Source organism: Nostoc sp. DedSLP03 (assembly GCF_034530815.1).
GTDB lineage: Bacteria > Cyanobacteriota > Cyanobacteriia > Cyanobacteriales > Nostocaceae > Nostoc.
On the sequence record NZ_JAVRCK010000047.1, the window covers coordinates 1 to 57671 of the forward strand.

The following is a 57671-nucleotide window of genomic DNA, read 5'->3' on the forward strand; positions in this document are numbered from 1 at the left end:
TGTTACTTCAAATCCTTTACCTGTGGTACTTTAACGAGTATTGTCGCCCCCTCAAAAGAAAATCAATAGGGAATTAAATCCTACAGACTTAGAAAAAGCTTTGAAAGCAGGTGTACAATCCGCCGAAGAGTGGGATTCTAATCAAGTTTCTGATAAGCATTTATTTTTTCATTGTACGCCAAAGGATGTGAGAGAACTTTTAGAGAGTTTTTTCAAAGATACAGGAGTTCAAGAAGAATTACAGAAGCCTTTTACAGAGAAAACAACCCCAAATCTAGAAGTTTTAATTCAAATATTCCACAAAATCAAATTAGATAAACCAAACTTAAAGTTTCCCAAAGAGAGTATTGAACATTGGCTGAAAAACTTTGTAGATGCTTATTTTGAACACACCAATACATATTTAAAGTTTCAAATTGCTAAATCAGATTATCTCAAACAACTATTAGGCTATTTTGATGGAGTTGAATTTGTCGGGATAAAGGTAAAAACAAAAGAAGAAGAAAAATTTGCTAAACTACCACAAATTTTTGTGATGCCTAATGTAGTTGAGCAGGTGGAAGCTAGAGCAAGCACAGGTTTAAAATTAAATTTAGATTTAGCTTTAGAAGAGACAGCCAACCTCCAACGTCAGCAAAATTTACCTTGGGAACAACAAAGTAGTGGCAAGAAATTCTCAGCCCAAGAACTGCTAAAAGAAAGTACACGCAATAAATGTGTTGTGTTGGGAGAACCAGGAATTGGTAAAACAACTTTGATGAGTTACTTTGCTGTGATGCTGGCTGAACAGCAAACTGAGAAACTCGGTTTATCAGCAGACTTAGAGTTACTGCCAATTTTGATTAGAATTAGAGACTTAGGCAAAGCTTCAACAAAGAATCTTTTAGAATATGTACGCAATTTTGCCAATAGTATTCATGTTAAAGAATTGCCCAAAGGTTTCTTTGAACATTGGTTAGAAGATGGGAGAGCGTTAATTTTACTTGATGGCTTAGATGAAATCGCTAAACCAAGCGATCGCCATGAATTTGTAAAGATAATTCACAGCTTTCTCGGACAATATTCTCAAAATCGGGCAATTATAACTTCGCGTCCAGCAGGTTATAGTCGAGAGTTTTTTGGTACAGATGAATTCCCTCATTATCAGCTAGAAAAATTTGATGATAGTCAAATTGATTTATTTATTCAGCAGTGGTATAACAGCAGACTGCCAAACAACCCAGAAGAAGCACAACAGCGTCAAGAAAGCTTAAAAAAAGCATTAACAGCACAAGAACGCATCAAATTATTAGCACGCAATCCTTTACTACTGACAATTATTGCCTTGATTCATCGCTATGACGCACATTTGCCTAGACAGCGATATAAACTCTATGAACAGGCAGTTGATACGCTATTGATTAACTGGGATGTCAACAAGGGCATTGAGTCTTGGAAGCTGAATTATATTAAATTGGACGATATCAAAATATTGATGCAACGCCTAGCTTATTGGATTCATTCTCAAGGGGAAACTGGCGATAAAGAAGGTGGGACGCTGATTGATAGAGATGAGTTGATTACGCAATTAAGCGAATATATTCGTGAATTTAATTATCAAGTTAAGAGTCATCAAGCTAAAGCTGAATCAGAACGCTTAGTTAACCATATTACAGAACGCTGTGGTTTATTAAACGAACAAGGTCAAGATAGATATGCCTTTGTGCATAAAACATTTCAGGAATATTTGGCAGGTGAAGAAATACGCGATCGCCAATCAGGAGACTTTAACGAAGTACTAAATCACATTCGAGATTATCTACACAATTCCCACTGGCGAGAGGTGTTGTTGCTGTTAATAGCTCAACAAAATCAAAGTAACTCAAAAAAAATTATTGAAGCAATTCTGCAACAAGAGACTTCTTATGAAGAATGGCTGCACCGCAATCTTTTATTTGCAGGGACTTGTTTCGCTGAAGATGTAGGCAGTGGAATTGATGCGCTGTGGAATTTGGTAGTAACAGAAGAATAATTTTTGTTTTTTCACTGGAAGTCCCTAAAAAGTGCTGAATACTCAGCACTCTGTCGAGCAAGCAAACCATTGACATTCAGTTAAAAATCGAAGGTTGTGCGAAGCACACCCACATACTGCGTATCATTCCTGCTGTCGTTTTCCGGGTTGAGAATCACCCAAAAACCAGGAGTGACTGAGATGTTGTCATTTAGTCGATAACGATAAAATGCTTCGATATGGTAAGCGTTGTCTCGGTCTTGACGAACATCACTGTTAGAGATGTGCGGTGGTATACCAAAGAGAATTCCTGGCAGATTGCCTCTACCACCGACATCAGGAAACGACAGACCAATCGCCCCAAACCAGGCATTGGCATTGTCACCATTGTTCACAAATAGAGAATCTGTTCCACCCCTACCATTGGAAATATCACTCAAACCAGAACTCTCGGCATTTGCCCAAATATATCCACCCCAAGCGTGGACTTGGAAATTCGGGGAGAAGCGATAGTATCCCTGTGTGCCGACAATATCGTTAGAAGTAGCAATGTTGTTGCCAAAGGGAGCGTTTGACAAGACGCTACCCGTCCCAGCTGAGAGTTCGATTACTCCAGCAGGGCTATAGCCATGAGAGTAAGCTACACCGATCGCTCCTTGCTTACCATAATAGGCTAAGTGTGCTAAGGCATTGTAGCTGCCATCAAACAAGCCGTTGCTAGGCGATGGCACATTAGAACTGCCTGCTAAATAGCCCAAGGTGAGAACCAAGTCTTTGGTAATATTCCAGTTAGCGGCTGCACCGCCGCCACCTCGCCGGAATAAGGGACTGTACGATCCAAAAAGTGAGGGAACTCCATTGCCGTCGTCAGCAATTGTAGGGGGAGTGACGGTGGTTGTAATGTCGGTGTAACCAATGCCTACAGGCCCAACAACGAAGTTAAGGGAATCACTGACTGGGAAGTAATAACGGATGTGGGGGACAAAAAGTGTCTCGTTGCTGTCATAATCGAAGTTTAGGCGTGTCATCCCTGTACCTGTGGCTGCGGCAATTTGGCTGCCAACATTGGATGCAAAGTTACCAAATTCTAGCCGGACTCGCAATAAATCTTTGCCAGTGAAACTGCTTTCAAAGTTGAGACGACCCCGATTTGCAAAGTAGAGATTGGATTCATCATCTTCGCCACCGACTCGATCTCCAAAGGTATCACTAATGGCGGTAATAATTTGAGCATTCAACCTAGTAGTAGTAGAAAACTGCTGTGCCTCCAATGTTGCTGTATGTGCCTCTACAGTATCTACTCGTCCGCGCAGAGTTGTCAGTTCTGCGGCAAAGTCTTGCTGCAACTTTTGCATTACTGCCAAATCTTGCTTATTAACTAAATCGCTAGTAGCTGTAGAAATTAACTCATTAATCCGATCCAAACAAGCATTTAAACCTGCGGCAAACTCATAACGGGTTAAGGCACGGTTGCCGCGATAAGTAGAATTGGGATAACCTGCAATACAACCGTAGCGTTCCACTAACGATTGCAATGCACCAAACGCCCAATCAGTTGGTTGTACATCAGAAAACTGAGAAACAGAAGTCACTTGTCCCTGCAAAGTCCTATTAGCATCTGCTGCATTCGGATCGTCTTCTGGAGGTGCTGCCCAAACTGCTGGAATTGCCAAAAATAAAATAAAAAAGCTAGGAAAAATAGTTTTTAGCATTGATTTATTAATTGAAAATGGTTGAATTATGATCTGGTAACGAAACAAATTATCCTCGAACAAAAGTATGAGCCAATCAACATTAAAGTTAGATATTTTAAGTTGGAGTTTTAGCTCACTTCAAGCAACGTTATGACTTTTTGCTCATTGCTGCTTTTAATAGCTGCTTCTATAATTCTCATTACATTAATTCAGTCTTCGCCAGTAACAGCAATTGGCTGCTTATCGACGATAGATTTATATACCGCATCGTAATCACCTAAATAGCTTTCCTGCGAACTTTTGACTTTTTCTCGAATTACTTTTGTGTCTTTTTCTGTATGCAGCAAGCCATATTTACTTTCCGGTTTTGTATACCAATCAAGTGTGGTGGGCTTCATACCCGCCACTAAATACTCTTCTTGCTTATTTTTTAGTGATTGACTGAAGCGAGAGTTTGTATCTAGTTCACCAAATTAATTTTGATAAGTTCGTAGTCAGTGGCTCTAACTCTCATCTAAGCACTTTAGTGCTTACTACAAACGTAAGAATTCAGCATTCAGAACTCAAAAGTCGTAATTTAACGTGAGTTTGACGAGTGCTATATTGACCTCTCCCTCAGCCCCTCTCCTAGTAGGAGCTACGGTGTATACACAAGTCTGAAATAGCTGAGAAATCACGGTTTTACCCCACCCTAACCCTCCCCTTGCAAAGGGGAGGGAACCAGATTTTTCTTGTTTCCCCCCTTTATAAGGGGGGATTAAGGGGGGTAATTTGACTTGTGTATACACGGTAGCCTACCAGGAGAGGAGAGCAAAAACTTTTCTTTTCTCGTTACTCCTCCCTCTCCTTACGGAGACGCTTCGCGAACGCCTTTTAGGAGAGAGAGGTCTGTCGATCTCACGTTAATTTAAAAGAAATGCAACATGATTAGTACATTTATGTATCTAATTTTCTCCTAATTCTTTAACTATTCTGAATTCTGACTTCTGAATTCTTACCTGAATACTTGTAGCAAAATCAGACTTGATGAGACTACAAATTACATATCCTCTAACTCAATTCCTTTGGTTTCTTTAATAAAAAAGAGAATGAAAAAGAATGAGGTAGCTGCTGCAACTGTATAGAGTCCATAGGCAGAACCTAGACCAAAATATTGCAGTATAGGAGGAAATGTTGTGGAAATGACGAAATTAGCAACCCATTGCATAGCAGCAGCAATCGAAAGTGCGGCGGCTCGAATTTTGTTATTAAACATTTCTCCCAACAGCACCCAAACCACTGGCCCCCAGGAGAAACCGAAGCAAAATACATAGAGGTTGGCTGCGATGAGAGCCATACTCCCGGCGCTTCCGGTAAGATTGGGGTTCCCAGCAGCATCGAGGGGAGCATTACCAAAGAGATAAGCCATCGTCCCCAAAGTAAAGGTCATGCCAATCGACCCTAGTATAAGTAAAGGCTTGCGACCAAATTTATCTACGAAGGCGATCGCAATCAGTGTTGTAATAATGTTGACGGCTCCTGTAATTACCGTGATTGTTAGGGAATCTTTTTCGGAAAACCCAACGGCCCGCCACAAAACGCTACTGTAGTAAAAGATTACATTAATCCCAACAAATTGCTGTAATACAGATAAGCCTATTCCTATCCAAACAATTGGCAAGAGTCCGCCACTTCTGCTTAAGAGGTCAGAAAAGCTGGGTTCCCGTTCGCGAAGTACTGTCTGCCGAATTTCTTCAATTTTTGACAGCACATCACCTCCCAAAATCTTGGTGAGAACGTTAGCAGCTTCTGGTTCTCGTCCTTGAGCAACCAAGTATCGGGGAGATTCGGGAATCATTAAAGCGGACATTCCGTAAAGTACGGCTGGAGGAATTTCTGTCCAAAACATCCAGCGCCAAGCCGCGATACCAAACAAAAATGGCGATTCGGCTGAACCTGCTGACACAGCAATAAAGTAGTCGCATATCAGTGCAATGAAAATTCCAACTACGATCGCTAATTGTTGCAGAGATCCTAGCCTGCCGCGCAAATGAGTGGGAGAACATTCTGCGATGTAAGCTGGGGCAATAACGCTAGCGGCACCAACTGCAATCCCACCGACTAACCGCCAAAAGGTAAAATCCCAAATTCCAAAGGGCAGTCCGGAACCAACGGCACTGATGGTAAACAACACCGAAGATGCAACCATTGCCTTGACTCGACCATAACGGTCTGCAATCTTGCCTGCATAAAAGGCTCCTACCGCAGAACCCAACAATGCCAAGGATACGGCAAGACCAATCTCAACGCTATTGGCGTTAAAGTCTTTGGTAATGGCTCCAACTGCACCATTAATTACAGCAGTATCAAAACCGAACAGAAAACCGCCGAGGGCAGCAGCACCAGCAATCAAAATTACATAAAATGTGTTGGATTTACGACGAACAGTAGTGGTAGACATAAGTTTATATATTGGGAATTGGGTACAGGAGGCAGAGGGGTGAAGGGGCGGAGGGGAAAGACTTACTGCAACTGCTCCCCTGCTCCTCTGCTCCCCTGCCTTTTTTTTACCGTCTAGAACGTCTGCGTAACCGATCGATAGTTACTGCCAAAATAATTACTAGTCCTTTGACGACTAGTTGCCAGAAATAAGAGAGGTTCAACAGAGTTAAACCGTTGTTGAGAATCGCAATAATCAATGCACCGAGAAGAGTGCCGCCAATGGTGCCAATACCGCCTGTAAAGCTGGTTCCACCTAGAATAACAGCTGCGATCGCATCTAATTCATAACCTTGACCTAATACGCCACTGGCACTATAAAGACGGCTGGCGCTCATGATTCCTGCTAAACCTGACAGTAATCCGCTAATACCATAGACGAATAGCAACACGCGATTAACTTTAATCCCTGTTAATCTGGCTGCCCGTTCGTTACCGCCAACAGCATATATCTGCACTCCCAAAACAGTTTGTCGCAGCACAAACCAGCTAGCGATTACGGTCAGTAACGCAATGATTACTAGCCACGGCATGGGACCGACATAATTATTACCCACCCAAGCAAAATTTATGTCTGGGTTAATCAGCGTTGCTCCCTTGGCAACTAAAAAGGCAACACCCCGCAAGGCTGTAAGCGAACCTAATGTGACAATAAAAGGTGGCACATCCAAAAAGGTGATGAGAGCGCCATTGATTAAGCCTAAAAGTAATCCTGCCAGCAACGCAGCAGGCACGGCCGCCCAACTTAAAGCCGGCAGCAGCGATACCAGTAAAGCAACTACGGCAGAAACAGCCAATATTGACCCAACTGAAAGGTCAATTCCTCCGGTGAGAATCACAAAGGTCATTCCTGTGGCCAGCACAATATTGATTGATGACTGACGCAAGATATTAACGATGTTACTGCCTGTGAGGAAGTTGGGAGAAAGAAATGCAAATAAGATGCAGATAATTACTAGAATTGGCAAAATACCCGCAACTTCCAACAGAGTGCTGATTGATTTCCGGTTGCGAGCTGCGGGATTGTTGGCTGATTTATTGATAGGCGGTCTGACTGTCTGACTCATAATGCTGATACCTCCGATGCTCCAGTTGCGTAGTGCATAATCTTTTCTTGGGTGATTTCTTTGCCAAGACTGCCGTCCAGTTCGCCGACTAGTTGTCCTTCTCGCATCACTAAGACGCGATCGCTCATACCGACAATCTCCGATAGTTCGCTGGAAACCATTAAAATAGCAACACCTTGCGCTGCTAATTCGCTCATAATTCGGTAAATTTCACTTTTAGCACCGATATCTACGCCGCGTGTCGGCTCATCTAACATCAAGACTTTCGGTTTAATGGCTAACCAGCGCGCTAGCATTAGCTTCTGTTGATTACCACCAGAAAGATCCAATGCTCTGATTTCCAAATTGGCTAGGCGGATATTAAAGTTTTCTACTGCCTCTGTTGACAGCCGATTAACTGAACTCCAGTCAACAACTCCAGCCTTTGCATCCTCTTTGAGTGTGTTGATGGCAATATTCTTGCGGGCGCTCATCTCCAGAAACAAACCTTGGTCTTTGCGGTCTTCTGGAACGTAGCCAATTCCGGCAGCAATGGCATCACTGGGCGTATTAATTTCCAGTTTTTTGCCATTCAAGAATACTTCACCACTAGCCTTACGGTCTGCACCAAAAATCAGCCGGGATAGTTCTGTGCGTCCGGCACCAACCAACCCAGCTAAACCGAGAATTTCTCCAGCATGAAGTTCAAAACTAGCTGGCTCAATCTTCTTGCGGGCGTCGCTCATATTTCTGACTGACAGCACGACGGGGCCGGGATTCATTTGCCGTTGATGTTCGTAAAAGTCTTGCATGGAGCGACCGACCATCATCTGCACCAATCGCTGGGGAGAAATTTCACTGCGTGTGAGACTGCCAATATATTGACCATCGCGCAACACGCTAATTCGGTCAGCTAAGGCATAGATTTCTTCCATGCGATGGCTGATGTAAATAATCGCAATACCATCACGCCGCAGTTTGCGAATTACCTCAAATAAATGGTCGCTCTCGCGGTCAGACAATGCTGCTGTTGGTTCATCCATTACCAAAACGCGGCTTTTATCCTTCAGCGCCCTGGCAATTTCCACTTGCTGCTGTTCGGCGATGGATAAAGTACCAACTATAGTTTGGGCGGTAAAATTGGCTCCCAGGCTTTCTAGCACTTCTTCTGCTTCCAGTTGCATAGCTTTGCGGTCTAAAAGCTGACCTCGCCGCAACTCGCTACCCATAAACATATTTTCGGTAACGGTTAAATTAGGTGCAACATTCAGTTCTTGATAAATAAGATTAATACCCGCCTTACGTGCTGTCGCCGGATCGGTAATTTTCAGGGGTTGACCATTGATGCGAATTTCTCCTTCATCGGCAATGTAAGCCCCAGCCAGAATTTTCATCAATGTGCTTTTGCCTGCTCCGTTTTCACCCATGAGGGCGTGAACTTCTCCCGGATAAATCGTCAGATTGACATTTTGGAGCGCAGATACACCATGAAATCGTTTCGTAATCCCTTGCATTTCTAAAACAGGGGTCGTAGTTGGTGTATTAGGAAATGAGGTTTCAATATTTGTTGTCATGAGCAGAACCTCGAAAAACAATTTAAAAATTGCATCGTGAGTTAGAAATCAATCAACTCACACTTGATGTGAAATTAAAATCACCCCAAAATTATGTTTTAAAAAGCGATCGCTATTTTGGAAACTTCTCAACGTCGTCTTCCAAAATTTAGAACTTTTCGCAAATGCATATATATAATATATATACATCATGGGTATGTACAAAAGTCTGTCAATGCACCAAAAGAATCAACTCAGATTAGAAATAATTTGCATTGTAAATTTACAATTTTTATTATTTACCAGCCTTTTTCTGTGCTGACATTATCTTTTGTAATCAACTTAACTGGAATCAAAATTGTAGGTGACTTAGGTTTGTTCCCATTTAAGATGTCGTTGCCAACTTGAACTGCTTTTTGGGCCATTCCGCGCGGATTTTGAGTAGCAGTTGCAGCATATAAACTGTTTTTAGAAGCGATCGCAGTGATTGCTTCTGGCGCACCATCAACCCCAACAATAAAGAATTCTTTACGTTGTGCTTGGTTAGCTGCTAGTTCTGCGCCAACTCCACTCGGATCGTTGATGGCAAAAACAGCATCAATCTTCGGAAAGGTTGTCAGCAAATCAGTCATCACTCTGAGTCCTCCATCCCGACTACCGCCTGCATTCTGGTTTTTAGAGAGAATTTTGATATTGGGATATTTAGACAATACATTCTCGCAGCCACTAACTCGCTGAATTACCGAATCCACTGGCGGCCCGTTAACTATTACTACATTGCCTTTACCTTTGAGGCGGTCAGCAATATATTTGCAACTAACTTCTCCAGCTTGGGTATTATTAGTAGTGATGGTGGCATCCACACCTCCCTCAGCACCTGTGTCTACGGCAATGACAATTCTACCTGCTTGTTTTGCTTTTTCAACTATTGGCTTAATGCCACTTTTATCAGCAGCGTTCAAAACAATGATGTCAGTATTTGCAGCCGTAAAATTTTCAATTTGATTGGCTTGTTGGTTAAGGTCATAAGCACTGGAAGCGATAATAACGTTGACATCTTTTCCGCCAATTCTCTTCGCTTCTGCCTCAACTGCTTCTCCCATAACAACGAAGAAAGGGTTACTTAGATCGCCAACGGTAAAAGCAACCGATCGCAACTTTCTATTTTCAGTGGCGGTTTTAATTTCTGCACTAGTATTGATAGCAGTTGTAGTATCACTGTTAGTAGCAGTGTTGCGATCGGAGGAACCATTTGTACAGCCGACAAAGCTACCAGTAATGATACCTAGTATGCTAGCTGCGATTAAGCGAAGCGCAACACCAGAAGTAAGCGGAATCTTTTTCACATTCATAAATATCTCCTAAAAATCATTCTTACTTACACCGTATTGTTCAAAAAATAAAGTAAAGTATTGTCAGCTAATGCGCCATCTTGCAAAACTCCCTATAAACCGTCATTAGTCATTTGTGTTTCTAATGACAAAGGACAAATGACAAAGGACAATTACAAATTACCAGCCTTTGTAGCTGCTAAGGTTCTCTCTAGTCACCAACTTGACTGGAATCAGAATCTCAGATGACTCAGGTTTTTTACCTTGGATGATATCATTGCCAATCTGAACTGCTTTTTGAGCCATCCCTGCGGGATTTTGAGCAGCAGTTGCAGCAAATACACCATTTTTGTCTTCCATTGCTTTGGTTGCATCAGGCGATCCGTCAACCCCAACAATAAAAAACTCATTGCGTCTTGCTTGTCTAGCAGCTAAATCTGCGCCGACACCGCTTTGATCGTTAGTAGCAAAAACGGCATCAATTTTCGGAAAGGTTGTCAGCAAATCGCTCATGACTCTCAGTCCTCCATCCCTTGTCCCTTCGGCGTTTTGCTCTTTAGAGATCAGTTTAATATTCGGATATTTAGACAATGACTTTTCACAGCCACTCACTCGCTGATTGATTGAGTCCATCGGCGTACCGTTGAGGATGACTACACTACCTTGACCTTTGAGGCGATCGGCAATATATTGGCAAGCAACTTCACCAGCTTGGGTGTTGTTAGAACTAATCATCGCATCCACATCTGCATCAACGGCTGAATCTAATGCAATAACAACCCTACCTGCAAGCCTTGCTTGGTCAATAACTGGTTTAACTCCTTTTTTATCAACAGCGCTGAGGATAATTAGATCAGTATTTGCAGCTGTAAAATTTTCGATTTGGTTGGTTTGTTGGTTCAGATCGAAGGCACTGGAAACCGCATTAACTTTGATATTACCGCCGATTTTTTGAGCTTCTGTTTCGGCCCCCTTCTGCACAGCATTATAGAAAGGATTGCCTAAGTCACCCAAAGCGACGCCGATTGTTTGCAATTTTCTATTTGAAGTACTAAGACTCTCTGCACTTATATTAGTAGCCTTGTTAGTAGTATTAGTAGCAATATTGTCATTATGAGCGCCATTTGTGCAACCAAGAACCGCAAAACCTAATATACCAGCTATGAGCGAAATTTTCTTCATATTAATCTGTATTCTAACAACTGATTTAAATTGGATAAAGGTCATTACCAAATAAACTAGGTCTGAAAAACTTAGACCTAACCTAGCGTTACTACTAACTTTTGGAATTGAAACTCAAAAAATCTTGTTATTTGACTTAATGGGAGTTATTGCTATTAGTTTCACGAACTAAAATGTTTTATTTTTAAAGCAAAATTACGAATATTACACTACTTCAAATAATTACATTATTTTTGAGTAAAATTACTTCGTAGTGCATAGCCTGAAAATAGCTTCTAAGTAAAACTTCCAAAAATTAGTTTTATTAAACTTATAAATCTTTATTTGTTTTGAATTTATTTCATTTTATCCCGACCTAGTAAAAAATTTAATTTCTTTATCGAACTTTACATTTGTAAAGTGTTTAAATCTATCGAGAGAACTCAAAGTCTTTATCCCAAAGCATTTGGATAAATTTCGCTATTCAATATTATGGTTGATGTGAAAAACGTTAACATTTCTCAATCAATCTCCTTCAGAAAAGATACTATTAGAGTAGAGAGCTTTTTGATTATTAATACGAGATTTTGGAAGATGTAAACATCCTTTGGTTAGATTTTTCAAATCAACTTTCATCAGCTTGGCAAGTCTATTTCTTTGGTATTCCTCCTTGATTACATGACAGGTAATAAAACAGTAAACAAGATGATATTTGCAAGCTTGATTAAAGATAAAAAAAGTTTGCATATCAATTCTTGTTCTAGCTTTATCCCCTCAAAAATCAAAAATTGCAAATTCTTCTAGCAGTTTAAAACTTTAATGTTGTGGGTAAATATTTAGCCACCAAATCTTCATAGTATGGTTTTAATTTCTGCCAATCAGGAGGAATAGGGTTTTTAGAATACAAATCGTAGGGATTGAATAAACGTACCCATTTAAACATTTCTCGGTCGTGTTGATCCATCAAATGCTCATAGGCATTTTCACGATGTTGAGGATAAAATGAGTGATAACGAAGCATATACAATGCAGGTTCAGGCAAATAGTTTTTCATCATTTGATAAAAATACTCATCATGCCCCCATGACATATGTACATTATTTAATCCACAGTTAGGCTCGTAAATGCCATATTTAGTGTTGTAATCGGGGTTATTATAATCAGGATTTTCTTTAAAGAATTCTGAGAAAACAATTTTATCAGAAAATGCACAACCTACAGGATAAGTATCGCCTACAGTAGCCCATTGAGGTTCACCAAACAGACAAAGCACTTTCCCCATATCGTGAAAGAAGCCAGTAAGTACCATCCAGTCAGGATGACCATCAGCGCGAATCGCTTCTGATGTTTGCAATAGATGCTGTAACTGATCCATGTCTGTATCAGGATCGGAATCATCAACCAACTGATTTAAAAATTCGACCGCATCCCAAACAGACATTTCTTTTTTATCAAACTTCAAAAATTCTTTTTCTTTTTGAAGTACAAAATTATATGTTTGATTAATATGATTTAACCGATAAAACTCTTTTACCGTATATCTAATAGTAGTTTCATAATTCCTGTATTCTTCGGTGGTTTTACCTTCTTTAACGATGTTATCTGGATCGGGATAGCGATTAAGTAAGTCTTTTTCCCATTCTTCTAGCGAACGTAAGGGATTGTTTTGAAGTTGAGCAATGGCATTATTTAGAGTTTGAGACATATCTTCCTAGTTGTCGATATTGTATTTGTTAAATCGTACTTTCGGACTCTATTATGCACAGGTGTGCAAAACCTGTATTAGACTTATTTATCAATTTTTGCACACGTGTGCAAAAATAGGTGTTAAGTTTCATTTCGTCTTTGCATACCTGTGCATAATTTATTTCAGTGTTTTGTCCAATCTGCTTGGACTGGAGTTAAGACAAAGCACTGATGCGATCGCTAATTAATTCTCAGAGACTTTGATACCTTTTGGGTAGCGACAACCTTGTACCACAGCACCCGATCGCTACGCCTTAAAGACGTACAGTTGTACGCCTCTATAGCTGATTTTTGTGCTGGATAGATTTTTGAAAAGGCTTGTGTACGTGTTGTACACAAGCCTTTGATTATATATAAGTTTCTCTTTTGTTTTACACACGTGTGCAAAACCTCTGTTAATTTTTTTGTAGAACTCAGCCAAAAGAGTAGTTAACTATTTTATTAATTGTATGGCAGTGGAATCCTTGACAATATTAGCCAACTCTTGTAACTGGTTTATCGCTTCTGCACCCTCCAACTTCATTAATTCGCGATCTTCCCACAATTCCATCCAAGTAATTCCGTAATCAGATACTAAAAACCGAATCAGGTGCTTTTCTTTTAGGCTAACCATAAATGAAGCACTGTTCATTTGCTCGCCGCATGTATAACAAGACGCAGTATAGCCATGCCGCTCAAGTATAATTGTCAAGGCTTGCAGGTTCATTACCAAGTCTTGGACGAATTCCTGATGCTGTTGCGCTAATCTTATAAACACTACTTTTCTCCTACCATTACAGTTATTTGCTTGCTTTGATATTTTTTTAGACTTACATCTGATGTGATTTAGTTGCCAAAAATTCGTGTTTTCCTAGATACGTGATTAATCTTAATATTACGGTTGTCACCACTGAGCTAGATTTCTAAAGCAGTTCTAATGTTTTGGACAATTATCTGGGGTGGCTGTGCAACATCCATAGATAGAGTATCTACTGGTTCTTCAAGTGTATAAAACTGACTATCGAGTAGTTTGTCACTCATGTAATGATTGCTACGCTTTTTTAACCGCATTTGAATCAACTCGTAAGACCCTTTGAGGTAAACTAGCTTGATGCGTTCGCCCTTGGCGTTGGCGGAGCTATCGCTATCCACTACCAAAAATTGCCGATAGCTATTTTTTAAAGCCGAACACGCCAGCACTACATTTTTATTTTCTTGCAACCAATGCTTGATGGCTGTTTGCAAATCTTGTAACCAAGGTATTCTGTCCTCTTCACTCAGAGGGATACCGCGCCGCATTTTCTCAACATTTTCTGGCGAGTGGAAAGTATCAGCGTCGCTAAATTCCCATTCTAAGGAGTTTGCTAGTAGTTTTCCGATGGTGGTTTTTCCCGAACCAGATACACCCATGACGATAATAATCATTTTTTTCTGAATAAAAGTTCAACTAATTCGGAATTTGTAATTTGTAACTTGTAGTTGTAATCATTGACGGAGCTGAGAGTGAGGATTTTTAACTCCTTGCCATGCGAAATGTGAGTTGTATTCAAATCTCTTGACAAATCACGATTATTTTCTATAATACATACAAATGCACACGTGTGCAAGCTTAAAAGCTAAAATAATGAATAAACGAAGAATTTCAATTGAAGATATTGCCCGCAGAGCAGGGGTTTCTCATTCTACAGTTTCACGCGCTTTGCGAGATAATGCTCTCATTAGCCCGAAAGTGCGAGAAGAAATTAAGCGACTGGCAGAGGAAATGAGTTATGTGCCGAATGCTATTGCTCAAAGTTTGCAAAATAAACGTACTAATACTATTGGTGTAGTAGTAACTTCAATTTCAGATCCCTTTTACGCTGAGGTGGTAGAGGGAATCGAGAAGATAGCCAAACCAGCGGGTTTGAGTGTTTTATTGAGTGCTTCACACCGAGATTTTGAGCAGGAAATGGCAGCTATTGATACTTTTCATCGCCGCAGGGTAGATGGGATTTTAATAGCTGACTCGCGAATTAGTAAACAGCATACTAAACAACTTACACAAATTGCTGTACCAACAGTTCTAATCAATAGTCAGACTGAAGACCAATCAGAAATATTTCATTCAGTTGCAATAGACGATCGCTTAGGTGCTAAATTAGCGACAGAGCATTTAATTAGTTTAGGACACACCGCTATTGGTTATTTGGGTGTAGGCGATCGCAGCAGATCGAACCAGCAGCGCCTAGCAGGATATCAAATGGCCCTTGCAGAAGCTGGTATCCCACAAAATAATGATTGGGTTTCAATTAGTGATGAATATAATACCAGAACCAGCGACGTGAACACCGGACAAAATATGCTATCTAAACTATTGGCTGCGGAAGTTACAGGCATATTTTGTTACAACGATATGGTGGCGGTTGGCGCTCTGTTAGCTTGCCAAGAATTAGGTATTTTAGTACCGCGAAATTTAAGCCTCGTCGGATTTGATGGTATTGCTTTGGGCGGTTACGTTACGCCGGCGCTGACTACAATCAGCCAGCCAATGTTAGAAATTGGTGGCATAGCCATGCAAATGTTACTCGATTTAATAGAAGAAAAAACTGTGGAAAACCGCGTTTTATCTCCTTTTTTATTAAAGCGTGGTAGCAGTGCAGCATTATTAACAATTTAAAATTCAAAACAATTTATACAAAAATTATGTTAGCTAAAAAACCGGGTTTATCTCCCGATCGCTGCTTTTCTCCAGAACCAGCTCAAAGACGATTAGCCCATCAATTTTTTGATAGCATATCTGCGTTACCTTTAGTTTGCCCACACGGACACGTAGATCCAGCTTTGTTAGCTAATCCCGCAGCCCGTTTTGGTTCGCCCACAGAATTACTGATTATCCCTGACCACTACCTTTTGCGGATGCTCTATAGTCGGGGCGTATCTCTGCAAGCTTTGGGCATACCAACCAATGATGGTTCGCCAGTAGAAACCGACCACCGTAAAATCTGGCAATTGTTCGCCGACCATTTTTATCTATTCCAAGGTACTCCGTCAGGGTTGTGGCTGAAAGAGGAACTAACTAACGTCTTTGGGGTAGATGAACCTTTAAATTCTCACAATGCCGGACGTATCTATGATTATCTAGAAGGTTTGTTAGCTTCACCAGAGTTTTCCCCGCGTGCTTTATTCAAACGCTTTAACATCGAAGTACTTTGTACTACCGATGCCGCCAGCGATAATCTAGAGAATCAGCGATCGCTCCACAAAGAAGGTTTTACTCAAATTAGACCAACTTTTCGCCCCGATGCAGTAGTTAACCTGGATGCTCCTGGTTGGCGCGAAAATCTTACCAAATTGGAACGCACTATCGGTAGAGAAATTAACACTTACGCCAATTTTGTGCAAGCTCTCGAAGAACGTCGAGCTTTCTTTAAAAAAATGGGCGCGACAGCTACCGATCAAGGTGCAGCTACACCTTATACCACACGCCTTTCTGACCAAGAAGCCGAAGCTATCTTTGCCAGAGCATTAACCGGCAAGCTGAATTCAGGTGATGTCGAAAATTTTACCGGTCATATCTTCATGGAAATGGCGCGGATGAGTGTGGAAGATGGGTTAGTGATGCAAATGCATTGTGGTGTAATGCGTAATCATAACCCAGCTTTATTTGAGAAATTTGGCGCTGATAAAGGTGCTGATATTCCCGTAAAAATCGAATGGACTCACAATCTACGCCCGTTGTTATCAGCTTACGGTAGCGATCACCGTTTCCATTTAATCATTTTTGGTATGGATGAAAGCACTTATAGCCGCGAAATGGCTCCGTTAGCTGGTCATTATCCCAGTGTATTGCTCGGCCCGCCTTGGTGGTTTCACGACAGCGTAAATGGTATGGAGCGTTATTTCAATCAGGTTATGGAAACTGCGGGAATTTATAATACTGCTGGATTTAATGATGATACGCGGGCTTTTGTTTCGATTCCGGCTCGTCATCATGTCTGGCGACGGGTAGCTTGCAATTGGTTGGCTGGATTGGTCGCACGAGGATTGGTTGAGGAGGAGGAAGGGTATGGTATGGCTCGTGCTTTAGCTTATGACCTTGCTAAGGTTGCTTATAAGTTTGAAGGGAATTGAAACGCATAGGCGCTTCTCTACGAGACGCTACGCGAACGCCTTCCCGTAGGGTAGGGGCGCGAAGGGAAGCGCAGAGGTAGGTACGCAGAGAGGGGGAATGGGTGATGGCTGAGTTGATTTTAAGTAAACTGTTTAGTTTGAAGGAGCGGGTTGCGGTAGTTACTGGTGGTTCTGGTGTGCTTGGTGGGGCTATGGCAAAGGGTTTGGCTCTGGCTGGAGCGCGAGTGGTGGTTTTGGGTCGCAATGAAGTCAGGGCGGGGGCGGTGGTGGCTGAGATTACTGCTAACGGTGGAGAAAGTATGGCTGTGGTGGCAGATGTTAGCGATCGCTCCCAATTAGAAATCGCTAGGGATGTTATTATACAGCGTTGGGATGAAATAGATATTTTGGTAAATATGGCTGGCGGTAATATTCCGGCTGCCACAATTACTGCTGATGGGAATATTTTTGAGATGCCACATACAGCTTTTGAGGAAGTAGTTAGCCTCAATTTAGTTGGGACTCTCCTACCTTGTCAGGTTTTTGGTCAAGCAATGGTGGAAAGAAGTCAACCCCACGGTTGCATTGTGAATATTTCTTCTATGTCTGCCATCCGAGCGATTAGCCGCGTGGTTGGCTACTCGGCTGCGAAAGCGGGGATAGATAACTTTACTCGCTGGCTAGCTGTAGAACTCGCCCAAAAGTATGGTGATGGAATGCGAGTAAATGCGATCGCACCAGGGTTTTTTATTGGGGAACAAAATCGAGATTTACTTCTAAATGCAGATGGGAGTTTGACCGAACGCGGACAAAAAATTATTGACCATACCCCCGCCGGACGTTTCGGAAAACCAGATGAATTACTCAGCACCTTAATCTGGTTATGTAGTTCTGGTTCTAGTTTTGTTAACGGGGTAGTTGTGCCGGTAGATGGTGGATTTAGTATCTACAGTGGAGTTTAACAATGTCATGTATTCACTGGCTGTAAATAACGGGACACTTTCAGATGAGCAAGTTTCGGCGCTAGTTCATCAAGCTTTAGCAGACCCTAAGTTGGATGGACAGCGCATCTTGGTGTTAATTCCAGATAGTACCCGCACTGCTCCTATCCCGCAAATGTTTCGATTGCTCGATCGGGAGTTGAGTCAAAGAGTAGCGGCTCTGGATTTTTTAATTGCTCTGGGTACACATAATCCGATGAGTGAAGAACAAATCAATCACTTGGTAGGAGTGACACCAGAGGAACGAGAGACAACTTTTAAAAAAATTCGCATCTTTAACCACCTTTGGAATGAACCAGATACCTTTATTTCTTGTGGAGTAATTTCGGCAGACGAGATAGCAGAAATTAGCAGTGGAATGCTGCATCAGTCAGTTAATGTGCGGATTAATAAGCTGGTAACAGAATACGATTTGCTCATGATTTGCGGCCCAGTTTTTCCTCACGAAGTTGTCGGCTTTTCTGGTGGAAATAAATATTTTTTTCCTGGTATTGGTGGTCAAGAAGTAATTAATCTCTCACACTGGTTAGGTGCTTTAATTACTTGTTACGAAATTATTGGTACGCTGGGAATAACACCAGTCCGGCGTTTGATTGACCGAGCAGCTAGCCTGATTTCTACCCCAAAGCTTTGTTTGGCGATGGTAGTTGCACCGAAAACAAATCAGCTAGCTGGACTTTATATAGATCGACCAGAGTCAGCCTGGGAAGCTGCTGCAAAATTATCAGCTAAACTGCATATCAAATATGTAGACCGGCCTTTTAAACAAGTGCTTTCAGTCATGCCCCAAATGTATGATGACATTTGGACAGGAGCAAAAGGAATGTACAAGCTAGAACCAGTAGTTGCTGACGGAGGCGAAGTAATTATATATGCGCCTCATATTACCGAGTTTAGCTATACACACGGCGAAATTTTATCCCAAATTGGCTATCATGTGCGGGATTACTTTCTCAAACAGTGGCATAAATTCCAAGAATATCCTGCTGGAGTGCTGGCCCATAGTACTCACTTAAAAGGGATGGGTACTTTTGATCCGATAAAAGGAGAACAAGCGCGGATTCGCGTTACTTTAGCTACTGGCATTTCTGCTGAACGCTGTGCTGCTCATAACTTAAACTATCGCGATCCGGCGACCATTCAACCCACTCAATGGGCTAACCGAGAGGATGAAGGCATATTGCTTGTGCCGAAAGCTGGCGAGATACTGTACCGTTTAAGTGACAGTAATTTTCAGGAAACTAAATCGTAGTTTTTGAGACGCGATAAATCGCCGTCTTTACAACTGCGATCGCAGGTTAATTTTACACTTCGCGCTATTCTTGATCTGATGAAACGTCAGCGAATCAGTTTATAGCAGCGAACAAAAAAAGCATGGGTGGGAAATTAATTGTATTTGAAGGGGTGGAAGGCTGTGGCAAAACCAGCCAAATGCAGCTTTGTTCTGAGTGGTTGGAAAGTCTCGGTGTTTCTGTGGTGGTAACTCGCGAACCGGGGGGAACAGAGTTAGGTGTACATATTCGTCGCTTGCTACTAGAAAAGTCAGAAGATAAACCAGTTGCAGAGGTGACAGAACTCTTGTTGTATGCTGCTGACCGATCGCAACACGTTGAACAAGAACTTAAACCGCAACTGCAAGCTGGGAAATATATTTTATGCGATCGCTACACTGACTCTACCATTGCCTACCAAGGATATGGTCGCGGTCTGAATATGAGTTTAATCAATCAGCTTAATAATATTGCCACTCGTGGTTTAGAAAGCGATCTAACTATTTGGCTAGATGTCGATGTCGAAGTCGGACTGTCCCGCAAACGGGGAGATGGAGTCGGACTAGACCGCATTGAACAAGAGACAATCGCTTTTCATCGGCGCGTTCAGCAAGGATACGCGCATTTAGCAGCGTCTCATCCCTCACGAATTGTTCGGGTAGATGGCAGCTTGAGTAAGGAAGCTGTACAACAGGTAATTCAAGGAATTTTACGCGTACATCTGCACTTGGCGAGGTAGAGCAAAATAAACTTTAGAAAAGTTGTTGCACTAAACTCCAACAACTTTTACTACTTCCCTTTTTTCTCATCCAGTGCTTTCTGAATCGCTTCTCTGCAAAACTCAGGAGGATCGTCTTGTGCTTTTACCTCTTCCTTCATTTTTTCGGTGACACGAAAATTAAGATTTTGTGTTAGCGGTTCTTCTCTATCAGACTTAAGTGGTTTTAAATTTTCTGGATTACCTTTAGGATTAGGCATTGTTGAGAGATGTAAATATAGCTTGAACGATACGTGAACATATAGATAGAGTTTTATATCGGTGGTGTTCGCGTCTGTCAAAACAGTTCACCACCGATACCACTTTTACAAATGGGTAATTCTATTTTATGTTCACAAGGTCAGAACTCGAAATCAAAACCACTGCTGAGTTGAGAGACTTATGTAGGCGTTACGGATTAAAGCCTACCGGGAATGGAGGGTACAAAACTAGTTGGATTGTTACCTTGATGGCATTCCCACAGATAGCACTCGCTCAATTAAGGCAAGGAAAAGGTTTAAAATCACCAGGCTTTAGTGTTATTCAATTCCTCGAAGGAGTCGTAGATGAGATGAACTCCCCCACTGATGAACAAGCGGCGCTAATTCGGATAACTTTAGAGCGCAAGGCTATGAGTTACCCTGACCGATACGACCAAGAGAGTTTACTAAACTTGCACAAAGCGAAAATGCACCTTGAGATGGCGATCGGACTGCTAAATCAGTAAATCAGTTTACAAGCCGAAAGTAGTTAGTCCCTAGCAACCTAAAGCTGGGGACTTTTCTATATCCTATATACCCAAAGGATTTGCTGTCTCTATTAACCTTTATGCGTACATTTATTTATCAAATTTTTTCCTGATTCTTCAGCTATTTTAGCTCCTGAATTCAGAAGGACTGAATTCTTACGACAAGGGATGCAGAGATTTTTCAGATAATATCAGCATTTATCTGAGATTTTGACGATTTTAGAAAGCTTTTTGTTATCAGTAAAATATATATTTAAGATTGCCAAAAATCATCAAAACTTCATCATTCAGAGTGTATTTACCTCTTGAGGAGTGTGTAATTTCCGTACTAGGATAGATGAAAAATATAGAAGTAAAAGCTTAGGATTTAAAGGTAATTGTTAATAAATTTAGTATCTGAAGTTAATTTCTGATGCAAAGTGAATTAATAAAAAGCACTACAACAACAGAAAGAAAAAACTTCTAATTCAAGTTTTATTTGTTAGGAGGTTTATGATGCGAATTGCTCAAGTAGCTCCACTGTGGGAAAGAGTTCCACCTCCAGCTTATGGTGGCATAGAGTTAGTAGTAGGGTTACTGACTGATGAATTAGTCCGGCGCGGACACGAAGTAACTTTATTTGCATCGGGAGATTCGATTAGTCTGGCAAAACTAATTTCAGTTCATCCCCGCGCTCTCAGACTCGATCGCACAATCAAAGATTACAGCACTTATGAGATGCTGAATCTAGCTTCGGTGTATGAACGTGCAGAAGAGTTTGATATTATTCACTCCCATATTGGTCATGGGGCACTGCCTTATGCAAATCTAGTAAAAACTCCTACAGTTCACACGTTGCACGGTACTTTTACCCCTGACAACGAAAAGATGTATAGTTTTGCGAAAAAACAACCCTACGTCAGTATTTCCAATTCACAACGAGAACCAAGATTAGGGTTGAACTGTATATCAACGGTTTACAACGGGATTGATGTTAGTAGTTATGAGTTTCACTCCCAACCAGAAGATCCTCCTTACCTAGCATTTTTAGGTAGGATGTCTCCAGAAAAGGGAGTACATTTAGCCATAGAAATTGCAAAACTTGCTGGTTGGCATTTAAAAATGGCGGGTAAGGTGGATGTCGTTGATATGGAATACTTTGAGAAGGAAATTAAACCACATATTGACGGCGAGCAAATCGAGTATTTAGGTGAAGCCAATCATGCTCAAAAAAATGCCCTGATGGGAGGTGCAGTAGCAACTCTGTTCCCCATCACTTGGCGGGAACCCTTTGGATTGGTGATGGTAGAGTCAATGGCTTCCGGTACGCCAGTGATTGCGATGAAATTGGGTTCTACTGAAGAGGTAATTTCCCACGGTAAGACGGGTTTCCTCTGCAATAATATTCAAGAGTGCATCAGTGCGATCGATCGGGTAACAGAGTTAGACCGCTATGCCTGTCGCCAGTATGTCGAAAATCTTTTTAGCGTTGAGCATATGACTGATGGCTATGAGGCGGTTTATCAACAGATAGTAGCAGAACGATTTTCTCAGAATGGGCGTTTCCGTAGTTTGCTTAGTTTAGGTAGCAGCCAAATTTAAATATGGTATTTGTGTAATCTTAGATGTTTTTAACTAGGTAGAATACTCGTTGTAGGGATGTACAGCTAGCTGTACGCCTTACAAAGTCATGCAATGTCTACGACAGGCTATCGCCTACGCTCCATTTTTCTAAAGTTCTAGCACTCACTCCTGGAACTTTTCTTAAGTCTGGTCAAGATATAAATTGTTTTTTTTGCTCTCTGCCTTCTGCCTTTTTCAATTGAGGACATCGTGTTTGTTCTAATTTAATTTTTTGTTGAATTGCTGGTGGTAAGCCTGGTTTTACTTTGGCATAAAGACGAGCAAATTCTCGCACATAATGGGCAGCAACTACCGGATTTTCGATCGTTACAAGCGTCTCATCGTTACCATTATTGGCCGCATCTGACCAATTATGAGAACCTGTAATTACTGTTTGACTATCAATAACAGCAAATTTGTGATGCAATAAATCCCCTTTGGGTAATACAGGTACACCTACGGTAGTAATTGGATTTGACCAAGGATGATTGTCAACTTCATATTTACATTTGTTACTCAGAGCAACCCCCATCATATCTAAAGCTTCGCTGTAAGGACGGTAGGCAAATTGTGGTTCAATTAAAGCGCGAATTTGCACATTTTCTTGATGGCGTTTTTCTAAAATATTGGCAAGAGGCTGTTCGGAAAAGACAAATAACGCCATGTCAATAGATTTGGTTGCTGAATCTAAAGTTTTACCAATTAAACCATTACTACTGTTACTCCAAAGTTGAGTTGGAGAAGTCGGCGAAAATTGCACAGTAATTTTGGTATTATCTAAAGTTATTTGTTTAGGTAAACGCATCGGTTTTTTCAAACCAAATCGACTATCTGGTTGACCACCTGGGCCATCACCCCACATAATATTAAACTCTTCTGTAAATAAAGATGCTAATTCTGGGCTGTCAATCTGCAATAAATTATTGGCATTGCCTAAACTGCTAAGATTTGTAAAATCACCAGAAGTATCACTTAATGTAAAGTTGGCGGAAGTGATAATTACAAGGCGATTGTCTACAATCACAAATTTATGATGCATCAAGCTGCTACCTGCTGAACCATCCGCTCGATCGTCTATCCAGGGAATTTGGGCATTCTGCAAAATAATCAAAGCATCTCTTTGATTGATTTCGGCTGGACTGAGTTGATTATCTTGGTTAAGATCGATAAATTTGCGAAATTCGTTGTAACGTTCCTGTTCTCTTTTATCTAACTTACCTATTTCAGCAGATGTTAAGCTACTCCAAGGTCGGCTATAGGTATTTTCTAAAATGATTCTGACTTTTACCCCAGCTTTTTGTCTATCAACCAATGCTTGGGCAACTTTGGGTAAACGTAATTCTTGCACCGCTACATCTACTGTAGATTTAGCTTGCACAATAGCATCGACAATCTGTTTTTCTAAATCATCCCCCAGACGAGTTTGCTGACGGTAAGCTTCTTGGTATTCTGAAGACTCAGAATGATTAAAGTAAGCTTGAATTAACGGGTCTTGTGGTAAGGGTGCTGGACGCTGATTATAAGACTGGACTCGTTGACAACCCGCCAGAGAGAATATCAGTAAAAAGATATATAAAAAATATCTTTGTCTAGAGATAAGTTGCACTGTAATCTGTTAAAAGTTGATTGAAAGTGGATATATTTATCATTCCCAAAATTTTGTGTTCTGAATTAAGTAGATAAATAAGTTTCCAAGTAAAGGTAAAAATCCACTATTAGATGTAAAATTACAAATATTTTTTTCAGGATTTGTCCACTAAAACTGTATATACTGACAAATCCGTAGTCTATCACTAACCTGTATTCTCACTATTATCGGTTTTATGCAAATTTATCTAGATTACAGCGCCACTACTCCGACTCGAAAAGAAGCGATCGCAGTTATGCAAACAATCCTCACTCAACAGTGGGGCAATCCCTCCAGTTTACATGAGTGGGGACAACGGGCGGCAACGGTTATAGAACAAGCCAGAGTCCAAGTTGCTGGTTTAATTAATGCCGCTACCCCTGAATCGATCGTTTTTACCTCTGGTGGCACTGAGGCAGATAATTTGGCGATTATGGGTGTGGCTCGATTGTATGCTGTTCCTCAACATATTATTATCTCCAGCGTTGAGCATTCCGCAATTTCTGAAACAGTAAGGTTGCTAGAAATGTGGGGTTGGGAAGTTACGCGCTTATCTGTAGATATTAAAGGCAGAGTTAATCCCTTGGATTTAAAAGCGGCGTTGCGACATAATACAGTTTTGGTTTCTATAATTTACGGTCAAAGTGAAGTTGGAACCGTGCAACCGATCGCAGAACTGGGTAAAATTGTGCAATCGCATGGTGCTTTGTTCCATACAGATGCGGTGCAAGTTGCGGGACGCTTACCCATAGATGTGCAACAACTACCTGTAGACTTACTTAGCCTTTCCAGTCATAAAATCTATGGGCCGCAAGGTGTAGGGGCGTTGTATGTGCGTCCTGGTGTGGAGTTAATGCCTTTGCTGGGTGGTGGTGGACAAGAAATGGGACTGCGTTCTGGTACGCAAGCAGTACCGATAATTGCCGGATTTGGTGTAGCAGCAGAATTAGCAGCCGAAGAATTAGCTACAGAAACACCACGATTAATTGAATTACGCGATCGCGCTTTTGCTCAATTAGCTGAGATTCCTGGTTTAATTCCTACAGGGGATGTTTGCGATCGTTTACCTCACCATGTCAGTATGTGCTTAGAAAACGCCGACGGAAAAAAATTGAGCGGTAAAACCTTGGTACGACAGCTAAACCTTGCTGGCATCGGCATCAGTGCTGGTGCTGCCTGTCATAGTGGTAAACTTAGCCCTAGTCCAATATTGTTAGCAATGGGCTATTCCGAAAAAGCTGCTTTGGGGGGAATTCGTATAACTTTGGGGCGTGATACGACTGAAGCTGATATAGATTGGACGGTAATGGTATTGAAGCAAGTTTTGCAAAGATTAACACCAGTTTTTAGTGGGCAACCTAAGTATATTTCAAAAATCAAATAGGAGTCCTATAACAGCGAGCCAACTTTTGCTGCGATCGCCTAATAACAAATTTTATTTGTATAACAATCCTATTTGATTTGCGAGAATTGTAAGCCACAGATATCTGACTTTTTTTAGAAGTCAGATATCCGGTTTTTTACAAATAATTCAGTATTGTATCAGACTGGTAAAGCCTCAGTCTGATTCGTAGTTGTATGGGTAATAGGATTAACTTTTATAAATTGTTCGATTGCATCTTTTACTTGAGGCCCTTTACCATACACTCTGGAATCATAAAGCAGACCAATATCAATGAAAGCTTGAGCCGCAGCGATCAAAGTTTTAATATTTTTATTGCTGGAATCATCCATCTCTTCATTTACACGGATATTCTTAACTATGCAATCATCATTGTATTCTTTGAGGTTTGTATTTACAGCTTGAACTAAATACTGATTTTTCCTTAGATATTTTTTTTCTATGATGTTACGAGTCTTTTTATAATCTTCATTTGCTAAGGGTTTGTATCTCTCATTCAAATCAAAATCCAATCGAAGGTAGTGCCCTGACTCGAAACCTCCAAGGATATTTTGACAAATCGTACTATTTATTTCACCTGTTGGTTCCATGAACACATCCACAAGCCGCTCTACCCAGTTTAACGTGTGCCATTTTTTTATTTGTTCATATTCAAATGGGTTGGCACTTCTACCCGTACCAATAGAAAGTACAGAAATATCCTCTAGTTTGAGATTCTCTAAATTATATTTTTTCTTATCTTCTAGTGATAGTTTTGGAGAACGACTCACTTTTAAAGCTTGACTAATTGCTGCCAAGGATGGATTATTAGCACAAACTCCACCATCAATATGAGGGAATGACCATTTACCAAATTTCTCTTCGTTAGATGCTTTTAACTCGCGTGGAGGGAAGAAAGTTGGCGCTGATGCCGAACTAATACATATATCTTTGAGTGGAATTCCATCGTACCAGCGAGCACCTAAATCAGGATGTAAATTGGTGAAAAAAGTTGTGTTGCGATAACGCATATCATAGGCAAGAATCAACAATATAGTGTTGGTAATTTCGCCAATTTTAGTCTCACCTAAAGCAGATTCATCTTCCAGAGCTTTCTCTAATCCATCATGAGAATATTTAGGTGAAAATATATTTCTGACAAATCGCCAGGGTTTTTCAAAATTCCTTGGCTGCGGGAAGATTTGCTCGGCTTTTGTTTCATATAGTTTCAGCAGTTCAGTGGTATTTAAGCCTTTCGCCAGTCCCGCAGCAATAATCGAACCAGTAGAAGTACCGGTAATCATGTCAAAATATTGGTGTAACTTTAAGCCGTAAGTTGCTTTGATTCGACTTTCAACCTCTTTGAGCATTTGTACCGAAACTACACCACGAATTCCACCACCATCTAAACTGAGAATTTTGAATGTCATAACCTACTCCTAACAAGACAATCATTAAAACAATGGTTATATGGTTCCCAGTTATTGGTGAAAAATTTCACGGTGTGTCAGAAAAGAGAAGCAAGTGTCCGTAGAGTTTACGCTTTTACCACAATGATTTTGCCTTTCTACAAAAAAAATCATACATATAATTAGCAACACCACCAAAAGGGTTAAAGGAGTTTATCAATTAAGTACTGTACAACTAACCATGATGTAAATTATGAGAATTGGTCATTTCGGGCGTTTCACATAACCCTAATTTACTTACATATTTGCGTAGGCGTAGTCCTTCAGACATAGCATCCTGTAATATCAATCAAAATAACTTTAAGAGCAGCATCATGAGTATTATCGTCTTCGGCAGCATCAATATAGACTTGGTAGCAACAACACCTCGGTTGCCAGTTGCAGGAGAAACGTTGCTAGGAGAAGATTTTTTTAAAGTTTCGGGAGGGAAAGGAGCCAATCAAGCCGTAGCATTAGCAAAATTGGGCATTCCTACCCAGATAGTGGGGCGTGTAGGTGCAGATGATTTTGGTAAGGAACTTGTTAACAATTTGCAAACATCTGGTGTGCAGACTGATAACATTTTTGTGGATGAAACTGTTAATTCTGGAGTTGCTATTATCACCGTGAGTCAGACTGGTGAAAATCAAATCGTCGTTATTCCTGGTGCAAATGGGCGCGTCAATCAAGAAGATGTAGAACGATTATCCCACTTATTACCAGCAGCTACAGCACTACTTTTACAACTAGAAATTCCTATTGATGCCGTGGTTGCTGCTGCAAAAGCCGCAAAAGGTGCAAATATAAAAGTTATTTTTGACCCCGCACCCGCACAATCTAATTTACCAGATGAATTGTATCCATTGGTAGACATTATTACACCGAATGAAGTTGAAGCAGCGCAGTTGGTTGGTTTTCCTGTGAATGGAGAAGAACAAGCAGCTAAAGCAGCTGCGGTTTTATTGCAACGGGGTGTGAAATGTGCGATCGTCAAACTGGGTGCTAAGGGTGTTTTTTGTGCTACTGCTGAAGAAAAGTTTTTTGTACCCGCGTTTTCAGTTCATGCAGTTGATACAGTAGCCGCAGGCGATGCTTTTAATGGTGGTTTAGCGGCGGCACTTTTTGAAGGACTTTCTTTACATCAAGCAGTTGTTTGGGGTGCAGCAGCAGGTGCTTTGACAGCGACGAAACCAGGCGCTCAAACTTCGTTACCGGATAGGTTTACATTTGATGCATTTCTCAAGGAAAGGGGAATGAATTGTGGTATTAAATAATTCGTAATTCGTAATTCGTAATTCGTAATTACGTTTTGTGACGAGGATTTAGATTTAGGCTTCAATTCGTTCTGCCGTCGTTAGCCAGGGTACTTAAACCCCTAAACTAGTTAAAAAAGTATAGATAAACAGGTAAAATACTTATCTGTTTGGGATTGGCAGAAATATCAATGCGGAGCTTCGGAACGATGTAGCGTGTATAGCAGGAGAAATACAGGAGGAATTAAGTATGGCACTATATCTAGACTCAGCGATCGCATCGGAAGCTGAAGTTGTTAAGCTTTGGGGATGGGTAAAAGGTATTACCACAAATCCCACACTCTTATCTCAAAGCGATACTCCACCAGAAACCACGCTCAAAAAATTGGTCGCTTTGACAAATGGGCCGTTATACTATCAACTTATGGCATCTGATAAAGCTGGGATGCTAGCTGAAGGTAGAAAAGCTTTCGAGATTATTGGTTCGCAAACAATTTTGAAGATTCCCGCAACACCGTTAGGGTTTGAAGTGGTGGCGAGTCTATCACCAGAAATTACCTGTTCGGTGACAGCGATTTATAGTGCAGCACAGGCAGCAGTAGCACGAGAAGCAGGAGCTAAAATTGCTATAGCTTATGTAAATCGAGCTACACGATTGTTAGGTGATGGTATTGCCTTAGTGCGGGATATGGCTAGCGTACTCAAAGGTAGTGATACAGAAATCTTGGCAGCTAGTATCAAATCTCCTGAAGAAGCAGCCGCATCATTGCAAGCTGGGGCGGATCATTTAACTTTACCATTGGCAATGTTGCAGGCGATCGCAACTCATGAATTCTCACAAAAAACTGTTGAAGAATTCGCTAAAGGAGGCATTGGGTTAAGTAATTCGTAATTCGTAATTCGTAATTCGTAATTCGGATGCGTTCAATAAGTGAATTTAGCTAAACTATAAAAATCAAATTTACTCAACATTTCTAAAAAGGTGAATACCGCAGGTATTTGCAGGGTGTTAGATAAAGTTGCAGTTGCAATGACTCTTTCGAGGGGTGCTGGTAAACTGTATACCTGCACCTTTGGGGGAATGGGTACAGCTGCTAAACGAGGCATAATAGCTGCTCTCAGCCCTTGATTCACCATACTAACGACTGTGGAATCTTCTTGAATGTCGGTAGCAGTATGAATTGGAATTGCCAAAGTTTTCAGGTGGTTGTGAAGAATGCGTCCGCAAGGTGTACAAGGAAGCAAAACCGGTGGATAGGCTGCGATGTCTTCCCAAGTAATTTTCGGACTGCTAATTTTGCTATCTGGTGGTAGTAAAGCTACATACTCATCCCGAAAAATTTCCCAGGTTTCAAATTCTTCACCAGTTGGCAGACAGGTAATACCAATATCGGCACGTCCATCATGCAAACACTGTTCTACATCCGTGAAAGCAGCACACTCTATGATTGTGACAGCAATCTCTGGGAATTGATTGTGAAATTGAGCGATCGCTTTTGGTAATAGATGGGTAGCGACGCTCCGAAAAGCCGCAATTCGCACATGACCACCGTGTAAACCTTTATGCAAGTTTGCTTCGTGTTGCATCATCTTTAGATGCTCCATTGCTTGACGCGCATGATACAAAATGCGCTCTCCAGCAGGTGTTAGCACAGCACCGTGACGACCTCTCGCAAATAATGGTACACCTAATTCTTCTTCTAGGGTGGCGATCGCATGACTAATTGCAGGTTGTGAAAGCTGCAATTCTAAAGCTGCCTCACTAAAGTTACCACGATCTGCTACTGCAACTATGGCTCGGAGTTGGGAGAGTTTCATAGGCAATTGATGAGAACAAGGGTATACACATCCTGACTTTATTGTGGCAAAAAGGTTGTATTAGTGATTTTTTATATCTATAAATTCCATTTATAGAACCTATGCAAGCCATGATTTGATTCCTAACTGAGATGTTGTTACTGTTTTATTTACTGAGCAACTTTCAGGAATAATTTTATGAACAATAACATTAGGTGTTTACAAAAAGAAGATATAGAAATAAATTGTAGTCCGTCATTCCAGAAAAAAAACAACTCAAACTTCTGGAAATCTCTGTATATGATTTGGGAGAATTTTGTCAAAAAACTCCTAACAGAGCCGAATGAATTACAAGTTTGGCAAAAGGTCGATCGCCACGGTAATATCTATTGGCAAGCTTACGACCCTGTAACCGGAAAATCTTTTTCTTCAGGTTCGGAAACTGATGTGTCTATGTGGATTGAACAACTTTATCGGTATTAAAAACATGACACAACTTACTTTAGTAATTGGCAACAAAAATTATTCATCTTGGTCGCTTCGTCCTTGGTTAGCGATGAAGCAATTTGGTTTAGAATTCAATGAGATTCGGATTCCTCTCTACAACAACCCAGATTTTTCATCGAAAATTCGGCAATACTCGTCATCAGGAAAAGTACCTGTGTTATTGCACGATAAACAAACAGTGTGGGATTCTCTCGCTATTTGTGAATATCTAGCGGAAACATTTCCGAATCTGCACTGGTGGCCAGAAAATAAAGCTGCAAGAGCATTAGCTCGTTCTATCAGTGCAGAAATGCACTCAGGATTTCAAAACTTGCGTCAGAATATGCCAATGAACTGCCGTACTAAATATCCTGGTAAAGGTTTAGAACCCGGCGTACAACAAGACATTGACCGCATTACTACTATTTGGCAAGAATCACGTCAAAAGTTTGGGACTACTGGCAATTTGTTATTTGGGAATTTCACAATAGCCGATGCTTTCTTTGCTCCAGTTGTTCTGCGTTTTATAGCCTATGATGTGCAGTTAGATCCTGTTTCTAGAAATTATGTGGAGTCAGTTTTGGCACTTCCAGCAATGCAAGAGTGGATAAATGCAGCAAAGAATGAGACAGAAGTTATTCCCCAATATGAGTTTTAGGAAAATATTAGATAGCGAGAATAATAAGGGTAGGAATATTTTAATTCGATATGCAAATAAAAAAGATATTCCTGCCATTATGGAATTGATTCATTTGAAAGCTGAATTTGATGGTTGTCCTGAATCTGTAGAAGCAACTCCTCAAAAGCTAGAAATTGATTTATTTGGAGAAACACCTCTTGCTTTTGTTCTTTTGGCTGAGGTTAATGGCGATACTATTGGGTTGGCAACCTATCACTTTATCTATTCAACTTTTTTAGCAAAATCTGGAATTTGGCTTGATGATTTATATGTCAAAGCTGAATATCGAAGCCACCGAGTTGGCCAGGTACTCATGCTACGCTTACGCCAGATTGCCAAAGAAAAAGGTTGTGGCAGAATCGATTGGACTGTAGCTGTGTCTAACGAGCGTGGAATCAATTTTTATGAAAGAATAGGCGCAAAGATTATGAATAAAGTAAAAGTATGTCGCTTAGATGGTCAGACATTATAATAGGGTGGGTATTACAATACTCACGCCTACAAACGACAATTTTTTTTATAGATGTCTACTATAGTAATCCTAAATCATTCATGAAAATGTGAGATAGTTTGACCCTCTGTAGTTCCCTCAATGCTTTGGGGAGATGACGTTAGCTAGGGTGTGAATTTTCTTACAAATCATTTATTTAGGATTGCGATCGCTCTCTTAAGCCACTCTGGTAAGCTTTAAGGTCTATCCAGGGAAATCGCCCGATCCATCCTGACATTGTTCAAGCTCTAGTGCTTATGGAGCATAGATTGTAGCTTTACAAACGTGCTATTCTTCTCTAACGACTGTTTAATAGCGTTAAGCTCTGACTTTTCACGTTATGTGGAAAAGTCCACCAAAAACCTAACCCCCTAACCCCCTTCCCGACGCGGGAAGGGGGAAAATTCAAAGTCTCTCTCCTTTTAGGAGAGAGATTTAGAGAGAGGTTTTCCAGATGCCGTGAAAAGTCAGCGTTAAGCTAGAATAAATCCATTTTAATATTAGTAATGCCTAATATTCAAGAACACGTAAACACTCTCTTTACAAAATTTATTCCAGGTTATAGATTTTTCCGTTTACAAGAACTCACAATTGATAAAAATAATTCAATTCAAACAGAAATTAATAGTCAATCAATTAAAGTTCTCAGTTGGAATATTGCTAAACAAAACTATAATAAGACTTGGTTAGAAGATTTTTCAACAATAATTGCAACTTATCAGCCAAACCTCATATTTTTACAAGAGTTTTCTCTAAAGTTAGAGGCAAATGAATGGGGAAAATGGTTGAAAATGAATTGGAGTTTTGCTCCTAACTTCGTAGATATTCATCACCAAACTTATTCAGGAATTTTTACAGCATCGACAATCAGCCCAATTACAAAAAAAGTTATCACTACTAAACATTATGAACCGATTTTTAAAACTCCTAAAATTTCTTTAATCACTGAGTATCTGCTATCTGAGCAAAGCATAACTCTCATGACAATCAATACTCATCTGATAAATTTTGTAGATATAAATAAATTTAAAATCCAATTAAATGAATTAGAGCAAGCGTTATCTATACATCGGGGGCCACTAATATTTTCAGGAGATTTTAATACTTGGAGTCGAAAAAGAGCAGTTATTCTCAATCAAGTAACCACTCAATTAGGATTAACACCTGTAATTTTCGCACCTGATGAGAAGGAGAAAATTAAACGCTTTTTGTTATCACCTCCTTTAGATCATATCTTTTATCGAGATATCAGTGTGAAGAAAGCCAGTGCTAAAGTGCTAGACCAAATTTGTTCATCAGATCATAAGCCATTGCTGGCAGAATTTACTTATACCAATACTCAAAAAAATTAAGATGCTTGTAGATGCTGGTGTTCTAGCTATTTTTAGCACAGCTACAGTTGTTGTTCATTGCGTGGGAGTTATACATGCAGCCCATGCAGTGATGAATGTGCGTTCTTCTCAAGGGGCAATTGCTTGGAGCATTTCTTTAATTACCTTTCCCTGGCTAACGATTCCGTTGTATTGGATTTTAGGAAGAACTAAATTTCATGGATATGCTGAAACACTGCGCTCAGTCTATGCACAACACTATAAGCTTTTTCATTCTACTTATAACGAACTGATTAAATTTCAGGTTGCACCACCAGATAATCTAGCCCAGTTGCAACCATTAGCAGAGGCTTTTACAGACATTTCTTTCACATCAGGGAATGCTGCCGAATTACTGATTAATGGTCAGCAAACCTATGAAGCGATGCTGAAAAAGATTGCATCGGCGACAAATTATATTTTGTTTCAATTCTATACTGTTAACGATGACCAATCAGGTAATGAGTTTAAAGAAGCGTTGATTGCTAAAGCCAAGCAAGGAATAAGCATCTATTTTCTCTACGATGAAATTGGTTCTAAGAAACTATCTCGCCCTTATATCCAATCTTTACAACAGCATGGAATTGCAGTGAGTGCATTTAACACCACTAAAGGTCAGGGTAATCGGTTCCAATTGAATTTTCGTAATCATCGCAAAATTTTGGTGGTGGATGGAGAAATCGCATTTGTAGGTGGACTAAATATTGGTGATGAATATTTAGGAAAAAATCCTCGTTTGAGTCCTTGGCGCGATACTCATATTATGCTTGAAGGCCCAAGTGTACAAAGCTTACAAAACTCCTTTGTGCGAGATTGGTATTGGGCAACTCGAAAACTTATCGAAGTTAACTGGCAGGTAAAAATTAATCGGGATAATCAAACTGTATTGATACTTCCTACAGGGCCCGCAGATCGTCTGCCAGCTTGTAAGCTTTTTTTCGTCGAACTCATTAATCAAGCTCAAACTCATCTGTGGATTGCTAGTCCATATTTTGTGCCGGATGAGGCAACATTGTCAGCTTTAAAACTGGCAGCAATGCGAGGTGTGGATGTGCGAATTCTCTTACCAAATCGACCCGATCATTTATTTGTTTATTTATGTTCCTTCTCTTACTACACCGAAATGGAAAAAATCGGTATCAAGTTGTATCGTTACAAAAATGGGTTTATGCACCAGAAAATTATAGTCATTGATGAGAATCTAGCAGGGGTAGGAACCGTTAACTTAGATAATCGCTCTTTTTCCCTCAACTTTGAAGTTATGGGTTTTGTTACCGAGCCTCGGTTTGTCCAAAGTGTGAAAAAGATGTTAGAGGATGATTTAGCTGTCTGTGTTGCTGTCGATCTTAATGAGTACGATAAAAAACCTTTTTGGTTCAAGTTAGCTGTGAGAGTCTCTCGATTGCTGACTCCTTTACTTTGATCGCTAATATATGGATTAATAGAATAATCCATCAGGCAAAGTTAGAGTAATTTACTCAGTGGTGTTGCTAAACCGTCAAGGCTGACAAGATTTTTCTTCTGTTGATATTCTCTAACTCCTTCTTCGCCTTTTTTAGTAGCCCAGTTTACTAGAGTCTGTCGCTGACCTTGATATTCATAGAGTGGTACGCCAAAACCACAGGAAGTCTGGATTGTTTCAATGTCAGCGACGATAATTTGACGAGTTCCTGGTATCGGCAAAAATAGAGAATACAACGAGTCCCACTCTGGAGAATTCGGTAAAATCGTGGTTCCTTGACCGTAAAGACGCAAGATACACGCGGGTTCTTGAAAGGCACAAAACATGAAGGTTATCCGCCCATTTTCTTGCAAATGGGCTGACGTTTCGTTACCACTGCCTGTAAGGTCTACATAACCTACTCGCTTGGGAGACAAGATACGAAAGCAGTCCTGACCTTTAGGAGACAGGTTAACATGACCCGTAGGACTCAAAGGTGCAGAGCCAACAAAGAAAAGGTGTTGGGCAGCAATAAAGTTTTGCAGTTCTTCAGTAATACAGTCAAATAATTTAGACATAGACTGTCTGATTTATATTTACAAATTGATCGTTTTTTCAGCCTATGTCTTAGCTAAAAATCTAGCAAGGTATAATTACCGATGTCTGGTTTATCCCAAAGGAGTAGGAAGTAGGGAGAAAACTGTTACTGTCTCATATATCGACTAGCCATTTGGATGGCATCAGCGATATCGACATCACCATCACCATCAGCATCCAAAAAGGAATTTAGGACGGGATTGCCGCCAGCTTGGGGATTTTGAGCATTGGCACCTGATTGCAAAAACTTTAGCACCAAAGGTACTGCCAAAGGTAGCAATTGTTGAACGATACCAGCATCCAACCCAGTGCGCTGGGCAGCAACTTCAGCTACTTGCTGTTGTATCTGAGGAGAAAACAACGAATTGACGGCTTGGGGGTTAGCAGAAGTACCAGCATATTGACTGACTAAACTTTGTGTGGCTTCATTACCATCTGTAGCTTGTTTGTCTTGTAAAGCAGAACGTACTTGACCACCCACAATTGACAAAACTGATTGGATGGTAGAAGGATTTGCGCCTGTGCGATCGCTCAACTGCTGTACAGTGTTAACAATGCTTCCTATTTCACCTAAGCTGCCCTGTTGATTGGGATTAGCGACGGCACCAAGAATTTGATCGAAAAGTCCCATAAGTTTGTTTCTCTTTTTGTTCTCAAAAACTTGCCAAAACTGGCTTAAAGTTTTTTGTGTACGCAGACTTTTGTAAGTCTACTAAAAGATTAGAACACGTGAGCTTATAATTTGTGAAAAATACTTCAAAGTTCCTACTCAAAAAAATAAATCGCTGTCTGTAGAAGAATGTTCATTTATTTTGCAGACAGCGGTCGCAAAACGCTCAACTTATTTGCTTTACGCTAATGCCGCTACTTTCTCTAGTAAGCCTTGAAACAACCTCAAGCCGTCACTACCCCCTAGCATTGCGTCTGATGCCCTTTCTGGGTGCGGCATCATTCCCAACACATTGCCTCGGCGATCGCTAATCCCGGCAATGTTGTTCAGCGAACCGTTGGGGTTTTCGCCTTCATAGCGAAATATGACTTGCCCGTTATCTTCAATTTCTGCCAGAGTGGCTGCATCAGCGTAGAATCGCCCCTCTCCGTGGGCAATGGGCAAAGTGATTACTTCACCAGTTGTATAAGCTTGCGTCCATAGATTAGTACGCTCAACTTTCAAGGGGACGCGATCGCAAATAAAATGTAAATCCCGATTTCTGGTCAACACTCCTGGCAAAAGTCCAGCTTCAGTTAATACCTGAAAGCCGTTACAAATACCGAGGACAAACTTACCCTTTTGGGCGTGTTCTACAATTTGTTGCATCACAGGTGAAAAACGCGCGATCGCACCACAGCGGAGATAATCCCCGTAACTAAAGCCACCAGGAATAATCACAACATCTAAATCAGCAATATCTGTTTCTTGATGCCAAACCATGCGAGTTGGTTGCCCCAGTAAATCTCTGGTTACATAAGCAACATCGCGATCGCAATTAGAACCGGGAAAAACAACAACACCGAATTTCATGATTAGTTAGGGGAGTGGAGAGTGGCTGACAGGTGTAGGTATTTTACAATAAGGAAGAGTTGCGGTAATAAAACTCATCAACAGGGGTGGCAGGAAATGAACTCCAGCAATGAAGATGAGTTTCATGCTCTATTTTCTAGTTTCCAGTTGTGAATACTCACAACCACGTAATAAGGGAACTCCAAAAAATAAATTGTCCAATTTTTGGAATCAAAACAACTTTTCCTCCCCCTACCCCCTGCCCCCCCAGGGCTGATTCATTCCATTTCAAACAGGATTTGTCAAGATGGTTAGCGATAAAAATTGTAAGTGAGAGTGAGAACCAGATGAACTTTTAAGCACTTGAACACCAGTAAAATTGTTCATTTTCTCGCCACGTTGGTAACAAAACAATCAATCTTTAATTGCTAGAACCCTTGATTTTTAAAGCTATTTAGGGAATGAAACAGCCCTGCCTGCCCCCCGGTCACTGAGCGTAGCCGAAGTGCTGCTCCCCTGCCACTTCCTACGGCACTCCCTTCTGTTGCTCGATTGCCTTACTGGGCGGAATCTGTTCAAGAGGAATTAGTGCTTCGATTACCGACTTCACAATTGGCGCGGCGACAGTAGAACCATAAGCACTTTCTCCTTTTGGCTCATCCACCAGTGCAAACACTACATAGCGAGGAGATTCCACGGGTAAAATAGCCACGAAACTGGTCATTCTCGCACCCTTGATGTATCCGCCATTGGGACTAGCTTTTTGGGCTGTACCAGTTTTACCAGCAATGCGATATCCCGGAATTTGTGCCGGCTTACCGCTGCCTTGAGTAACAACAGTTTCCATCATTTCCACAACCTTTTGAGTTGTTGCGGTTGAGAAAATTTGCCGGGGGATGGTGTGAGTGGGTGAATCATGCATCTGCCCTTTGCTATCAATCAACCCGCGAACTACATGGGGTGTAACTAACTTACCGCCATTAGCTAATGCACCGTGCATTTGCACTAGCTGCAAGGGTGTCATGGAAAAGCCTTGTCCAAAGGAAGTAGTAGCTGCTTCAATTGGCGAAGCGATAAATTCTTCTTGACTTTTGAGCCGTCCGCCGACTTCAAAAGGTAAATCCGTATCAACTTTTTGTCCTAGCCCTAAGCGTTCTAACCAGTTGTAGTAAATTGAAGGCTTTAAACGTTGGATAATTTGCACCATGCCAATATTGCTAGAATATTGCAAAATCTGAGCAATGCTGATTCGCCCATTACCATTATTCATCGCATTTTTGATGGTGTAATTAGCAACTCGAATCGAACCGGAGTCATTAAACATATCATCTGGTTTGATGATGCCATTTTCCAGAGCGATCGCCACGTTCAAAGGCTTAAAAGTCGATCCCGGTTCATAAAGATCCGCTACTGTCCAGTTTTTAAATAGTGAAATATCAGATTTAGCATATTCATTAGGATTATAAGTAGGCTGAGAAACTAGGGCCAGTAAGGAACCATCCAATGCATCCATGACAATTACCGCTCCACGTTTGGCGGCAAACTTCTGCATCTGTTCTTTGAGCGCAATCCGAGCAATTCGTTGCAGACGGCTATCGATAGTCAGTTGTAATCGCAAATCGTCAAAATGCAAAAAACCTTCGGGCGCCCGATCCGGCATCAGAGTCCCATTCCCTGACCGACTGAGCCGTACCGTTTGTACAGGACGTTCTAGCAACTTCTCTTGAGAGTATTCCACACCAGCTTGACCGCGGCGGTCAATGTTCACGTAGCCCACCACATCAGCAACCAAATCGTCTGGCGGGTAATATCGGGAGTATTTTTGAGTCCACTCCAGGCCATTTAAGCGTAATGAGATGACGCGATCGATAATTTCTTCTGGTAAAGCTGGCGCAAGTATAATTCCGCTTCTTTTGCTTTCAAAAGTTTTCACCAATTCAGCAGTATCTTTTGCCAAAATTGGGGCAAGTCGCTCTGCCATATCTTCATTAGACTTATCAAACAGCTTGGGATGAGCATACAAAGTATATACAGGGCGGTCAATAGCCAACAGATCGCTATTGCGATCTACCACTGGGCGACGGGGCATAAAAGGTCGCACATTCACCATTTGCTGATTGCGTGCATACTCAGTTAACTTTGGCCCCTTGACAATTTGGAGATTATACAAGTTAATAGCCAACCCCAACCCTGATGCCATTAATACGCCCCAAACAATAAACAGTCGGGACTTAGTGTTGGATGTTTGGTCTTGCATACTAGAGGCTAATTTTCCCAAAAGCCCTCGTTTATCACCCTTGTGTCGCCCTGTAAATTTTGGATTCCGAAACTTTCTGAATTTTGTTTTGCTTGGTGACTTCTGCATTGGGTTCGTCCTTTGTCCTCTCTTTCAAAGTTCTGATGCCTGCGGCGGGCTACGCCAACGGAGGAAACCTCCGCTCAGACTTTGCGCTTTGTCTGTTGCCTTTTGTGATTAACCAGAAGTCTCAGTCCTAATGACTAATGACAAATGACAAATGACTCTTAGAGATTAGTATCCCAGTGGCGAGAGTGTTTGCGGTTGGGTTTCAGAATTTGGCGTTGTGTTAGGCGATGCTGATTTAGGACTTTGAGATGCAGGAGGCAAGAAAATCACTCCTTCAGGAGTTGGCGATACCAGCCCTGCTGTTGGTTGTTCTGCTTCATTAGCCATTTTATTTTTCAGCGTCGCGTTGGTGGTCGTTAGCAGCCGTTCATGACGTTGGAGGTTTTGCAGTCTGCGATATGACTCACCCCAAAGCTCTTGAGAATAGACTGTCCAACCATAAACAGCAAGTGTCGATGCTACTAACAAGAACGCCACAACTGACGAATAACGATGAAAGGTATACAAGCGCAGCAACCACAAAGGTGCAGCTCCAGAATTAGCCATTGTGGGAAGCCCAAGAAAATCTTCCCCCGGACTCTTTTGGTTCGCATTCAACTGTTCGTTGAGATTTGGTAATTGTTGTCTACCCAACTCTTTCACCGATTTAGCTACAACTGCCTTATTTGTGGGAGAAACCGCTAAATTTTTCGAGGAACGCTGCTGTCTTGAAGACGATGCTGGTGTAGAAGCACTCCCTGCTGCTGACTCCATAGGCGCAGAACGTCGCCTTCCTAAAGAAAGGATAGAATCTCGCCGGAACCAATTACCCCTTGTAGAAACAGTAGATTTACGAGCAACTACCATAAATTTTTAAATTTTTTAGATGGAAAATACTGCGCTTTTAGATTGATTGTCTGTTTTGCTAAGGTTTAAATCACCTTCTGTGCAACCAGCACACATAACAGACTATACCCTTTTAACTTTTCTGATAGGTAGCTGTATCAATGTTTTGCATCCCCTAGATATGCAATGTTTGCAATCAGCGATTAGAAACTGGACAGCTTACCTTTTAGGTATCGCACCTAAAGTATGGCAACGTCAGGTAGCCAGATGCAATACTCTGTGAAAAAAATAAAATTTTTTGCTATCATAGCTCCGTTTGCTAAATAAGTTGGTATTTTTCGTTTTGCTCCTGAGTTAAGAGAAACTAATCAGGATAGTAATTCCAAAAACAATACCCCAAAGGATTGTTTTTTTTAAGTATGTAATCTCGCAGAATTTAAAAAAAGCAATAAATACGGTATCGTATTCAACAGGCGAAAAATTGTTCTAGCCACAATTGGTGAAAGAGGAGTTATGAAAACAAAAATCTTTGGTTTTGCTTTAATGTTAAGTCTGGCTGCAATTCTTGGGGCCTGTGAAGGTGGTGGTGGTGATGGTGCTGGTACTGCTACTCCAGCCGCTACAGGTGAACCAACTGATGCACCTGCTGTTAAGACTACTCCTGCCGCAACTCCCGCAGCAACTCCCGCAGCAACTCCCGCAGCGACTACTCCTGCTAAACCTAAATAAGGCATCTTAAACTTTAGTTTAAATTGCGCCCAGAACTACTTAGTGACAGCATTCCTCACTATCTAGCTCGAAGTATCGCTCGAATTAATTGGGTTCACGAAAAAACCTCATTTTTATGCTGGTTTATTAGAGCCGAGAGTTTGCTCAAATATCAACTAAGTAGGGCAGGAAGTAGAGGACACTGGTAAAGAGGGTTATGTCCTCTACCAAGTGTCCTTGTGAAAGTCCCGCCCGCTCAAACCTTGTTCTCAGTCCAAGGGAGTTGAGTTAATCTAAGCTATTCATTTGGCATTTTAAATTACTTATACTACTGAGTTGTGAGAGGGTAAAATATTTATCGCGATCGCTGGCAATTGCTCTTGAGCATTCCTGTAGTCTATTCCGTATCAGGAAAGACTTGGTAATCTCCCTTGATATTGCCAGATTTTTATTGGGAAAATTTGGGTATGAGAAAAACAGATTTTCATCCTGCGTTGTGAAGGTAGTTCAGGAGATGAGGAGAGTTAAAACGAGAAAATCTCTAAAATTACTGAGCTTAATAGTAATTAGTGCTATTTTTATTTTTTTAAGTAACTATTGGAGATCGGCAGCAATAGCATTACCGCCACCAGAGGATACACCAGAAGAAATATTACGGACAAAGATTATTATAGAAGCGCGATCGCCTATTGATGGAAAATCCCTAACAGCTGCCGAGTATATCCAATTACAAGCCCAGCTACAAGAAGTCCCGCCACCAAAACTAGACCCCAAAATTCGAGAACAGATTTTCTTGCTGCGCTTACGTAAAACCTTATTACAGTTTTTTCCATTTTTAAATTTTTGATAAATTCGTCATTAGTCATTTGTCATTTGTCAAGAGTTATTCTCCCCTGCCTCCCCTGCTCCCCTATACCCAACGCCTCATGCTCAATACCCCATTCTGATGTAGGATAACGGTGGCGACAAAATTGCAAATAAATGTAAAGAATATATATAGATATTAAAAAAGTAGATTTAGTCAATCACGTTATTTCACTTAGGTAGCTTCATGTCCATGACCACGATCGCCCCTGAACAGGTTAACAGCATCGTTTGGAATCAGCATAACGATCCCTTTGAAATACTAGGTTCTCATCCTATAGAGCAAGACGGCAAAACTGTCTGGGCTGTACGGGCTTACCTACCAAATGCAAGTGCAGCATGGGTGGTTCTTCCCGAACAACGCAAGGAATACCCAATGCAAACAGTGCATCATCCCCACTTTTTTGAATGCACGATTGACACTCCAGAACTGGCAAACTACCAGTTACGGATTAAAGAAGGGGAACATGAGCGTGTCACCTATGACCCTTACGCTTTCCGTTCTCCCAACTTGACAGATTTTGACCTGCATTTGTTTAGTGAAGGCAACCATCACCGGATATACGAAAAGCTGGGAGCGCACCCTACGGAAATAGGCGGCGTTAAAGGCGTTTATTTTGCAGTTTGGGCGCCTAACGCTCGCAACGTTTCATTGTTGGGAGACTTCAACCTCTGGGATGGACGTAAACACCAGATGCGTAAAGGCCGCACCGGAATTTGGGAATTGTTTATTCCTGAAATTGGTGTAGGAGAGTCTTACAAATATGAAATCAAAAATTTTGAAGGGCACATTTACGAAAAATCCGATCCCTACGGTTTCCAGCAAGAAGTTCGCCCGAAAACGGCATCCATTGTCACTGATTTAGATGCTTATAGTTGGAGTGATGAAAACTGGATGGAAAAGCGGCGTCGCACTGAACCCCTTAACCAGCCTGTCTCAGTCTACGAAGTACATTTAGGCTCTTGGTTACACGCTGCGAGTGCAGAACCAGCGAAACTTCCCAATGGTGAAACTGAACCAGTAGTTGTCGTTTCTGGATTAAAGCCGGGCGCACGCTTCCTTACCTACCGAGAACTAGCTGACCGACTCATTCCTTATGTCAAAGAATTAGGATATACCCACATAGAAATGCTGCCCATTGCGGAGCATCCCTTTGATGGTTCTTGGGGTTATCAAGTAACTGGGTACTATGCCCCCACCTCGCGTTTTGGCAGACCCGAAGATTTAATGTATTTCATTGACAAATGTCACGAAAATGATCTAGGGGTAATTGTAGATTGGGTTCCCGGTCACTTCCCCAAAGATGGACATGGTTTAGCTTTCTTTGATGGTAGCCACTTATACGAACACGCTGACCCCCGTAAAGGCGAACATAAAGGATGGGGTACTTTGGTATTCAACTACGGTCGCCATGAAGTTAGTAATTTCCTCGCAGCAAATGCCCTCTTCTGGTTCGACAAGTACCACATTGACGGAATTCGTGTCGATGCTGTTGCCTCAATGCTCTACAACGACTATTGCCGCGAACCAGGAGAATGGCTGCCCAACCAGTACGGTGGCAGAGAAAACCTAGAAGCAGCAGATTTTCTACGTCAGGTAAATCACATTATCTTTAGCTATTTCCCCGGTGTTCTCTCAATTGCTGAAGAATCTACTTCCTGGCCAATGGTATCTTGGCCAACCTATACAGGCGGACTGGGCTTTAACTTAAAGTGGGATATGGGCTGGATGCACGATATGCTGGATTACTTCAGCATGGACCCTTGGTTCCGCCAGTTCCACCAAAATAACATCACCTTTAGTATGTGGTACAACCACAGCGAAAACTTCATGCTAGCTCTGTCCCACGATGAAGTGGTGCATGGAAAGAGCAATATTATCGGCAAAATGCCAGGAGATACATGGCAGAAGTTAGCTAATGTGCGTTGTTTATTTACCTATATGTTTGCTCACCCAGGCAAAAAAACCATGTTTATGAGCATGGAATTTGGGCAGTGGAGTGAGTGGAATGATTGGACTGATTTGGAGTGGCATTTATTACAGCATGAAGCCCACCAACAGCTAAGAACGTTTTTCCGGGAATTGAACCATCTCTACCGTTCTGAACCAGTTTTGTACACCCAGGATTTTGCTGAACCGGGGTTTGAGTGGATTGATTGTAGCGATAACCGCCATAGTGTAGTTGCCTTCATGCGTCGTGACAAGGATTCTGATGATTTTGCGGTCGTTGTTTGCAATTTTACACCGCAACCCCATTCTCACTACCGCATCGGTGTACCGCAAAAGGGATTTTATACAGAGTTGTTCAATAGCGATGCGCGTCAATATGGCGGCAGCAATATGGGCAACTTAGGTGGTAAATGGACGGATGATTGGTCTTTGCACAGTCATCCTTATTCTCTGGATTTGTGTTTACCACCTTTGGGTGTGTTGATTCTCAAGTTGGATAAGAAGAAGACTGCTGAGGTAATTGGATAACAATTTGGGGTGGGGCGATGCCCCAATACGGTTCGGTTAAAGGGGAAAGGGAAAAGGGAAAAGGTATTGGTTTTGAATACATCCTTTACCCAATGCCTCCAAACCCATTCCCCAGACCACACTCGATTGTGAAAAATGCTTATCCGAACCGTATCGGGTGATGCCCATCCTAAAGATAATTTCGCCTATTTACAGCTACTCAACTCAGTTCTCTAATAAACTCTGGTGAAATTAAATATGCGTTATTACCTTTGTAGAGCCGTAGCATTGCTATGTCTCTACATTCTTTTATATAGCGATTTATTGACTCGCGATCGCTCTAAATTTTTTACCCGTAGAATTATACTTAGTACTCAGGGGAAGCTTACTACTGAAGTTTGCGATGCGATCGCCCTATGCAAGTATTACGTAGCCAAAGATTTGGTAAAACTTATTTAGCTTTTGATATGACTCAAAAGCCTAAATTTTGTATAGTACAAATGTATGATTTGTTAGCCTTGTCTTAGATATTTTATAATTTTATGACACAGATTAAGCCTGAAGTAAAGCGCACAGAAGAATTGCGCCAGTTATTGCAACAAGCAAGCTATGCTTATTACGTCCTAGATGCTCCAATCATGGAGGATGCAGTCTATGACCAGCTATATCGAGAATTGCAACAATTAGAAACTCAATATCCAGAATTGACAGCACCCGATAGTCCGACTCAGCGGGTTGGTGAGAGACCGGCAACACAGTTTACCTCGGTGCGGCACAATATCCCCTTGTATAGTCTGGAGAATGCATTCAATATTGATGAGTTGCAAATATGGGATCAGCGTTGGCGGCGACAAGTACCGAAAATAGATGCAGTGGAATATGTCAGCGAACTGAAAATTGATGGTTCTGCTTTGGCTCTTACCTACCAAAATGGCATTCTAGTTAGAGGCACAACTAGGGGTGATGGGGTGACGGGTGAAGATATTACCCAAAATGTACGGACAATTCGCTCAATTCCCTTACGTTTGAATTTTGAAGGGTTAGAAATTCTCGAAAGAGTGGAAGTGCGAGGCGAGGCGTTTTTGCCGTTGGAAGTATTTAAACAAATTAACGAAGAAAGGCAAAAAGCCAGCGAGCAATTATTTGCTAATCCTCGCAATGCCGCAGCTGGTACACTCAGGCAATTAGATCCCCGCATTGTGGCTAAACGGCGCTTAGATTTCTTTGGCTACACCTTGCACATTCCTGGTAGGGATGACACCAGTATTGCTAATACCCAATGGGAAGCGTTGGAGTTGTTGGAAAAGATGGGTTTTCGAGTCAACCCCAAACACAAACTCTGTGCTTCGATCGCAGAAGTGGCAAAATATTACGAATACTGGGATACGGAACGGCTGAATTTACCTTACATGACTGATGGGGTAGTAGTAAAGCTGAATTCTTTTAAACTTCAGGAACAGCTAGGATTTACGCAAAAATTTCCTCGATGGGCTGTAGCCTTAAAGTACCCAGCCGAAGAAGCACCTACCCGTGTAGAAAATATAGCTGTAAATGTTGGGAGAACGGGAGCATTAACGCCATTAGCAGAGATGCGCCCGGTGCAACTGGCGGGAACAACAGTTTCCCGCGCCACTTTACATAATAGCGATCGCATTGCTCAATTAGATATCCGCATTGGCGATACTGTGATTGTCCGCAAAGCTGGGGAAATCATTCCAGAAGTGCTGAGGGTAATCAAAGAACTTCGTCCTGCTGACACCGAACCCTTCCTTATGCCCAGCCATTGTCCAGTCTGCGGCCAATTGGTGGTGCGAGAATCCGGTGAGGCGGTGACTCGATGCGTCAATGCTTCCTGTGCGGCGATTCTCAAAGGTTCCATTGAACATTGGGTAAGTCGTGATGCCTTGGATATTAAAGGTATGGGCGAAAAGCTGGTATATCAACTTGTTGATAAAGGTTTGGTGGATTGTGTTGCCGATTTATATGAGTTGACAGCAGAGAAGTTATCTGCATTGGAAAGGATGGGGAAAAAGTCGGCAGAGAAATTAGTGGATGCGATCGCTCAGTCAAAAAATCAACCTTGGTCAAGGGTATTGTATGGTTTAGGCATCCGTCATGTTGGCAGTGTCAACGCTCAATTGTTGACTCAGAAATATTTCACTGTAGAGCAGTTAGCAGCAGCAAAGCAATCAGATATTGAAGGCATTTATGGTATTGGTGCTGAAATTGCCCAATCTGTGTACCAGTGGTTTCGGATTGATGCTAACCAAAGGTTGATAGAACGCTTGCAAGCAGAAGGATTGCAATTAACTGCTACTGAGGAAACAAAAATAGTTGGGGATGGTAATCAAAAATTTGCAGGTAAAACTTTTGTAATTACAGGTACATTGCCAACTTTGAAGCGAGATGAAGCGAAGGCCTTGATTCAAAAAGCTGGGGGAAAAGTAACTGATTCAGTGAGTAAAAAAACCGATTATTTAGTGTTAGGAGAAGATGCCGGTTCCAAGTTAGACAAAGCAATTTCCTTGGGAATTACGCAGTTAAGCGAGACGCAATTGTTGGAAATGCTTGAAGATTAAAATCAGATAAAAGCCTGGAAAGCTATATATTTCGCGAACGAGTCCAGGCAATTAACTTATACTTATCAATTAGCCCAAAAGTATAACCGCTCCAACCTGCATTATTTACTTGGGTGATAAAATCTGCTTATGTTTTATATTTTTTAGACTCTGGTATCAATACATATTTAGTACTTCTTAATACTTAACTAATACCAATTTGTAATTAAGAAAGTCAGCTATGATCTGGGTTTCGGGGTTTGAATCTGTTGCCAGATTTTAGAGAATTGGTATAAATATAACTTCATAATCCCTTTTGCGGAATTTTGATATCTTCTTGTGTATCAAACTTTATTGGCTTATATCTTGCTTCTAGAGCGAGTCCACAAGCGTCTTCATTCTCACCGGAGCGAGCAAAAGCGGAACGTTTCCGGCTTTGCTCCTAAATTGTTACTCCTGAATTCTTCTTCAATCTCATTTATCTGAAAACTGGGTGTATAAGCCAAGATGAACAAAAACAATTAAATTTTTGTATCTTTCCAGAGATTTGTTATGAACAAAAGACAACAGGTTTTTAACGGCATTGTCTTGTGGTTGGGACTAGCATTCCTGAGTTTAATGCTACAAAACTTCTACAGTGTATTGCAATATATTTTCTTTTTGCGAGTACCTATAATTGTTGGTCTATTACTGTTATTCTTGCCAACAATTTCAGTAAATACTGGTTTATCAGCAATGTTGAAAAACTTATTTGTACTTCGCGCTAATAATCAGTTGATTGTAGTTATTGGAGGTGCAGTTTTAGCAGGACTGGCTACGATACAAGTTTTCGATATCATCTTGTATAATTCCCATCTTCGTTTTGATGTACCTCAACAGCAAGTAATTCCAGTATTTCTCCAATATTTAATCGCTATTATCTTAAGTCTTCCAATTGCCATTAAGGCGACTCAGCTTTCTAAAAAAGAAATACAAGAAGTAGATCGTCGCTGGGAAGGCTGGGGAATTATATTTGGCATTATTGCAGGAGCTTTATTGCTAATAACCAATTACTTTAACAAGCATTTTTTTGAACATAATCAGTTTTTAAAACAGGTTTTATTAAAAATAATTTCTTTTTTACCAGAAAGAATACAAAGGGGTTATGTAGATGGAGATGGGAATTTAGCTTACGGAATTGCTGCAATAACAGTATTTTCAATTTTTCTATTAATTGTTTATGGGTTAGGTTATTTTATCTTGAAACCTCGCTCAATTAGTAATAGATTTGAAGCCCCTGCTCTTTTTTATATTACTCTCATTTTGTCAGTTATTGTAGTGTGGATAGGAGGTATTTCTTACTTTGTTGATGTGTCTCGCATTCCCACGTTGCTACTATTTTTAGCAATTTCATCTGGTTCTTATGCTATTTTTCAGGTAGACCATTTTTACAAAATATACTCAAAAAACAACTGGCTAAAACCAACAAAAGAAAAGTGGATTAATGTTATCTCTCAACGTCTGAAAAATCAACAAACTGAAGATAAAACTTTAGTAGTAGTTTGTGCTAGTGGTGGAGGTATTCAAGCATCTGGATGGACAGCTAAAGTTTTGACTGGTTTACAGCAAGAACTTGGATCTAAATTTACCAAAGCTATTGGTTGGATAAGCTCAGTTTCTGGTGGTTCTGTCGGTACAATGTTTTATTTGGATAGATTTGGAGATCGGGGTTATCCAGAAGAAAATCAATTAAAACAGATTTTTAAAAGCGCTACACAAGACAGTTTAGATGCTACAGGCTGGGGATTTGCTTATCCAGATTTACTTCGTTTTATTGGTTTACCTTTTGTCTTACCAAAAGAGAAAGAGAAAGATACTACAACTGAACAAGACCGTGGTACTGCTATCGAAATAGATTGGAAAGGAGAAATGAAAAATCCTAATGCAAGTTTAGGTAGCTGGAGTGACAAAATTGACCAAGGAATTATTCCTATTCCTATTTTTAATGCAACTTTAGTTGAAGATGGAAGGCGTTTTTTAGTTAGTCCAATGACTTTTAGTCCGCATAAAGATTGCAAATCTATAGATTTTAATACCCTTTATCCAGAATATGATATTGATGTGACGACAGCCGCTAGATTATCTGCCACTTTTCCTTATGTATCTCCTGTGTGCCGTCCTAGTCAAGATACTAGATGGAATTATCATATAGGTGATGGTGGTTACTTCGACAACTTTGGTATTGGTACTACCATAGATTTACTAAATCAACTATTAGAATCTGAGCAATCTTCCCAAATTAAAAAAGTTGTTTTAATCCAAATCAATGCTTTTCCTGATGATGAGAATCCTCAAAAAGAAAAAGGCGCTCCGGGATGGCAGATGGAAGTTATTGGTTCATTGCTCGCTTTATTAAATGTTCGTAGTGATACACAGAACGAAGGCAATAAATTAAATATAGAACTTTTGACAGACAAGTATAAATGTGGCTACAAGCATGATGAGCCGGAAAAAGTGCAGCAATTTTTAAAAGATAAATCTTGCCAAAAAGGAATAGAAATTATGCATATTCCTATTAAATTTCCTCGTGGTAAAATTAATCCTCCACTTTCTTGGCAGTTAACTCAAGAACAAAAAGAAGCTATTCAAAATGCATGGGAAGATTGGAAAATAAGCCATTTTGACATTATTTCTCAACTAAAAAAGATATTTCCAGAGTGATGAGTATTAATTCATCAAATGATTTAGGATTTCTGTAATAATCCTATTTGATTTATCAGCCGCAGATTCGCGAATTTTTAAAGAAGTTAGGGATCTTGTTTCTCAGTCATGATTCACCATTGATATAGCAAACTAGTTTTGCAGAATCGGATGATTAAACTTCTTACATGAATAAAAAAGCCTCACCCTAAATCTCTCTCTCAAGTTTGGGAGAGGGACTTTGAAATTGCCTCTACTCAAACGGGGGCAAGTTATTCGGGTCAATACCCTGAGATTGTAAGTAAGAAATCAGTCGTTCTTTTTGCTGACGTTCTTGTTCGGCGCGTTGACGTTCTTGTTCGGCGCGTTGGCGTTCTTGTTCAATCTGTTCTACAGCCCACGGTAATAAATTACCATCTCGATCCCACCAGCGCAACCAATACCCAGTGCGACCTTCTTTTGTTCCTTGCCAAGTTACTAGAAATAAGCCCATTACATCAATCCAATGACGACCATTTTCGTCAGGTTGCTTTAACTCATAGCGCTTATTTTCCAGTTGATAATATTCTAATAAACCGCCATAAGGTTCAAAAATTATGTAGATGGGAATCTGCAAAATTTGCTCGTAGAAAAACCATTTTCCTGGTGGATAAGTTCGCTTGACTGAATATTCTCCACCTTCAGTATCGGATAAAAATTCAATAGCGATCGCCGGAATATCTCCTTCTAAATTGGGTGTATAACTTTTGCGGTTAGCCACCACTTGATTAACCGACAGCACATAAACCCAATCTGGTGCTTTGGCAATAAATTGCTCGTTGACTGTCGCACAAAGACCAAAGTTTGAAGCTATCAACATCTGGGGTTGGATGAATCCACTGATTTCTAGGCTTTCACGCAAAGCACCAGCTAAAAGTGGCTGACCGGTATTCTCCACTGGTTCATCCTCTAGTTGAAAATCTTTGGGTAAGGCTTCCCAAGAGATTACCAGTTCTGTTGGTGATTTGGCTTGGCTGAGTTGGGTTGCCATAAACACAGCATGAATTTATTCTCGATCTTATCGCAAGGGACTGGGGACTGGTGACTGGGGATTGGGTGAAAAGTCTTGTTGTGTCTAAGTTTTATCATCTGTTAATGTCCTAACCACCAAGGCTTGTGCTATATCGCAAGCGATACTAGGAGCAAAAAAAGGGGCAGAAAACCCGCCCCCTATTTAACCAGGAAAGTAAAAATGCTCTAAAGCAGTACTTTAGCTAAAATCGGTTCCACACTCTTAGAAATCTCTGGAACATACACCTGTGAAACATAGTCGGCAATCATCCTGTCGGTGTTGAATAACGGCGCATTCGTCTTAATGGACGTTTTCATCATCTGCACCCAACGGTGAGGAATGCCTTGGGCATCTTGGTCATAGTATAGAGGAACGATTTCTTCTTCTAACAGCTGATAAAGCGATCGCGAATCAATCCCATCTTGCAATTCTTGATCGCTAGTATGAGCATCTTCACCAATTGCCCAACCGTTAATTCCTTTACCATCTGGCCCTGTTTGGTAGCCTTCGCACCACCAGCCATCCAAAACGCTGCAATTAAGACCGCCGTTGAAGCAGACTTTTTGTCCACTCGTACCAGATGCTTCCAAAGGACGACGGGGATTATTTAACCAAACGTCCACCCCTTGCACCAATTTTTGACCAGTGTAAATGTCGTAATCTTCAATAAAGGCAACTCGGTTGATAATCCCGGAATTGTGACACCACTCCATTAAGCGTTGGATAATCCGCTTACCTTCTTCATCGGCTGGGTGGGCTTTACCTGCAAAGATAATTTGTACTGGACGTTGAGCATTACCAAAAATCTTCAGTGCGCGTTGGGCATCACGCAAAATCAGATCCCCACGTTTATAAGGGCTGAAGCGTCTGGCAAATCCAATGGTCAAGACATTGGGATCGAGTAATTTTTCTGTTGCTTGAATGAGTTGATGATTTTCGCCACGCAACTCCCGTGATTTCTTTACCTTATAACGGGTGAAGGCAATCAATCTTTCTTTGAGAATGAGATGCCGCGACCACAATTCCTCATCGGGAATCTCGTCAACTTTAGCCCACATTTTGGGATCGACGGCGCGATTTTTCCAGTCTTCTCCCAAATATTCCTCATATAAGTCGCCTAACAAGGGTGCAGTCCAAGTGGGTGCATGAACGCCATTGGTAATGTAACCAATTGGTACTTTATCTTCGGATCGCTGCGGATAGAGAACTGTCCACATTTTACGGGAAACTTGACCGTGTAATTCACTTACGCCATTACAAGCACGAGACATCCGTAAAGCTAAAACGGTCATCCCAAAGGGTTCCCAAGGATCGCCCAATCGCCTTGCACCCAGCGACAAAAATTGTTCGCGCGAAAGTCGCAATTGCGGCCAATAGCTGGCAAAGAAGGAGTCGATTAAATCGGGCGAGAAGACATCATGACCGGCGGGAACGGGGGTATGGGTGGTAAATACGCAACTGTTCCGCACCTTGGCTTCAATGTCGTAGAAAGATTTACCAGTCCGCTCAATTTCTACCCGCGCAACTTCTAAGGTGCAGAATGCAGCGTGTCCTTCGTTGAGGTGATAGACAGAAGGTTCAATTCCCAAGGCGTGTAAGGCGCGAACACCACCAATTCCCAAAACGACTTCTTGGGCGATGCGGGTTTCCAAGTTACCGCCATATAGGTGTCCCGTCAACCAACGGTCAATGGGATCGTTATCGTGGCGATCGCTATCTAATAAATATAAGGTGACTCGCCCAACTTGCACTCGCCAGATTTGCACTTTCACAACCCGTTGGCGAACTTGTAACTCGATAGTCACCGATTCCCCTTGCTCATTTTTAATTAACTCTAGGGGCATGTGGCCAAAGGGGTTGTCAATATAATAATCTTCTTGCCAACCTTGGCGGTTCAAGCGTTGCCGAAAATAACCTTGGCGGTACAACAAGCCAACACCAACCAACGGCACACCCAAATCTGATGATGATTTCAAGTGATCCCCGGCGAGAATTCCCAAGCCACCAGAGTAGACGGGTAGAGATTCATGGATGCCAAATTCAGCGCAGAAGTAAGCAATGGGGCGTTCTTTGGATACTTGCGGTGCAACTCGACTAACCCAAGTATCTTGCTGGTTGATGTATTGGTCAAACTCACGCGCGAGGGCGGATATCTGCTTTAGATAAAATGGGTCTTCTGCTAATTGCGTCAGACGCTCATAACTTGCCGACTCTAAAATTGCGACTGGATTATGCCCACAGCGTTCCCATTCTTGGGGATCAATGCTTTGGAATAGAGAGATGCGATCGCCGCTCCAACTCCACCAATAGTTATAAGCCAAATCTGCCAAACGTTTGAGCGGTGAAGGTAACTTTTCACTCAAATGTCGTGCTGCGGTGATTGCACTGCTATTAGCCATACTAAATCTATGTCCTCGCGCTTAACTTTTTCTCTATGTATCGGCAACTGGGGAAGAAGCAAGGGAGCAGGGAGCAAGGGAGAATTTTCCCTTTTGCACCCTGCCCCGATGCCTCTTTTCCATACCCAGTCCCTTTTATTTACTCTTCAGGTTTATAACACCGGAGCCTTCACGTGCTGAATTCTCCCCTGAAGTTGGAACAGTTTCTCGACATCAAACCTTATCCAAGTAAATGGTTTGTATTGTTTTCGTCTTCTAAAAATTATCTCTACTTTTGGACAGATTTAATATGTTTTTTCTATCAAATTCGTTGACATTATTTTACTTTTTTTATTTTATTGTAAATATTTATTGATATTTTTACAATCAGCAACTAAAGTTATTTATATGTCTTGATAATAGTCAATTTTTAACTACAGCTACTTGCATCCTAATAATGGTTTTTATTTGAATTTCTCCTATTCCTTGGTAGCAAACCTTTGTAGTGGCAAAAATTTCATAATATTTGTTACAGTTTTTAAAGTTTTTAATTCTGGTATATCTGGTTTTAATTGTTCTGCGATCGCTAATTTTGGTTGAGCTTGTGTAGGTTGAAAATTATATAAATAAACAAAAGCTAAATAAATCCATGTGTAAGGATTTTGAGCATCATATTTAGTTAATTCTTTTAAATTTTGGATTAATTCTGGGACTTGGCGCTGTAAAAGTTGTGATAAGACTAAAGTGTAGCGCCAATTTAAATTATTTGGCTCTGTTTGCAGATAATAATTAGCCGCGAAATCAATTTGTTTTAAATAATCCTGAGTGGGATCGTATTGATTGAAATGACCTATCTGCACAAAGATATTATTTAATTTACCCTGTTGTAACTCTTGTGCTAATTGTGAAGTTCGGGTAACTAAATCTAAAGCTGGCGATTTTTCTACTGTTCCTACATCTGTCACATTTACAGTAATATCTGGAATATTTAAAGATGTGGTTTTGTTGTTTCTTCTATCTAAATATAGTGCTGATAGCTGATATTTTCCTAGTGGTAGTGTTTTCGGAATAAATGTAGCTAAAGCTTCTTTCACCCGGAAAGTTCCTTCAGGATGACATTTGATGCCACAGTATAAATTACCTAAGCCAATGGCATGATCGTGATACCAGGATGATTGGCCATTTTGCCATTTTAACAGTAATATCCCATTTTGCAAATCATTCCATGAACCCGTTATTTCATAGGTTACAGGATTGTTTTGATCTAAAATTAATTGCTGAGATACCGCCACTTTTTCTAGACTAATTGCAGACTCACTATTATTGATTTTTTCAACAGTTACAGGAGGATTTTTGCAGTTATATAAACGCATTTTATCTCCATGAGGTAATATCCAGTCGCCCTTTAATTTCAAATCAGGAGAAGATTCGACTAAAAATTTTAATTTCTTTTTAGTCTCTCCACTTTCTCCAGGTCTATATGGTTCATTATCTCTAGTAATATACCAACAAAAATATTGTAAATCTTGCTCTATCTGAGATAATTTGGTTGTTAATTTTCTGCCAGATACGCGAAAATCTGCTAATGCCCCAAAATAATTTAAAGTATACTCATTTATTTGCGGTGTAGAAACAGGAATTACCCCTAAATTCGACCTTAAATATAAATTGGTTTCGGTGATTTTGTGTATAAGTTTGTCTAGAGGATATTCTTGAGCATCATTATTAGGTAAATGTCTACTACCCCATGCTTGAATTAGGGGTAATGGAAACAAATTGTTTAGTAAAACTATGCAACTTAATACTAAAGTGGCTAATCTCAGTCTATCAAAATATATATTTTCAACTAAATTGAATAAATCCGCCAATATTAAACTAATTATCGGAAAGCATGGCAGAATAAATCTAATATCTTTATTTGTGCCCAAAGAACAAATTATATAGCTACTTACTAAGGTAACTAATAACCAAATTCGAGCCGATTTATGGAGATTCGCTGAAATTGAATTAGTAGTAAATTTATATTTAATCAGATAAACCAATAAAATGCCAATACTTGCACATAATATTGGTAAACCAACGCTTTCTGGAATCATTTGTGGATAGTATAGCCATCCAGCAATAGTTGTGGCAGAAGGATCGCCCTCCCTTTTTCCAACTTGGTTAGCATTTAATGCCGATGTTATAATTGTTAACCAATTTAAGCCATACCAAAAACTACAAATTAACCAAGCTATTATCAAAGATAAGCAAGCTTGAATTAGTTTGAGAAATCTACGTTTTCTAATAAAACTAATTAATACCCAAATACTAGGAACTAAAATAAAAATAAAACCTGTAGGTTTAGCCAACAAAAGTAAACCTATTCCAACGCCCAATAGGATAGTTAATACCCATGAAAAAAAACCAATATAACTATATTTCCAAATTGTCAGGACTGTAAAAGTTACTGTAACAATTGCTGTCAAACCATAATCTAATAAATAATCTGTCCGATTAATTCCTAAAATAGGAAATAATACACAAAATATGCTGGCAGTTATGCTAATTTTTCGATTTTTAAATAAAAAATTACCTAAATGATATACTGAAACTATAATCATCGCAGTATACAATAAGTTGACCAAACTTGCTTGGTCATATCCACGGCCAAACAACATCAAAAATGGGACAGTGCAAATATATACAAAAGGAGCGCGATAACTGGGAGTTAATTCCCACAGAGATAACCACCAATTTCCTGAGAAGATATTGAAGTTTTGAAAAACTTTATAATGATGTAATGCTGTAGCTAAATGTGCGCTTTGATCGAAGGCTGGAATTGAGTCATCTAACAAAAACCAAGCTCTATCTATAGCTAATGCTATCACCCAAATTACTAATAAAATAAGATAATCTTTTCGATACTGAGAATGGTCAAAATTACTCATATGAATTTGCTCAAAACCAAAGTTTAACCAATTATATATCTGTCATGTATCGACGTTTTATTAATATCAAAATAAATATGTATAGTGAAGAATTATACCGCTCCCAAAGGTCAAGAGATTCTAGTAGCGGAAGATTCGCCGATTCAGAGGCTGGCCGACCTAAAGGGTAAAAAGCTCGCTTTTGACAAAGGCTCAAGCGCCCATTATGTGCTTGTGCGATCGCAAGCAAAAGTCGGACTCGATTTTAGTGGCATTGAACCAGTTTATTTGACACAATCGAAGGCGCTGCCCCGATCCCGCCATTTGGGTTCCCTACACAGCTACTCTTGCCCATTGCAGATTTAGAGAGCATAGGTGATAAAGCCTACTGGCGTGGTAAGGCTAAAATGTTACAATCAATTTTCTTGTGGGGCGGGTATCTTACCCGCCAAGGACGGGCGAGACGCCCATCCCACGCACTACTTTAGCCTTGCCATGCCATTACAGTTTACAGACTAAGCAAAACTGGACTTATTAATCTGACACTGACAATTTATACAGCTTTGCCTAAAATAGTTACGTTTTTAAACGCAAAGCGACGCTAAAAAAAGCGCAGAGGTACACAGAGTTTTTTTTAGTGAGATTTCTATACTCACTCGCGCGTTCAAGATATTGTCTGGCTATCTGAGCCGAATGCTTGCTCTGTAAGCCTAAAGTTAAAGTTCTTGACGTGTCGGACGGATGATGATTTCATTCACATCAACATCACTGGGTTGCTCTATGGCGTATGCGATCGCACGGGCAATGGCATCTGCATCAATGGCGATTTCATAAAGTTGGTTAATTCCCGCTGCTGCGTCTTTATCGGTAATCGTGTTACCCAGCTCAGTGGCAACCGCTCCTGGTGAGATATTAGTCGAACGGATTTCACCATTTGACTCTAGCCGCAGCCCCTCAGAAATCGCCCGCACTGCGTACTTGGTGGCACAGTAGACGGCCGCTCCCGGAAACACTTTATGTCCGGCCACTGATGATAGGTTAATGACGTGACCAGACTTTTGCTGACGCATAATCGGCAACACGGCAGCAATCCCATAAAGAACGCCCTTAATGTTGATATCGATCATCCGCTCCCACTCGTCTACCTTTACTTGGTCGAGGGCAGAAAGCGGCATCAATCCGGCATTATTGATTAGCACGTCGATCCGGCTGTATGTACTCAAAGTTTCCTTGGCTAAAGCTTCCACTTGGGCGCTATCTGCGACATCCGTTACTTTATAGGTTGCAGTTCCTCCTGATTTAGCGATCGCTCCAACCAAATCTTTGAGCCGATCTTCGCGTCTGGCAGCCAACATCAGTTTGGCTCCACTAGCAGCAAGTCGCTTGGCAGTTGCCTCGCCTAACCCACTGCTGGCTCCGGTGATGATTACCACTTTGTTTTCAATCAGAGACATAATTTATTCTTGGGGATTATTGAGTATGGCTCGTGAAACATCGGGTGCTGTTTCAGATGAACTCAGCATTATTTAACCATATCAACTAGTTTGTATACTCGATCGACGTTTTTGTATCGCCAATATCACTAATCCGAACCGCTACAATACTTCTCGGGTTTTGAATTTTTAACTCGGAATCGGGTTTGGGGAAAAGGGTAAAGGAGAAGGGGAAAGGGCAATACACTAATGTTATTTTCCCCAACAGGTTATGAAGCCCCTATTTTTAAATATGGAGAATAAAAAAAGAAGATTTTTAAGGCACGTAGTGCGATAAGTAAGCCGCGTCCATATTTGAAACCCCTGCTTTTAAGTTACTGGTTCCCTTTCCCCTTTCCCTTTCTTCATCGTTCTTTGCCGCTTTTGCGAGTAAGTCGCAGACTTCTTCATCGGTCGTTTGAGGAAAGCTTTCGTACCAAAGACCAACGCTCTGGAAAGGGTTGGGTCTGGAGATGCAAACGATTTCGTCAACCTCAGTTTCTAACTCTTGGTAAGTTTCAGGTGCAGCCACAGGCACAGCGATCGCAATCTGAGCAGGTTGCTGTTTTCGTACAGTTACGACAGCAGCCCACATCGTTGCACCCGTTGCTAAACCATCATCTACCAAGATGACTGTGCGTCCTTTCAAATCTCTTAACGGGCGATTTTGGCGATAAAGCCGTTCCCGCCGCTCTAACTCCCGTTCTTCTTGTAGCGCTACCCTGGCAATTACTTCATCGGATATCTTCACTAGGTTGATAATATGTTTATTGACTATCCGCACACCACCAGAAGCGATCGCTCCCATCGCTAGTTCTTCTCGATCGGGCACACCCAATTTACGTACCACTAAAACATCTAAGGGAGCATTTAAGGTTTTGGCAACTT

Annotated in this window: 47 protein-coding genes (1 of these 47 running past the window's edge); 23 read left to right on the plus strand and 24 right to left on the minus strand. The window is 40.9% G+C overall.

Going from position 1 to position 57671, the window contains the following annotated elements; all coding sequences use genetic code 11:
* The first annotated feature begins 40 nt into the window (after positions 1-40).
* A complete protein-coding gene (locus RM368_RS21835; protein WP_322695974.1) occupies positions 41-2011 on the plus strand; it encodes an NACHT domain-containing protein in 1971 nt (656 codons plus the stop codon).
* Positions 2012-2091: 80 nt separating this feature from the next.
* Here the strand turns inward: RM368_RS21835 and RM368_RS21840 are convergent, their stop codons facing one another.
* From RM368_RS21840 to RM368_RS21885, 10 genes are all read right to left on the minus strand, one after another.
* Entirely contained in the window at positions 2092-3702 is a 1611-nt protein-coding gene (locus tag RM368_RS21840; RefSeq protein WP_322695975.1) for an iron uptake porin, read from the minus strand.
* A gap of 191 nt (positions 3703-3893) precedes the next feature.
* Complete coding sequence (locus RM368_RS21845; RefSeq protein WP_322695976.1) at positions 3894-4082, minus strand: hypothetical protein; 189 nt, start codon at positions 4080-4082, stop codon at positions 3894-3896.
* A 641-nt stretch (positions 4083-4723) separates the two neighbouring features.
* The gene (locus RM368_RS21850; RefSeq protein ID WP_322695977.1) at positions 4724-6124 is read right to left on the minus strand and encodes a sugar porter family MFS transporter; all 1401 of its coding nucleotides are present in this window, start codon (positions 6122-6124) and stop codon (positions 4724-4726) included.
* A gap of 106 nt (positions 6125-6230) precedes the next feature.
* Entirely contained in the window at positions 6231-7229 is a 999-nt protein-coding gene (locus RM368_RS21855) for an ABC transporter permease subunit (protein ID WP_322695978.1), read from the minus strand.
* Complete coding sequence (locus RM368_RS21860) at positions 7226-8782, minus strand: sugar ABC transporter ATP-binding protein (RefSeq protein ID WP_322695979.1); 1557 nt, start codon at positions 8780-8782, stop codon at positions 7226-7228. The genes RM368_RS21855 and RM368_RS21860 overlap by 4 nt, the downstream gene beginning before the upstream one ends.
* Before the next feature lie 278 nt (positions 8783-9060).
* The gene (locus RM368_RS21865) at positions 9061-10113 is read right to left on the minus strand and encodes an ABC transporter substrate-binding protein (RefSeq protein WP_322695980.1); all 1053 of its coding nucleotides are present in this window, start codon (positions 10111-10113) and stop codon (positions 9061-9063) included.
* 159 nt (positions 10114-10272) lie between these two features.
* Positions 10273-11274, minus strand: coding sequence for an ABC transporter substrate-binding protein (locus RM368_RS21870; protein WP_322695981.1), 1002 nt, complete (start codon positions 11272-11274; stop codon positions 10273-10275).
* 787 nt (positions 11275-12061) lie between these two features.
* Entirely contained in the window at positions 12062-12958 is an 897-nt protein-coding gene (locus RM368_RS21875) for an inositol oxygenase family protein (protein ID WP_322695982.1), read from the minus strand.
* 474 nt (positions 12959-13432) lie between these two features.
* Positions 13433-13756: a DUF1815 family protein gene (locus tag RM368_RS21880; protein ID WP_322695983.1), complete on the minus strand. Its 324-nt coding sequence runs from the start codon at positions 13754-13756 to the stop codon at positions 13433-13435.
* A 137-nt stretch (positions 13757-13893) separates the two neighbouring features.
* Positions 13894-14403, minus strand: a complete 510-nt coding sequence (locus RM368_RS21885) for a gluconokinase (protein WP_322695984.1) — start codon at positions 14401-14403, stop codon at positions 13894-13896.
* A gap of 199 nt (positions 14404-14602) precedes the next feature.
* Between RM368_RS21885 and RM368_RS21890 the strand changes: the two genes are divergently transcribed.
* The 5 genes from RM368_RS21890 to tmk all read left to right on the plus strand — a co-directional run bounded on the left by RM368_RS21890 (position 14603) and on the right by tmk (position 20078).
* Entirely contained in the window at positions 14603-15634 is a 1032-nt protein-coding gene (locus tag RM368_RS21890; RefSeq protein ID WP_322695985.1) for a LacI family DNA-binding transcriptional regulator, read from the plus strand.
* A 26-nt stretch (positions 15635-15660) separates the two neighbouring features.
* Positions 15661-17088, plus strand: coding sequence for a glucuronate isomerase (gene uxaC / locus RM368_RS21895; RefSeq protein WP_322695986.1), 1428 nt, complete (start codon positions 15661-15663; stop codon positions 17086-17088).
* 104 nt (positions 17089-17192) lie between these two features.
* On the plus strand, positions 17193-18029 hold the full coding sequence (locus RM368_RS21900) for an SDR family oxidoreductase (protein ID WP_322695987.1): 837 nt from the start codon (positions 17193-17195) through the stop codon (positions 18027-18029).
* Positions 17998-19320: a lactate racemase domain-containing protein gene (locus RM368_RS21905; protein ID WP_322695988.1), complete on the plus strand. Its 1323-nt coding sequence runs from the start codon at positions 17998-18000 to the stop codon at positions 19318-19320. Before RM368_RS21900 ends, RM368_RS21905 begins: the two co-directional genes overlap by 32 nt.
* A 122-nt stretch (positions 19321-19442) precedes the next feature.
* Positions 19443-20078, plus strand: a complete 636-nt coding sequence (gene tmk / locus RM368_RS21910; RefSeq protein ID WP_322695989.1) for a dTMP kinase — start codon at positions 19443-19445, stop codon at positions 20076-20078.
* Positions 20079-20128: 50 nt separating this feature from the next.
* On the opposite strand, the gene RM368_RS21915 is transcribed toward tmk, so the two are convergent.
* The gene (locus RM368_RS21915) at positions 20129-20317 is read right to left on the minus strand and encodes a hypothetical protein (protein ID WP_094353117.1); all 189 of its coding nucleotides are present in this window, start codon (positions 20315-20317) and stop codon (positions 20129-20131) included.
* A gap of 128 nt (positions 20318-20445) precedes the next feature.
* On the opposite strand from RM368_RS21915, the gene RM368_RS21920 reads away from it, so the two are divergent.
* On the plus strand, positions 20446-20823 hold the full coding sequence (locus RM368_RS21920; RefSeq protein ID WP_322695990.1) for a hypothetical protein: 378 nt from the start codon (positions 20446-20448) through the stop codon (positions 20821-20823).
* Positions 20824-21339: 516 nt separating this feature from the next.
* The gene (locus tag RM368_RS21925; protein WP_322696025.1) at positions 21340-22425 is read left to right on the plus strand and encodes a glycosyltransferase family 4 protein; all 1086 of its coding nucleotides are present in this window, start codon (positions 21340-21342) and stop codon (positions 22423-22425) included.
* A gap of 172 nt (positions 22426-22597) precedes the next feature.
* On the opposite strand, the gene RM368_RS21930 is transcribed toward RM368_RS21925, so the two are convergent.
* Positions 22598-24052 (minus strand): phospholipase D-like domain-containing protein, encoded by a 1455-nt coding sequence (locus RM368_RS21930; RefSeq protein WP_322695991.1) that lies wholly within the window; start codon positions 24050-24052, stop codon positions 22598-22600.
* 217 nt (positions 24053-24269) lie between these two features.
* On the opposite strand from RM368_RS21930, the gene RM368_RS21935 reads away from it, so the two are divergent.
* Positions 24270-25457: a cysteine desulfurase family protein gene (locus RM368_RS21935; protein ID WP_322695992.1), complete on the plus strand. Its 1188-nt coding sequence runs from the start codon at positions 24270-24272 to the stop codon at positions 25455-25457.
* Positions 25458-25615: 158 nt separating this feature from the next.
* On the opposite strand, the gene RM368_RS21940 is transcribed toward RM368_RS21935, so the two are convergent.
* Positions 25616-26884, minus strand: coding sequence for a patatin-like phospholipase family protein (locus RM368_RS21940; RefSeq protein ID WP_322695993.1), 1269 nt, complete (start codon positions 26882-26884; stop codon positions 25616-25618).
* Positions 26885-27237: 353 nt separating this feature from the next.
* On the opposite strand from RM368_RS21940, the gene rbsK reads away from it, so the two are divergent.
* Both rbsK and RM368_RS21950 read left to right on the plus strand, forming a co-directional pair.
* On the plus strand, positions 27238-28176 hold the full coding sequence (gene rbsK / locus RM368_RS21945) for a ribokinase (RefSeq protein WP_322695994.1): 939 nt from the start codon (positions 27238-27240) through the stop codon (positions 28174-28176).
* Between the two features lie 229 nt (positions 28177-28405).
* The gene (locus tag RM368_RS21950) at positions 28406-29047 is read left to right on the plus strand and encodes a transaldolase family protein (protein WP_322695995.1); all 642 of its coding nucleotides are present in this window, start codon (positions 28406-28408) and stop codon (positions 29045-29047) included.
* A 32-nt stretch (positions 29048-29079) separates the two neighbouring features.
* Here the strand turns inward: RM368_RS21950 and RM368_RS21955 are convergent, their stop codons facing one another.
* On the minus strand, positions 29080-29973 hold the full coding sequence (locus tag RM368_RS21955) for a LysR family transcriptional regulator (RefSeq protein ID WP_322695996.1): 894 nt from the start codon (positions 29971-29973) through the stop codon (positions 29080-29082).
* Between the two features lie 279 nt (positions 29974-30252).
* On the opposite strand from RM368_RS21955, the gene RM368_RS21960 reads away from it, so the two are divergent.
* The 5 genes from RM368_RS21960 (at position 30253) to cls (ending at position 34400) form a co-directional block, all read left to right on the plus strand.
* Entirely contained in the window at positions 30253-30435 is a 183-nt protein-coding gene (locus RM368_RS21960) for a hypothetical protein (RefSeq protein WP_322695997.1), read from the plus strand.
* Between the two features lie 4 nt (positions 30436-30439).
* Positions 30440-31096 (plus strand): glutathione S-transferase family protein, encoded by a 657-nt coding sequence (locus RM368_RS21965; RefSeq protein ID WP_322695998.1) that lies wholly within the window; start codon positions 30440-30442, stop codon positions 31094-31096.
* The gene (locus RM368_RS21970; RefSeq protein WP_322695999.1) at positions 31062-31589 is read left to right on the plus strand and encodes a GNAT family N-acetyltransferase; all 528 of its coding nucleotides are present in this window, start codon (positions 31062-31064) and stop codon (positions 31587-31589) included. Before RM368_RS21965 ends, RM368_RS21970 begins: the two co-directional genes overlap by 35 nt.
* 524 nt (positions 31590-32113) lie before the next feature.
* Positions 32114-32959 (plus strand): endonuclease/exonuclease/phosphatase family protein, encoded by an 846-nt coding sequence (locus RM368_RS21975; RefSeq protein ID WP_322696000.1) that lies wholly within the window; start codon positions 32114-32116, stop codon positions 32957-32959.
* A gap of 1 nt (position 32960) precedes the next feature.
* Positions 32961-34400 (plus strand): cardiolipin synthase, encoded by a 1440-nt coding sequence (cls, locus tag RM368_RS21980; protein WP_322696001.1) that lies wholly within the window; start codon positions 32961-32963, stop codon positions 34398-34400.
* A 41-nt stretch (positions 34401-34441) separates the two neighbouring features.
* On the opposite strand, the gene RM368_RS21985 is transcribed toward cls, so the two are convergent.
* From RM368_RS21985 to RM368_RS22005, 5 genes are all read right to left on the minus strand, one after another.
* Positions 34442-34996, minus strand: coding sequence for a pyridoxamine 5'-phosphate oxidase family protein (locus RM368_RS21985; protein ID WP_322696002.1), 555 nt, complete (start codon positions 34994-34996; stop codon positions 34442-34444).
* Positions 34997-35121: 125 nt separating this feature from the next.
* Entirely contained in the window at positions 35122-35646 is a 525-nt protein-coding gene (locus tag RM368_RS21990; protein ID WP_322689000.1) for a DUF937 domain-containing protein, read from the minus strand.
* A 219-nt stretch (positions 35647-35865) separates the two neighbouring features.
* Positions 35866-36537, minus strand: coding sequence for a phosphoribosylformylglycinamidine synthase subunit PurQ (purQ, locus tag RM368_RS21995; protein ID WP_322696003.1), 672 nt, complete (start codon positions 36535-36537; stop codon positions 35866-35868).
* 505 nt (positions 36538-37042) lie between these two features.
* A complete protein-coding gene (locus RM368_RS22000) occupies positions 37043-38881 on the minus strand; it encodes a penicillin-binding protein 2 (protein WP_322696004.1) in 1839 nt (612 codons plus the stop codon).
* Positions 38882-39046: 165 nt separating this feature from the next.
* Positions 39047-39727 (minus strand): hypothetical protein, encoded by a 681-nt coding sequence (locus tag RM368_RS22005; RefSeq protein WP_322696005.1) that lies wholly within the window; start codon positions 39725-39727, stop codon positions 39047-39049.
* A gap of 492 nt (positions 39728-40219) precedes the next feature.
* On the opposite strand from RM368_RS22005, the gene RM368_RS22010 reads away from it, so the two are divergent.
* From RM368_RS22010 to RM368_RS22035, 6 genes are all read left to right on the plus strand, one after another.
* Positions 40220-40435, plus strand: a complete 216-nt coding sequence (locus RM368_RS22010) for a hypothetical protein (protein WP_322696006.1) — start codon at positions 40220-40222, stop codon at positions 40433-40435.
* Positions 40436-40928: 493 nt separating this feature from the next.
* The gene (locus RM368_RS22015) at positions 40929-41261 is read left to right on the plus strand and encodes a hypothetical protein (protein WP_322696007.1); all 333 of its coding nucleotides are present in this window, start codon (positions 40929-40931) and stop codon (positions 41259-41261) included.
* A gap of 204 nt (positions 41262-41465) precedes the next feature.
* Positions 41466-43757: a 1,4-alpha-glucan branching enzyme gene (glgB, locus tag RM368_RS22020; protein ID WP_322696008.1), complete on the plus strand. Its 2292-nt coding sequence runs from the start codon at positions 41466-41468 to the stop codon at positions 43755-43757.
* Between the two features lie 237 nt (positions 43758-43994).
* A complete protein-coding gene (locus tag RM368_RS22025; RefSeq protein ID WP_322696009.1) occupies positions 43995-44195 on the plus strand; it encodes a hypothetical protein in 201 nt (66 codons plus the stop codon).
* A gap of 83 nt (positions 44196-44278) precedes the next feature.
* The gene (gene ligA / locus RM368_RS22030) at positions 44279-46315 is read left to right on the plus strand and encodes an NAD-dependent DNA ligase LigA (RefSeq protein ID WP_322696010.1); all 2037 of its coding nucleotides are present in this window, start codon (positions 44279-44281) and stop codon (positions 46313-46315) included.
* A gap of 531 nt (positions 46316-46846) precedes the next feature.
* Positions 46847-48994 carry a hypothetical protein gene (locus RM368_RS22035; protein ID WP_322696011.1) on the plus strand — a complete coding sequence of 716 codons (2148 nt, stop codon included), beginning with the start codon at positions 46847-46849 and terminating at the stop codon, positions 48992-48994.
* 232 nt (positions 48995-49226) lie between these two features.
* Here the strand turns inward: RM368_RS22035 and RM368_RS22040 are convergent, their stop codons facing one another.
* The 3 genes from RM368_RS22040 to RM368_RS22050 all read right to left on the minus strand — a co-directional run bounded on the left by RM368_RS22040 (position 49227) and on the right by RM368_RS22050 (position 55332).
* Complete coding sequence (locus RM368_RS22040) at positions 49227-50003, minus strand: Uma2 family endonuclease (RefSeq protein ID WP_322696012.1); 777 nt, start codon at positions 50001-50003, stop codon at positions 49227-49229.
* 206 nt (positions 50004-50209) lie between these two features.
* Entirely contained in the window at positions 50210-52423 is a 2214-nt protein-coding gene (glgP, locus tag RM368_RS22045; RefSeq protein WP_322696013.1) for an alpha-glucan family phosphorylase, read from the minus strand.
* A 458-nt stretch (positions 52424-52881) separates the two neighbouring features.
* Positions 52882-55332, minus strand: a complete 2451-nt coding sequence (locus RM368_RS22050; RefSeq protein WP_322696014.1) for a hypothetical protein — start codon at positions 55330-55332, stop codon at positions 52882-52884.
* 84 nt (positions 55333-55416) lie between these two features.
* Between RM368_RS22050 and RM368_RS22055 the strand changes: the two genes are divergently transcribed.
* The gene (locus RM368_RS22055) at positions 55417-55677 is read left to right on the plus strand and encodes an ABC transporter substrate-binding protein (RefSeq protein WP_322696015.1); all 261 of its coding nucleotides are present in this window, start codon (positions 55417-55419) and stop codon (positions 55675-55677) included.
* A 350-nt stretch (positions 55678-56027) separates the two neighbouring features.
* Here the strand turns inward: RM368_RS22055 and RM368_RS22060 are convergent, their stop codons facing one another.
* Positions 56028-56765, minus strand: coding sequence for an SDR family oxidoreductase (locus tag RM368_RS22060; RefSeq protein ID WP_322696016.1), 738 nt, complete (start codon positions 56763-56765; stop codon positions 56028-56030).
* 295 nt (positions 56766-57060) lie between these two features.
* Positions 57061-57671, minus strand: the 3' portion of a protein-coding gene (locus RM368_RS22065) for a phosphoribosyltransferase (RefSeq protein ID WP_322696017.1). 121 nt of this gene lie beyond the right edge of the window; 611 of the gene's 732 nt are visible here — the last part of the coding sequence; its start codon lies off the right edge, out of view; its stop codon occupies positions 57061-57063.

Bases quoted from the DNA above. Each gene is read 5' to 3' on its own strand.
- RM368_RS21840 (WP_322695975.1), bottom strand. From the start codon at position 3,702: ATGCTAAAAACTATTTTTCCTAGCTTTTTTATTTTATTTTTGGCAATT.
- RM368_RS21845 (WP_322695976.1), bottom strand. From the start codon at position 4,082: ATGAAGCCCACCACACTTGATTGGTATACAAAACCGGAAAGTAAATAT.
- RM368_RS21850 (WP_322695977.1), bottom strand. From the start codon at position 6,124: ATGTCTACCACTACTGTTCGTCGTAAATCCAACACATTTTATGTAATT.
- RM368_RS21855 (WP_322695978.1), bottom strand. From the start codon at position 7,229: ATGAGTCAGACAGTCAGACCGCCTATCAATAAATCAGCCAACAATCCC.
- RM368_RS21860 (WP_322695979.1), bottom strand. From the start codon at position 8,782: ATGACAACAAATATTGAAACCTCATTTCCTAATACACCAACTACGACC.
- RM368_RS21865 (WP_322695980.1), bottom strand. From the start codon at position 10,113: ATGAATGTGAAAAAGATTCCGCTTACTTCTGGTGTTGCGCTTCGCTTA.
- RM368_RS21870 (WP_322695981.1), bottom strand. From the start codon at position 11,274: ATGAAGAAAATTTCGCTCATAGCTGGTATATTAGGTTTTGCGGTTCTT.
- RM368_RS21875 (WP_322695982.1), bottom strand. From the start codon at position 12,958: ATGTCTCAAACTCTAAATAATGCCATTGCTCAACTTCAAAACAATCCC.
- RM368_RS21885 (WP_322695984.1), bottom strand. From the start codon at position 14,403: ATGATTATTATCGTCATGGGTGTATCTGGTTCGGGAAAAACCACCATC.
- RM368_RS21890 (WP_322695985.1), top strand. From the start codon at position 14,603: ATGAATAAACGAAGAATTTCAATTGAAGATATTGCCCGCAGAGCAGGG.
- uxaC (WP_322695986.1), top strand. From the start codon at position 15,661: ATGTTAGCTAAAAAACCGGGTTTATCTCCCGATCGCTGCTTTTCTCCA.
- RM368_RS21900 (WP_322695987.1), top strand. From the start codon at position 17,193: ATGGCTGAGTTGATTTTAAGTAAACTGTTTAGTTTGAAGGAGCGGGTT.
- RM368_RS21905 (WP_322695988.1), top strand. From the start codon at position 17,998: ATGGTGGATTTAGTATCTACAGTGGAGTTTAACAATGTCATGTATTCA.
- tmk (WP_322695989.1), top strand. From the start codon at position 19,443: ATGGGTGGGAAATTAATTGTATTTGAAGGGGTGGAAGGCTGTGGCAAA.
- RM368_RS21915 (WP_094353117.1), bottom strand. From the start codon at position 20,317: ATGCCTAATCCTAAAGGTAATCCAGAAAATTTAAAACCACTTAAGTCT.
- RM368_RS21920 (WP_322695990.1), top strand. From the start codon at position 20,446: ATGTTCACAAGGTCAGAACTCGAAATCAAAACCACTGCTGAGTTGAGA.
- RM368_RS21925 (WP_322696025.1), top strand. From the start codon at position 21,340: ATGCGAATTGCTCAAGTAGCTCCACTGTGGGAAAGAGTTCCACCTCCA.
- RM368_RS21935 (WP_322695992.1), top strand. From the start codon at position 24,270: ATGCAAATTTATCTAGATTACAGCGCCACTACTCCGACTCGAAAAGAA.
- RM368_RS21940 (WP_322695993.1), bottom strand. From the start codon at position 26,884: ATGACATTCAAAATTCTCAGTTTAGATGGTGGTGGAATTCGTGGTGTA.
- rbsK (WP_322695994.1), top strand. From the start codon at position 27,238: ATGAGTATTATCGTCTTCGGCAGCATCAATATAGACTTGGTAGCAACA.
- RM368_RS21950 (WP_322695995.1), top strand. From the start codon at position 28,406: ATGGCACTATATCTAGACTCAGCGATCGCATCGGAAGCTGAAGTTGTT.
- RM368_RS21955 (WP_322695996.1), bottom strand. From the start codon at position 29,973: ATGAAACTCTCCCAACTCCGAGCCATAGTTGCAGTAGCAGATCGTGGT.
- RM368_RS21960 (WP_322695997.1), top strand. From the start codon at position 30,253: ATGATTTGGGAGAATTTTGTCAAAAAACTCCTAACAGAGCCGAATGAA.
- RM368_RS21965 (WP_322695998.1), top strand. From the start codon at position 30,440: ATGACACAACTTACTTTAGTAATTGGCAACAAAAATTATTCATCTTGG.
- RM368_RS21970 (WP_322695999.1), top strand. From the start codon at position 31,062: ATGAGACAGAAGTTATTCCCCAATATGAGTTTTAGGAAAATATTAGAT.
- RM368_RS21975 (WP_322696000.1), top strand. From the start codon at position 32,114: ATGCCTAATATTCAAGAACACGTAAACACTCTCTTTACAAAATTTATT.
- cls (WP_322696001.1), top strand. From the start codon at position 32,961: ATGCTTGTAGATGCTGGTGTTCTAGCTATTTTTAGCACAGCTACAGTT.
- RM368_RS21985 (WP_322696002.1), bottom strand. From the start codon at position 34,996: ATGTCTAAATTATTTGACTGTATTACTGAAGAACTGCAAAACTTTATT.
- RM368_RS21990 (WP_322689000.1), bottom strand. From the start codon at position 35,646: ATGGGACTTTTCGATCAAATTCTTGGTGCCGTCGCTAATCCCAATCAA.
- purQ (WP_322696003.1), bottom strand. From the start codon at position 36,537: ATGAAATTCGGTGTTGTTGTTTTTCCCGGTTCTAATTGCGATCGCGAT.
- RM368_RS22000 (WP_322696004.1), bottom strand. From the start codon at position 38,881: ATGCAGAAGTCACCAAGCAAAACAAAATTCAGAAAGTTTCGGAATCCA.
- RM368_RS22005 (WP_322696005.1), bottom strand. From the start codon at position 39,727: ATGGTAGTTGCTCGTAAATCTACTGTTTCTACAAGGGGTAATTGGTTC.
- RM368_RS22010 (WP_322696006.1), top strand. From the start codon at position 40,220: ATGAAAACAAAAATCTTTGGTTTTGCTTTAATGTTAAGTCTGGCTGCA.
- RM368_RS22015 (WP_322696007.1), top strand. From the start codon at position 40,929: ATGAGGAGAGTTAAAACGAGAAAATCTCTAAAATTACTGAGCTTAATA.
- glgB (WP_322696008.1), top strand. From the start codon at position 41,466: ATGTCCATGACCACGATCGCCCCTGAACAGGTTAACAGCATCGTTTGG.
- RM368_RS22025 (WP_322696009.1), top strand. From the start codon at position 43,995: ATGCGTTATTACCTTTGTAGAGCCGTAGCATTGCTATGTCTCTACATT.
- ligA (WP_322696010.1), top strand. From the start codon at position 44,279: ATGACACAGATTAAGCCTGAAGTAAAGCGCACAGAAGAATTGCGCCAG.
- RM368_RS22035 (WP_322696011.1), top strand. From the start codon at position 46,847: ATGAACAAAAGACAACAGGTTTTTAACGGCATTGTCTTGTGGTTGGGA.
- RM368_RS22040 (WP_322696012.1), bottom strand. From the start codon at position 50,003: ATGGCAACCCAACTCAGCCAAGCCAAATCACCAACAGAACTGGTAATC.
- glgP (WP_322696013.1), bottom strand. From the start codon at position 52,423: ATGGCTAATAGCAGTGCAATCACCGCAGCACGACATTTGAGTGAAAAG.
- RM368_RS22050 (WP_322696014.1), bottom strand. From the start codon at position 55,332: ATGAGTAATTTTGACCATTCTCAGTATCGAAAAGATTATCTTATTTTA.
- RM368_RS22060 (WP_322696016.1), bottom strand. From the start codon at position 56,765: ATGTCTCTGATTGAAAACAAAGTGGTAATCATCACCGGAGCCAGCAGT.